Here is a 57,671-nt window from a genome sequence, read left to right as displayed (position 1 = left end):
TGTGGATATTCTTTATGTGATTGAATTTACATCTGCATTTGCTAATTTATCACCTCAGGAATTTGTTGATGAGTATATTGTCGGACTACATGCAAAAGCTGCAGTTGCAGGGTTTGATTATACTTACGGAAAGGCTGATATCGCTAATATGCAAACCTTACCTAATTTTGCAAAGGGTCGTTTTGATGTTATCGAAGTTAAAGAGAAAACCGAAGACCACTTAAAAATCAGCTCTACAAATATTCGTGAAATGATGGCAAATGGTGACATGGAAGCTGCTAATCATTTTCTAGGATATATTTATCAAATACATGGAACGGTCGTTCATGGCGATAAGCGCGGAAGATTGTTAGGGTATCCTACAGCAAATGTAAAGCCAACTATTCAATCATTGATTCCTAATGTTGGTGTTTATGCAGTTAAAATCAAAGTTGCTGATCATTGGTATGATGGGATGGCACAAATTGGCTATAATATTACTTTTGAGAAAAATCGACCTATGACGATTGAAGTCAATATACTTGATTTTGATCAAGATATTTATGGTGAAAAGGTTGATGTTAAATGGTATCACTTTTTACGTTCAGAAATGAAATTTGATAGTATGGATGGTTTGATTAATCAATTACGACAAGATGAACAAGACACACGTGAGTTTTTCAAAGGATTGGAGAAATAAATGACATCAGCGTATATTCATATACCTTTTTGTGAGCATATCTGCTTTTACTGTGATTTTAACAAAGTTTTTCTTGAAGGTCAGCCTGTTGATGAGTATATCCAAGCGTTGATTCAAGAAATTAAGTTGACAAAAGAAGTTTATCCATCATCAGATACTGAAACAATTTATATCGGTGGAGGGACACCGACCTCGTTAAGTGCCAGGCAATTAGATGTTCTTCTGGCCGGGATTCGTGAAAACCTGCCATTTAATGAAAAAAATGAATTTACAGTCGAAGCCAATCCAGGGGATTTAACACTTGATAAGCTGAGGGTTTTGCAAAGTTATGGAGTAAATAGGTTGTCAATGGGAGTCCAGTCATTTGATGATCGACTATTAAAGAAAATTGGGCGCAAACATACAGCACAAGATGTTTTTGATACAATGAACCTTTTTGATATTGCTGATTTTCAAAATGTCAGTATAGATTTAATTTTTGCGTTACCCAATCAAACAATGGAAAGTTTTGAAGACACATTAGATAAAGCATTATCCCTTAACTTACCTCATTATTCGTTGTATTCGCTAATTTTAGAGAATAAAACCATGTTTTACAACTGGGCAAGACAAGGTCGATTGCATTTACCAGGAATTGATGTTGAAGGCGATATGTTTGAACGTGCTATTTTTCGGATGACTGAAGCAGGTAGGCAACAGTATGAAATCAGCAATTTTTCTTTACCGGGTAAAGAAAGCAAACATAATTTAGTCTATTGGAATAATGAACATTATTACGGGTTTGGTGCAGGGGCCAGTGGATACTTGGGTGATCGGCGCTATAAGAATCATGGACCTATTCAACACTATCTAAAACCGTTACGAGAAAATAGATTGCCGGTTATCAATGAGGAAAAATTAACACTGATCAATCATATGGAGGAAGAGATGTTTCTTGGACTCCGAAAATTAAAGGGTGTATCGACCCGTCAGTTTGAGAAAAAATTTAATCAGCCTTTTGCTAGCGTGTATGGTGCGATTACAGAACGCTTGATTAAAGATAATTTGTTAAAACAAAACGGAGACTATTTATCACTGACTGATAAAGGTTTAATTCTTGGTAATGATGTGTTTGAAAAGTTTCTATTAAGTAAGTAGGTACAGAAGAAATTCTGTGCTTTTTTTTTATTTATAAAAATAAAATGAAATTATAACTAGTGATTAACCATTAATTTCATGCAGTTTATCCAGCGTTAGCACTCTGATTGATTAAGTGCTAAAAAAAGAGAGATATCTGTTGACAATTATTTATATAGTTGGTATATTAATAAATGTAGTTGGCACTTAACAAATAAGAGTGCCAAAAAAGAGGGTGATGATTAGGTGTTGAGTGACAGACAACTAAGGATTTTTAAATTATTGGTTGATTTGTATACAGATACTAAAAGTCCGATTGGTTCGAATACGTTAAAAAAGAACGGCATTGATGCTAGTTCAGCAACTATTCGAAATGAGCTGGTTAAGCTTGAGGATTTAGGTTTAATCCAGAAGGTCCATTCATCTTCAGGGCGGATGCCATCGATTGAAGGGTATCGTTATTATGTTGATAATTTATTGCAACCATCTCAGTTAGCAATAGATGAGCAGTATGAGATTAGGCAGCTAATGAACAAACCATTCAATGCTGCTGATGAAATCTTATCCTTATCTGCAGAGATACTTTCAAACGTGACGAACTACACCGCTTTTTCTTTAGGACCTGATATCAAAGATCGAACATTGACTGATTTTAAACTAATTCAGTTAAACCCATATCAGTTAATTGCTATTTTAATAACAGATATGCGTTCGGTTGAGAGTCAAGTGTTTACAGTTCCATCTATCCTATCCGCAGATGATTTAACTAAGATGACTAATCTTATTAATGAACGGTTGGTGGGTAGGGATTTAGTAACTGTCTATCAATTATTAAAAACAGAAATACCGTTGATACTTCAACGTTACTTTGCTAATTCAGCAGATATGTTAAAGTTATTCGATACTGTGTTTGCACAGTTGTTTGATGAAGAAGTTTATGTCAGCGGTGGTATCAATTTACTTGATGCAATATCTACAACAGAAGTTAGTCAATTTAAGTCGCTCTATTCATTTTTAAATAATCGGGATCAGATTGTTGAACTGATTTTACCAAGTCAGCGCCATCAGGTTATCCGAATTGGTGATGAATTAGATAATTTTCTTTTAAAAGACATGAGTCTAATTACGACGACTTATACTGTTCAATCACATGGTAGTGGAGTGATAGCACTTCTGGGTCCAACTGCTATGTCATATACAAGATTGTTAGGCTTGTTGGATACAGTGTCGCAACAAGTATCAGAAAATCTTGAAGACTATTATCGCAGTGTTGATCGTACTTAATAACAATCATTGGAAGGAGATGGTTTAAAGTGGCTGAAAAGCATACACAACAACAAGAAAATAATAGCAATAATGATGAATGTGTTGATGAAATAAAAGAATGTGAGTCAGAAGAATGTCAATGTAAACATGACAATTTATCTGATGAAGCAAAAATTAATGAAGTAGAAAATGAATTGAAAGATATGGAAGATAAGTTCTTACGTGCGCAGGCTGAAATTGCTAACATGCGTAACCGCAACAAAAAAGAACGTGAGGACGCCGCTAAATATCGTGCTCAAGATTTGGCAAAATCACTGTTACCAGCACTGGATAATTTGGATCGTGCTTTAGCCATTGAAGCAACGGATGAACATGGAGAAAGCATGAAAAAAGGTATCGAAATGGTAAGAGAAAGTGTGATACATGCACTTAATGAATCAAATGTTGAAGAAATTGAAGCTTTAGGTCAACCTTTCGATCCTAATTTACATCAAGCAGTGCAAACTGTTCCTTGTGAAGACGGACAAGAACCAGACGAAATTGTTCAAATTCTTCAAAAAGGCTATATTTTAAAAGATCGTGTTTTACGTCCAACGATGGTAGTTGTGACACAGTAAAATACGTTAAAATAGAAAAAATAATTTAATTAATAAGGGAGATTTTTATATGTCTAAAATAATCGGTATTGATTTAGGAACTACAAACTCTGCAGTATCTGTCTTAGAAGGTGGAGAAGCAAAAATTATTGCAAATCCGGAAGGAAATCGTACGACACCATCAGTTGTTGCCTTCAAAAATGGTGAAATTCAAGTTGGTGAAGTTGCAAAACGTCAAGCAGTAACTAATCCAAATACTATTTCATCAATTAAACGTCATATGGGTGAAGCTGGGTTTAAAGTTGAAGTTGAAGGAAAGAATTACACTCCTCAAGAAATTTCAGCAATGATTTTACAATATTTAAAAGGTTTCGCGGAAGAATACTTAGGTGATAAAGTAGACAAAGCTGTTATCACTGTACCTGCGTATTTTAATGATGCTCAACGTCAAGCAACTAAAGATGCTGGTAAAATTGCGGGTCTAGAAGTAGAACGTATCGTTAACGAACCAACTGCCGCAGCATTAGCTTATGGTTTAGATAAAACAGATCGTGAAGAAAAAGTCTTAGTATTCGACTTAGGTGGCGGTACATTTGATGTGTCTGTTCTAGAGTTAGGCGACGGAGTCTTTGATGTAATGTCTACTGCCGGTGATAACAATCTAGGTGGGGATGACTTTGATGAAAAAATCATCACATTCTTAGTTGATGAATTTAAGAAAGAAAACGGTATTGATTTATCAAAAGATAAAATGGCTGTTCAACGTTTGAAAGATGCAGCAGAAAAAGCTAAAAAAGACTTGTCTGGTGTAACGAGCACTCAAATCAGCTTACCATTTATTACGGCTGGCGAAGCTGGACCATTGCACTTAGAAGTAACATTAACTCGTGCTAAATTTGATGAATTAACAGCTGACTTAGTTGAACGTACTAAAGTACCAGTTCGTCAAGCAATTAAAGATGCTGGGATTTCTGCTTCTGAATTAGATGAAGTTATCTTAGTTGGTGGTTCTACACGTATTCCAGCTGTTGTTGAAGCTGTTCGTAAAGAAACTAACAAAGAACCAAACAAATCAGTTAACCCTGATGAAGTTGTTGCAATGGGAGCTGCTATTCAAGGAGGCGTTATTTCAGGTGACGTCAAAGATGTTGTCTTATTAGACGTAACGCCATTATCATTAGGTATTGAAACTATGGGCGGTGTATTCACAAAATTAATTGACCGCAATACAACAATTCCAACAAGTAAATCACAAGTATTTTCTACGGCCGCTGATAATCAACCAGCTGTTGATATTCACGTTTTACAAGGTGAACGTCCGATGGCAGCAGACAACAAAACTTTAGGTCGTTTCCAATTAACTGATATTCCAGCTGCTCCACGCGGTGTACCTCAAATTGAAGTATCATTTGATATTGATAAAAATGGTATCGTTAATGTTCGTGCTAAAGATTTAGGTACACAAAAAGAACAAACTATTACAATTAAATCATCATCAGGCTTATCAGATGATGAAATTGAAAAAATGGTTAAAGATGCTGAAGCAAATGCTGAAGCTGATAAAGCTCGTAAAGAAGAAGTTGATTTACGTAATGATGTTGATGCATTATTGTTCTCAGTTGATAAAACTTTAGGTGAATTAGAAGGTAAAGTCGATGCTGATGAAGTTAAGAAAGCTGAAGATGCAAGAGATGAATTAAAAGCTGCAGTTGAAGCAAATGATGTTGAAGCAATGAAAACAAAACGTGATGCTTTAAATGAAATCGTTCAAGCATTAACTGTTAAACTTTATGAACAAGCCGCTCAACAACAAGCACAAGCTAATCCAGAGCAAGCTGAAACTGGTGCTGACGATGTAGTTGACGCTGATTTTGAAGAAATTAATGATGACGACAAAAAATAATCAGTAATAGATTGAAAGAAAGCCAAAGCATTGAGCTTTTGGCTTTTCTTTTCATGATTTATTTGTCAAAAAGCTATCCGATAAAAATATTTTATGGTATGATTTATTGGATTGAGACATCTTTAATGGAGGGTAAACTATATGTCAAAAAGGGATTTTTATGAGGTTTTAGGTGTATCTAAAACAGCAACAGACGATGAAATAAAAAAAGCATATCGTAAATTATCCAAAAAATACCATCCAGATATTAATAAGGAGCCTGATGCTGAACAAAAGTTTAAAGAAATATCTGAAGCTTTTGAAGTATTAAGCGACCCGCAAAAACGAGCTGCGTATGATCAATATGGTCATGCAAGTACTAATCCAAACTTTGGTGCCGGTGGTGCTGGAGGATTTGGCGGATTTGAAGATTTTGGCGGTAGTGGATTTGGTGGTTTTGAGGATATTTTTGAATCATTCTTCGGTGGTGGCGGCGGCAGTCGTTCTAATTCAGCAACCGCACCTCGTCAAGGGTCTGATTTACAATATACGCTTGATTTAACTTTTAATGAAGCAGTTTTCGGTTTAGAAAAAAATATTCGTTACAATCGTGAAGATGAATGTGTCACTTGTCATGGAACAGGTGCCAAACCAGGTACTCACCCTGAAACTTGTCCAAAATGTCAAGGCGCTGGTTCGATTAATGTGGAACGACAAACTCCGCTTGGTCGTATGATGAGTCGTCAAACATGTGATGAATGTCATGGTACTGGTAAAATTATCAAAGAAAAATGTGAAACATGTCATGGATCTGGCCGTATGATGAAGTCTCACCAAGTTAAAGTAACAGTTCCTGCTGGTGTCGAAAGCGGACAACAAATGAGATTAGCTGGACAAGGTGAAGCTGGTTATAACGGTGGGCCATATGGAGACTTATTTGTAATTTTCCGTGTGGAAGATAGTCCGATATTTGAGCGTGAAGGCGCAGAGATTTATTTTAATCAAAAGATTTCTTTTGTGCAAGCAGCTTTAGGTGATGAAATAGAAGTACCAACAGTGCATGGACGTGTCAAATTGAAAATCCCAGCTGGTACTCAAACAGGTACGACTTTCCGATTAAAGGGTAAGGGCGCACCGAAATTAAGAAGTAGCAATAATGGTGATCAACATGTTACGGTAACTATCGAAACACCAACAAGTTTGACTGAAGAGCAAAAGAACGCATTGCGTGAGTTTTCAAAAGTTAGCGGTGGTAAAGACGTTGTGGAGCAAGAAGAAGGATTTTTTGATAAAATGAAAGATGCTTTTGGCGGAAAAAAAAAACGTAAATAATTAAATCAACTTACAATATTCATCAATTTTTGCTGAATGTTGTAAGTTTTTTAGATTAGTCAAGTAAACATGGAGAAATATAAAATAGTTAATGCATAATTTAAGTGAAGGAGAGTGTAAATGAAACGATTAAAATATATAGTAACTGCGCTGATACTCCTGGTCGTTATGTCAGCTTGCAGTTCGAATAAAGAGTCACGCGAGACAGAAAAAACATCTGATAAACTTAAAATTGTCACGACCTTTTATCCGATGTATGATTTTACTCAAAATATTGTTGGTGATGCTGGTGATGTTTCAATGCTAATTAAGCAAGGGGTAGAACCACATGATTTTGAACCTAGTGCTAAAGATATGGCGAAAATTCAAGATGCAGATGTTTTTATTTATAATTCTACAGAAATGGAAACTTGGGTACCCGATGTCTTAAAGGGAATTGACACATCAAAAGTAAAAGTTATTGAAGCATCCAAGGATATTAAGCTTTTAGAGGATCGTGAAAGTCATGATGAAGAGTTGGAAGAACATGAACGCGGGGAGCATTCACATGTATATGATCCACATGTCTGGACGGATCCGGTTTTAGCAAAGCAAGAAGTGGAAACAATTACTAAAAAATTAACCGAAATAAATAATACACATAAATCATTGATTCAAAAGAATGGCGCGGAATATGCTGAAAAATTGACGGAATTAGAACAAGCATATCAGGAGGCATTTAAAGATGCGGTTAATCGGAAATTTGTAACGCAACATCAGGCCTTTTCATATCTGGCTCATCAATACGATTTAGTTCAAATTCCAATTTCTGGTATTAATCCTGACCAAGAGCCAACACCAAAAGAATTGAAGCAGATTGAAGATTTTGTGAAGAAGGAAAAAGTATCGATTATTTATACTGAAAGTTCTGCTTCGTCTAAAGTGGCTGCGACGGTTTCAGCTGCAACAGGTGCAGAATTAAAAGTGTTAAATCCTTTAGAAAGCTTGTCTGAAAAGCAGCAAAAGTCTGGGGACGATTATCTATCTGTAATGCGTAAAAATTTAGATATGTTAAAATTGTCTATCAAATAATAAGAGTTTTTTGCAAGTTTATTTAATATGTTGTTAGTTTTTTTGAGATTTTCTCATTGTTTACTTATATTTTATTAAAAAATACGCTATAATAGTTTGGAATACTTTTTTAAAAACTAGGAGGTTAATTCATGTCAAAACAACAAATCGGTGTCGTTGGAATGGCGGTAATGGGAAAAAACTTAGCTTTAAATATTGAAAGTCGCGGCTATAGTGTGTCTATTTTCAACCGTACAGGATCGAAAACTGATGAAGTGATACAAGAACATAGTGATAAAAACTTAGTGGCTACCTATACAATTGAGGATTTTGTCAATTCTTTGGAAAAACCACGTCGCATTATGTTGATGGTAAAAGCTGGAAAACCAACAGATTTAACCATTCAAAGTTTGTTACCTCACTTGGATAAAGGCGATGTTTTAATTGATGGCGGTAATACGTTCTTTAAGGATACCATTAGACGCAATGAGGAGCTGGCTAGTTCAGGGATTAACTTTATTGGTACTGGTGTATCAGGTGGTGAAGAAGGTGCGTTGAAAGGTCCAGCAATGATGCCGGGTGGACAACGTGAAGCTTATAAATTAGTTGCACCAATATTTGAAAAAATTGCGGCTAAAGCAAAAGATGGCGAACCATGTGTCGCATATATTGGGCCAAATGGTGCCGGTCATTTTGTCAAAATGGTTCATAACGGAATTGAGTACGGAGACATGCAGCTGATTGCCGAATCTTATGATATTTTAACACGTGTTCTTGGCTTAAGTGTTGAGGAAACGGCTGAAGTATTTACTGAATGGAATCAAGGTGAACTAGACAGCTATTTAATTGAAATTACCTCTGATATTTTGACAAGAAAAGATGATTTAGGCACTGATAAACCGATTGTAGATGTGATTTTAGATGCAGCTGGTAATAAAGGCACGGGTAAATGGACGAGCCAAAATGCACTAGATTTAGGAACGCCATTACCATTAATTACTGAATCAGTCTTTGCACGCTATATTTCTGCCTTAAAGGAAGAACGCGTTGCAGCAAGCAAAGTTATTCCGCAAAAGGAAATCCCAGCGTTCACTGGTGATAAATTTGAGATGATAGAGAAAATCCGCAAAGCGTTATATTTCAGCAAAATCATGAGTTACGCACAAGGCTTTGCACAAATGAGAATGGCAAGTGATGAGTATAAATGGGATTTGAACTATGGCGAAATAGCTAAAATTTTCCGTGCAGGTTGTATCATTCGAGCACAATTTTTACAAAAGATTACAGATGCTTACGAAAGAGATGCAGATTTAAAGAATCTATTATTAGATAATTATTTCTTAAATATTACAACAGAATACCAACAAGCTGTTCGTGACGTGGTATCACTAGCTGTTCAAGCAGGTGTACCTAGTCCAACATTTTCTTCAGCAATTTCATACTACGATTCTTATCGTACTGCTGATCTACCTGCAAATATTATTCAAGCACAAAGAGATTATTTTGGTGCACATACTTATTTAAGAAAAGATCGTGATGGAGTGTTCCATTATGATTGGTATGGTGATGAAAATAAATAATTAGCGACGACATGAAAGGCTCTCAAGCCCGTTTGGTTGAGAGTTTTTCTTATGCGACTTGGATTATTTAATAATTATGTATGATCGAATATTCTAATGGCAATTAAATTAGAAAACGGTTATAATAATTTAAGTAATGATGAGTCTCTACTGAAAATATGGAAAGGCATGTGTTGAATATGTCAAATAGAATTTTAATTATTGAGGATGAAAAAAATTTAGCTCGATTTGTTGAATTAGAGTTAAAACATGAAGGATACGAAGCAGAGGTACATTATAATGGACGAACAGGACTTGAAGCCGCATTAGAGGGTGATTGGGAGGCAATTCTTTTAGATTTAATGCTTCCTGAACTTAATGGCTTAGAAGTGTGTCGTCGTATTCGCCAAGTGAAAAACACACCAATTATTATGATGACGGCTCGTGACTCAGTTATCGACCGTGTATCAGGGTTAGATCACGGTGCAGATGATTATATTGTCAAACCTTTTGCTATCGAAGAATTATTGGCACGTTTACGTGCGCTATTACGTCGTATTGATATTGAAGGCGATAAGAATATAACGAAACAAACAACCTTAACTTATCGTGATTTGACAATTGAAAAAGAAAATCGTGTGGTTCGTCGTGGTGAGGATATTATTGAGTTAACAAAGCGTGAATATGAATTATTGTTAATTTTAATGGAAAATATCAACGTTGTATTATCACGTGATGTTTTGTTAAATAAAGTGTGGGGCTATGAAATTGAAGTGGAAACGAATGTTGTTGATGTGTATATTCGTTATCTACGAAATAAAATTGATGTTCCTGGAGAAGATAGTTATATCCAAACAGTCCGTGGTACTGGGTATGTGATGCGATCATGATTAATTTTATCAAAAATATCACACACTCATCGAAACTATCGCTGAAGTCAATTACACTAAAATGGACATTGCTAACAGCTTTGTCCATTTCTATTTTATTAGGGATTTTTGGATATGTGACCTTTCAAATTTCTAGTAATGTGTTGATTAATGAAGAAAAAAATAATTTTACACGAACTATGGACGAGGTGTCCAGTCGACTGGGACGTTCTCGAGATGTATTAACATTGAGTAGCTCTGTCTTTTATTTAAAAGAAACAGCTGGGGACTTTATGGGAAACACATATTATGATCGTGAAACTTTGGAGTCAAACTTAATGAATTTAAATACATTTATTTCTGAACTGTCACAACCAGAATTGAATGTTAAAATCTACAGTGATACGGGCTTATTGTTATTTGAAACAAAGAATTTTTATTTACCATTTGATAAAAATAATAAGAACAATATGACGATAGATACATTTAATAATCGAGCGGGCTTATTTTTGATGAAACCAATTTATTCAAAAGAAACTAATAAATTAGTTGGGTATGCGCAAGGATTTTTCGAACTTAATAGTTACTATTCTGTTCGGGAAGATTTGTTTAAAACACTAGTAACAATTGCAGCTGTAGGTATCATTGTTGGGGTTATTATAAGTTTCCTTCTTTCGTCATATTTTACTTATCCGCTTCGAAAGATGGCAAAAACAATTAATGAAGTTGAAGAATTCCCACTAACAAACGTTAGAATGCCCGTACCAAAGGGAAATGATGAATTGGCAGATTTGGCTAACGCATTTAATCTGATTCTTGGTCGTATGCAACTATTTATTCAGCGACAGCAACAATTCGTCGAAGATGTTTCACATGAATTACGTACGCCAGTTGCTGTTATTGAAGGTCACTTAAACTTATTGAATCGTTGGGGAAAAGATGACCCACAAGTTTTAGACGAGTCTTTGGAGGCTTCATTGCAGGAAATTATCCGGATGAAAAGTTTGGTGCAAGAAATGTTGGATTTATCTCGTGCTGAGCAATCAGAATTTCATTACAAAGATCGTGTGTCTAATGCTAAAGAAGTTATTCATACAACCGTTAATAATTTTAGAATGCTTTACCCTGAATTCACTTTTAATTTAGACGATGATTTATCGCGGGAACGTCAAGTGAAAATTTACAGAAACCATTTTGAACAGATTTTAGTTATTTTACTTGATAATGCAGTTAAATACTCGAATGATCGCAAAGAAATACTTATTTCAATGAGCAAATCACATAAATATTTAGAAGTTATGGTTCAAGACTTTGGTGAAGGGATATCCCCTGACAATGTTGAGCAGGTATTTAATCGCTTTTATCGTGTAGATAAAGCAAGGGCGCGACATACTGGTGGCAATGGTCTAGGATTATCAATTGCTTCACAACTCGTTGATAATTATGAAGGACAAATAAGTTTAAAAAGTGTTCTTAATCATGGATCTGCTTTTACTTTTTATATTCCGTTGGTTCCAGACGAACAGATTAAAACAGATGAATTAACTGATAAAAAAAAGTCTCAGTGATCTGAGGCTTTTTTTTCTTGAATGTCAACAAACTTATAAAGTTATGCTATAATATTATGGACTGAGTTTTGTCCGATGAAATGGAGGGAAACTAGTGGAAATTGAAAAAACAAATCGCATGAATGCGTTGTTTGAATTCTATTCAACCTTATTAACGGTAAAACAAATGAACTACGTAGAACTTTATTATGCGGATGATTTTTCATTGAGTGAAATAGCTGAAGAATATAACGTTAGTCGTCAAGCGGTTTATGATAATATTAAACGTACGGAAAAACTACTTGAAGAGTACGAACGTAAGTTGCACTTATATTCTAATTATGTTGTGCGCAATGAGTTAATTGCAGAAATCAAACTAGGATTATCAGGACAACCAATAGATAAAACAAATATTTTTGAATTATTAGATTGTATTCAGGAAATCGAAGAAAATTATTAGAGGGGTAATTATATATGGCTTTTGAAAGTTTAACAGACCGTCTTCAGGTCGCAATGAGTAAGTTGAAGAAAAAGGGTACAGTTCGTGAAGAAGACGTAAAAGAAATGATGAGAGAGATACGTCTAGCTTTATTAGAAGCCGACGTTAACTTGCAAGTAGTACGTGGTTTTACTAAAAGAGTTGGTGAACGTGCTGTTGGTATCGAGGTTTTAGATTCACTTAACCCCACTCAACAGATAGTTAAAGTTGTCGATGAGGAACTGACGAAAGTATTGGGTTCAGAAGTCTCTGAACTGAATAAGTCGCCAAAAATACCAACAATTATTATGATGGTCGGTTTGCAAGGTGCTGGTAAAACAACATTCGTTGGTAAACTGTCCAACTATTTAAAGAAAAATAATAAGGCACGCCCATTACTTATCGGAGCTGACGTTTATCGTCCTGCTGCGATAGATCAATTAAAGGTTATTGGCCAGCAATTGGATATTCCTGTTTTTGAAATGGGAACAGATGTTGATCCAGTGGAAATTGTCAAACAAGGATTGGAACAAGCAAAACAAAATAAAAATGATTATGTGTTTATTGATACAGCTGGTCGTCTACATATTGATGAAAAATTAATGGATGAATTGAAACGAATCAAAGACTATGCTCAACCAAATGAAATCTTACTAACTGTCGATGCTATGACCGGACAAGATGCAGTAACTGTGGCACAAAGTTTTAATGAGCAATTAGATATAACGGGAATAGTATTAACTAAGTTGGACGGTGACACTCGAGGCGGGGCGGCACTCTCAATCCGTGCGGTAACAGGTAAACCAATTAAGTTTATTGGTACTGGTGAAAAACTGACAGATATCGAAGTATTCTATCCAGATCGGATGTCTAGTCGTATTTTAGGTATGGGCGACATGTTAACCTTGATTGAAAAAGCTCAACGAGAATATGATGAACAACAGGCTGAAGATCTAGCCAAAAAAATGCGAGAGAATACATTTAACTTTAATGATTTTATTGAACAGCTTGATCAAGTTATGAATATGGGGCCATTAGAGGATTTGATTAAAATGATTCCAGGGATGAATAATGTTCCTGGTCTAGATAATCTGCAAGTCGATCCTAAAGATGTTGCCCGTAAAAAAGCGATTGTCTTTTCGATGACACCGGCTGAACGTGAGAATCCAGAACTTTTAAATCCTAGTCGTCGAAGACGGATTGCCGCTGGTTCGGGTAATAGTGTGGTTGAAGTCAACCGTATGATTAAACAGTTCAACGAATCACGTAAAATGATGCAACAGATGTCTAAAGGAAATATGCCTGCCGGAATGGAAAATATGATGGGTGGCGGAATTCAAGGTAAATTAGGCAAAATGGCTATGAATAAAATGATGAAAAAAAATAAGAAAAAGATGAAAAAAAATAAAAAGAAAAAGAAAAAATAAGAGTTCAGGTCTTGCCGTGAGTAACAGTAAGACCTGATTTTTTTTTAGGGAGGTTATCAGATGAAGATTGCTATTTTAGGGTATAGCGGCAGTGGCAAGTCAACGCTAGCACGCTTGCTTGGTGAAAGTTACGAGATTCCTGTTTTGCATTTAGATACTGTCCAATTTGAACCTAATTGGCAAGTTCGTGATTGCTTAGAAGCTCAAAAAATAATTAAACAATTTATGATAGAACACCAACAGTGGGTGATTGATGGTAATTATTCAACGTTTCTTCAAAAAGAGCGCCTGAATCAAGCTGATATAATTATTTATTTAAATTTTTCACGTTGGCGGTGTTTGTACCGTGTCAGTAAACGTTATCAAAAATATCGAGGGACAAACCGACAAGATATGACGGAGGGCTGTGAGGAAAAATTAGATAGTGAATTTATTTGGTGGGTTCTGTATGAAGGGCGGAAAAAAGCTGCTCGTCTCCATTACAAGCAGCTCAGACACGATTATTCAGAAAAGTTTATTGAATTTAAAACACCGCGACAATTAACATCGTGGCTGACACAACAGGGTATCATTCTAGATGAGTAGCCTGCCACTCTTCTCGGAGTATGCCATAGCGGATTGAATCGTAGTGGACATCGTTTACTACACGCACTTTACGAATACGTGCTTCTTGTGTCATATTTAGTCGTTCGCCAATTGCCATCATACCTGTATTTCCTGACCAAGTTGTAAAGCCGACTCGTGTAATGTCTGGCAGTTCAGTGAAAAGATGATTTATCCATAACGCGATAGCCTGTTTGCCAATACCTGAATTCCAGTAAGCGCTGTCGTAAATACAGATACCAAACTCCAGCCAATTTTTCATTAAGCCATCGTCCCAATAGGCAAAAACTTGACCGATAATTTGTTCGTCGTATTCTATAACAGCTGACAGCGGAGAATCAACAAAATAAGCATGCGCTTCATGCCGATAAGCTCCCAGCTCCAAAATCGGATCATTAAAATATGGTCCATTCCACTTCATCCATTCCAAGTCATCATTGTAGGCAAGCTGCCACATTGGACAGATATCGCTAACTGTATAAGAACGCAAAGTGAGATTGTTGTTAGCTATCAGCATGTTGTCACTCCTTATTTAAAACAAAATTGTATATAATTTTGTTTTATCATATTCTAAAGCAGATTGAGTATTTTTTATTTCTTTAATTGTAAAGTATCTTAAAAAGAATGTACACTATAAAAAATGAAAGGAGTTGTTAAATTGATCAAAGATGCTACGTACTATGCACAGAAAATTAAAAGAAAAAAAATATCAGCACAAGAACTTATGATAGAAACGGTGACACGTGCGCATGAAATTAATACATTAAATGCTTTTGTAGAAGTTAATCAAGAGTTAGCGATGAAACAATTGGAGATACCAATTTCAAGTGTATCATCAGCCCCATTCAGCGGTGTTCCGATAGCATTGAAGGACTTAGGTCAAGCCAAAAAAGGTTTCAGACAAACTTTTGGTTCACGCCTGTTCAAAAATTATCGAGCAAAAGAAACTAATAATTTTGTTCGCCAAATTGAGTATGCTGGATTTATCCCTTTCGGAGTAACAACCAGCCCAGAGTTTGGATTTAAAAATATAACTGATGCTTTATTATACGGTCCAGCAAAAAATGCTTGGAATGATAATTTTTATTCGGGTGGCAGCAGTGGTGGAGCGGCATCAGCGGTTGCTTCAGGCGTAATTCCTTTAGCAGGTGCTAGTGATGGTGGGGGATCGATACGGATTCCTGCCAGTTTCAGCGGTTTAATCGGTTTTAAGCCGAGTCGAGGGAACATCGTTACCGGTCCTTCAAGTTGGCGTGATTGGCAAGGTGCATCAATCAATTTTGTTTTAGGTGTTTCTGTCCGTGATTTAAAGACATTATTTCCACTATTGGCCCCTAATAATCAGTGTTCGCCCTTTTTACGTCCTATTCCCCGTCTGCCGCATAGTAATAAATTACGTATAGCTGTTTGTATTGATTCGCCAATCGGAAATTTGGTATCTCAAGCAGCAAACCAAGCGACTATCGAGGCTGCTTCGTTTTTAGAGCAAGCTGGACATTCAGTTGAATTTATTAGGTATCCGATTGATGGCTCCCGATTGATAAGGAGTTATTATGAGATGAATGGCGGGGAAACGTCTGCTATGATGAAAAACATCTCAAATGACCTCAAACGTCAATTGACCATAAATGATATGGAACTTTCAACATGGACAATTTATCAATATGGTAAAAGATTAACGGCTGCTGACTATGTGTCATCATTTAGTGCTTGGGATGAAGCGACTGTCAAGATGGAAGATCTATTTGAATCCTTCGATATTTTTTTATCTCCTACGGCAACAGCCACTGCGCCAAGTATTCATACCGATTTTCAAAGTGATGCATTGCGCCTAAAAATGACTCATGCTGAGGATTTAAGCAAGATGGAGCTAGCTGATTTAGTTTATGATATGTTTGAAAAGGGTCTGTACCTGACACCTTATACTCAATTAGCTAACTTAACTGGTCAACCTGCAATCAGTTTACCGACATTTATTGCAGCTAATGGTTTACCTTTGGGGATACAGCTAATGGCAGCAAAAGGAAATGACGCATTACTTTTGGCTGTGGCTGAACAATTTGAAGCAGCTGATCATTTTAAATTACCAGCAGTTTATAAAAAAATAAATGTGTAAAGAAAAAACACTTTACATGTCATTTCAAATCTGATAAACTATGTCTTGTGTTTAAGAAAAGAAATATGTGGAGGTGCCAATATAATGGCAGTTAAAATTCGTTTAAAACGTATGGGTTCTAAAAAGAAACCATTTTATCGTATGGTAGTAGCAGATTCTCGTTCACCTCGTGATGGACGTTATATCGAAGTAGTGGGAACTTACAACCCGCTAATCAACCCAGCTGAAGTGACAGTTAAAGAAGACTTAATCTTAGACTGGTTATCAAAAGGTGCACAACCTTCTGATACTGTACGCAACATTTTATCTCGTGAAGGAATTATGAAAAAACATCACGACGCTAAATACACAAAAAAATAAGGTGGGATTTGAATGACTGATGCAAAAGATTTGGTTTTAACCATTGTCCGCCCGTTAGTTAGTCAACCTGAAAAAGTCTCTTTAGAAGTATCAGAATCAGATGCTTTTATGGAGTATAACCTTTCAGTAGCGCCTGAAGATATTGGGCGAATTATTGGTAAGCAGGGACGAGTAGTAACCGCTATTCGAACTATCGTTTACAGTATTCGTACAGATGAACCAAAACGAGTTCGTTTAAATATTTTAGAACATGCTACAAGTGAAAATGCGTAACAATAAAGCAGATTACGACTGACTTAGGTTAGTGGTAATCTGCTTTTTTTAAGTATAAAGGGCAATAACTATGAAACAATAGAAATTATTTTGAGAAAGAGGGCGTTAAACTGGTGACAGAAGAATACTTAAATGTTGGTAAAATAGTAAATACACAAGGTATTAAAGGCGAAGTCAGAGTTATTTCTAAAACAGACTTTGCAGACGAACGCTATCAAACCGGCAATAAACTATGGCTATTTCAAGAAGGTAAACCGAAGAAAGAATTAACTATTAAATCTCATCGTAAACATAAAAACTTTGATATTTTAAGCTTTGAAGATCACCCATGGATTAATGATGTCGAACACTATCGGGACGGGATTTTAAAAATATCTAAGGACGAATTAGGTGATTTAGAAGAGAATGCTTTCTATTATCATGAGATTATCGGATTGTCTGTTTACGACAAAGATGGTAATAAATTAGGCAGCATTAAAGAAATATTATCTCCGGGTGCAAATGACGTATGGGTGGTACAACAAGAGGGGAAAAATAAAAAGGATATCTTATTGCCATACATTGAGTCAGTTATTCTTTCAGTTGATGTAGCAAATGACAAAGTCGTTGTCGATATTCCTGAAGGGTTGATGGACTGATGAGAATTGATGTATTGACTTTATTTCCAAGAATGTTTGAAGGTGTTTTAAATGAGTCGATTTTAGGTAAAGCAATTGCTAAAGAACTGCTTGAAATTAATGTGACAAATTTTAGAGAGTATTCTGATAATAAGCATCAGCAAGTCGATGATTATCCATATGGTGGCGGTGCCGGTATGTTGTTAAAGGTTCAGCCGATAGATGATGCTTTAAAAGAAATAAAAAATATATCCAATAATCCTAGACCTCGCGTTATTCTATTAGACCCAGCAGGAAAACAATTTGATCAGAAAATGGCAGAAGATTTTGCGAAAGAACAAAATCTTGTGTTTGTCTGCGGACATTATGAAGGCTATGATGAGCGTATTCGTTCATTGGTAACGGATGAAGTGTCATTGGGTGATTACGTTTTGACAGGCGGTGAATTAGGTGCAATGGTCATGATTGATGCTACAGTACGTTTGCTTCCAGAGGTGCTAGGTAATGATGAATCAGCAAAGGGTGACTCTCACTCAACTGGTCTTTTAGAACATCCACAGTATACGCGTCCGGCAAATTATCACGGCATGGAAGTGCCACATGTCCTGACAAATGGTAATCATAAATTAATTGCTAAGTGGCAATTAAAAGAATCACTACGGCGAACATTCCTTAGACGACCTGATATGTTGGAAAGCATGGAACTAACGGATGAGATGATCGAACTCTTACATGAAATAAAAGTAGAAGAAGGTATTTTGTAAATAAAAGAACTTTACATGACTTTTTCTTTATGGTAAGATACCATAGTGAGTGAAAAACTCACCTATTACAATACTCCGCTGTGACTTGATCGTATGAGTATTTCGGAATAAGGAGAATGTGGAAAATGAATCCATTAATCGAAGCAATTACAAGTGAACAATTACGTTCTGATATCCCAGCATTTAGACCTGGAGACACTGTACGTGTCCATGCTAAAGTTGTCGAAGGTACTCGTGAACGTATCCAGTTATTTGAAGGTGTTGTAATCAAACGCCGTGGAACTGGAATCAGCGCAACTTATACAGTTCGTAAAATTTCTAATGGTGTTGGTGTGGAACGTACATTCCCATTACATACGCCACGCGTTGCTCAAATTGAGGTAGTACGCTTTGGTAAAGTACGTCGTGCGAAACTTTACTACTTACGCGCATTACACGGTAAAGCAGCTAGAATCAAAGAAGTACGTCGTTAATAATTCGTTATTAATATGGAAAGCACCCTATGAAAATAGGGTGCTTTTTGTGTATAAAGAGTTATTTAACTTGAGATATCCCTCGGTAAATCATCGATGAAAATGTATGAAAGGGGCAAAAAAGGGGCAGGCATTACAATTTTTCGATATCTGATTTCAGTTTATCTCTTACATCCTTTGTAACATGAAGATAAATTTTTTCTGTAATATCACTACTTTCGTGTCCAACTCTATCTTGAATAGTATAAAGAGGAACCCCTAATTCTGCTAATTTAGACACATGAGTATGTCTAAATATGTGACTGCTTAATTTTTTATTAGTCATCATTCTAGGTTCAACGTATGAACGTAAAAAAGAATTAATTGCTGATATCTGAATAGGAGTTCCTTTTATTGTGCAAAAAATAAATTCATTGTCCAGGTCTATATTAAGTTCGTTCATTTCTTTTAAAATAGAAAGGGATTTAGCAGATAAATCGACATTTCTCATACCTGCTATTGATTTAGTTGAATCGGATTTTGTTTGTTCATGAATCTTTTTTCCATGATATTCAAGTGTTCCATTAACAGAAGCATAGTAACTATCAGACTCTTTTTCATATACTATATCGTTGTTAGTCAAAGCAAGTGCTTCACCTGCTCTCATTCCATTAAGATATAACCATTTAAAGAGTAAAGCGTATCTTATATTCTTTGATTCTGTGATCTCAATTAATTCTTCATATTCATCATCTTCTAAAAAGAAAGTATCGATTGTTTCAAATTTTCTTCTTTTATATGATATTTCTACTTTTCTCATGGGTGATTCCTGTACATAACCATTTTTTATAGCGTATTTATACATTTGAGAAATTCTACTCTTAATAATTTTAACGTAGGCATTTGATAAATTTCGTTCATAAAGTAAAGTATCAAACGTCTTATTTAATAATAAGTGATCTATTTTAGCAAATTTATAGTTAGGACTGATTACTTCTTTTAACGTAATCATTGATTGAGTTGTTGCATAGTAAGTACTATTTTTTACTTGTTGTTCATATCTTATTAGCCATTCCTCTAAAACTTCTCCAAATGTTATTTCTGTATTAATCGATGTTGAATTATTGAGGATAGTAGTAATCTTTTTATTTAATTCTATTTCCGCTTCTTTTCTAGCTTGTCTGCTTTTACTATTGTAAGTCACGCTTATTTTTTTTGGTTTGTCTGTATACGGATCTTTGTATCTTTCAATATATTTATACTTTCCGTTCGGAAGTTTTTCCATCCACATTTGTATATTCCTCCTATTTCTAGTAAAATAGGGTATAGAAAAGAAGCCTATTTACTAGGTGATTTTTTTGTTTTAGCACTCAGTTCTCTTGGTCGGGGATAGAGTGCTATTTTTTTCTTGAAATTAGTAATAATTTAACTTATATTTATGTTAACAGCGGAAGGAGATAATAATTATGAGAAAAAAACTAACTAATTTTATTGTATATGTCACTTTTTTCCTCTTGTTTTTTACCTTGTCTCTGTTTATTTTAAACAATTCCATGATTACTAATGAGTATTTAATAGTCTGTATCTCGCTATTAATAGCAATACTATTAACTAGAAATTTTGAATTCAAAGTAAACTAATTCTAGGATTCTTTGTCTGAATTTTCATCTTTGTTAGATGAGTCTTTTTCAGATAGAGAATCTTTTTTTACTTCTTCTTCCATATTTTTTTCTATAGTATTAATTAGTTTTTGTGGTAATTTAATACCAAGTTCAGAAATAGGTACTTTTAATTCTTTTGCTAGATCACTGGCTTTTTTTAAATTTTCCAATTCTTTACTAGTGTTTTCTAACTTTTTATTTTTATTATTTTGATATCCGTTTAAAAATCCAGGAATTTTTATTGAACTTCCAAAAAATTTTAATTCACCACCATAAGGTGCAACTAAAATACCGGATAATAATGCAAAGCTAATAAGTCCCGCTGGAGCAATATTAGAAATTAGTTCGATGATTCCTTCAGATTGGACGTTGACTTTACTAATCACTTTGCTGTTATCATCTACAGATTTGTTTAATAAAGAATATTGGTAGATGAATTGTCCTAAATACTCACTGTCAATATCATTCGGTTGTGTAACACGCATTGATATGAATAATTGTTCATCTTGAATATAATACGGAAAAATAGCTCTGTTAATGAATGGCTTATAATCATTTATATTAGATAACGTTGCTTGTGCATAAATCATTTTATATAGTTTACTATCGGCTTCGTTCCTGTCGAAATAGCCAAACCACTTAACTGGCCATCGTTTTTTAAACTGAGATTTTTTATAGTTAGTTGTTAATTCTTGTTCTAACAGTTGATCATCAGTTAATTCATAGATATCGTCTATTATTTTACCTACTAATAAAAATTCTGAATTTTCGGAGGGTACCACGACTATATCATTTATTTTCAAATTATTTACAAACCTTAATAATTGACCTGCCCATGTTCCATATTGTTTTTCGGAAAGGATAGTCTTTTTTTCTTCCTGATTTTCTTCTAAATCTAAAAAGTCATCCAACGGACTTGAATTATCTTCTATTGGCACATCAGTATGAACAATTAATTTTTCTTTAAGTATATTTTTTAATTGTTCAGAAGAATTATTAGTCTTCTTAATATCGTCTAAAGTTATTTCATTCCATCCAATACCGACATAATCATTGATATTGAAATCAGTGTAAAACTGCCCTGATTTAGCGCGAACTAACCAATAATCTACTGATGAGTCTAATACAGGTATTTCGGATAAAGATTTTTTTAAAACATTTAACAAAATAGCCTCATTATTTTTTTCCGACATTTTCATTCCTCCATTTAAAGAATCTTTACATATACTCCAACATTTCTTCACTTACACCATAAACTCCAAGTTCTTTATAACTCTTAGCCACATATCCAAATTCTTCTGAATACATCATCTTTAACAACTCAATAGCAAATTCATTAGCTTCATGTTCCATCTTACTCTTAGTATTTTTACTTATAGAGTAATAACTAGCATATTCTTGGTGGTTAATAGCATGAAACAGCTCATGAGCGCATACCATAAAACGTTGATTACTATCTTTAAGTGATTGATCAAGTGTAATAACAGTTTCCTTCAACATAGTAGAACAGTGTCCTAAGGGTTTTTTATTGAAGTCTACATAATAAATATCAATATTAAGTAATTCCGCAATTACAAATGGATCATATGTATTGGCTAAGCCATAAAGACTTGTGATAGCAACTCTTATATTTTCTTTCAAGTGACATCACAGACCTTTTTTCTTTTGTAATTTTTCCCAGAAGATACCTGTTAAAACGTCTTTCACACGTTGCTTCTCGGAGTCAGATAGCTCCTCACCGCCATACGCCATATTGACATTTGAATCTAACATTTCCATTAAATCTAATACATCTTTTTCAGTCGCCCAATCCGGTGAATTGATAATAGAAGAATCATCAGTTCTTCCTAGTAAATAATCAACTGAAACATTGAAGTAGTCAGCAAGCTCTTCTAATCTCTCAGAAGAAGGATTTGTATTTTTCAGTCGATATAATACATTTTTACCATATCCAAGCTCATCTTCCACTTTATTTAAAGATTTTCCTTGTTTCTTAGCCAGTTCTTTTATTCTCTCAAACGTTGTCATATCAATAATCCTTTCGTTCAAGAAAAAATATTTAACAAAATATGTTAAAATTAGTTGAATAGATTAACAAATAATGTTAATATAATTCTTGTAAACAAGTTTAGTAACTAAATAGACAATAAAAAACTAGACTGATTATAAAACGCTATCCGCCAAGAAAGTGATTTAATCAATGTTTTTATGTCTTATTTAACTATGCTTTTATGTTAACATCTTGTGTTAAAAACGTCAACATGTTTTAACAATTCGTTGCTAAACTTGTTTTATGAATAATAAAGAAAGGAGTGGAAATATGACAGAAATTGCACAAATCACTCTAAAAGATAGAGAGAAAATAAAAGAGTTTGTCGAGAGTAACAGTTTTATTACCTATACAATGCTAGCTAATAGATTTGGAATTAGTAAAAGTTCAATGTCTCTAATTATTTCAGGTAAAGATACATCGGCAAAAGCAAATGGGATTATTGATGCAATTATCACGATGTATGAGTTGTAGGACAGGAGTTGTAGGAATGGAAATTGATGAAAAAAAAATAAACATATTTATAGATTTGCTAGATGGATTAACAGCGGCACAGTTTAATTTATTACAACAACATGCAGCTACCTTTTATTCAAGTCAACAAAGTAAGGTCACACTTACGAATGAAAATTTAAGAAAAATAAAAGATAACTGCAAAAATAATATTATTTAGCCACGATTTGGATATGACATGGAGCAATACGGTAATCGGCATTTTGATAGTGGATCATGATATATGGAAATTGATACAGTGTGTCTGCTTCATTTCTTTGGATTGGAGCCCATAATGATGCGTTTTCTTCCCACCATTGACTTGGGGAAACCATATTAGGTCCCATTACACAATTATCATCGTCGTTGAGACAATGCCAAGTACCGATTAGATTTGCATAAATATAAGTCATAGTAATCACCTCCTTTGAGGTAATTATATCAAAATAACAGACAACATAGCGTAGGAGGTGTTCGATTATGACAGTACGTCCTTGGTTAAGCAAAGAACAGTTTATGAAAAAATACGCAAAGTCAGATTCTACATATGCAAAGAGAACTGAAGAATTAAGAAAACATCCTATATATTCAGAAGCATATATAGCACCGACTACACAGGAAGTTTGGATTGATGAAAGCATTTATCAAGAATTTCTTATATGGAAACACCAAAATAAATTTAAGTGATAGGAGGGGTGAGTATGAAAGCATTAAAAAAATTACGTAGTTTATATAAATTAACGCAAAAAGATATGGCAAACAGGTTAGGCGTTTCATATTCACATTACATAAAATTGGAAAATGGTTTCGTAGGACCCAGCTTTAATCTATTGCAGACAATCAAAAGGGAATTCCCAAAGTTTGATATGAACGAGCTTTTTAAATAAAAAACCTACTCAGCCGTACAACTGAATAGGTACTAAATTTTTAAAGTCAACAAACAAGTGTACGCTTGCTTTCAATACTTCACTGGTATAGTTCCCAGCACTGCAATTGAAATAGATCCAATTCACTACTCCTAGGTAATGGTGTTCTTGAAGTTTTATGCATTCATATATGAGCTGTGCACTCTATGTTGAATGAGACAAATCTACCAAATTAACCAAAACCTTGCCTAAGTTTACGTCGCTAGCCGACGAGTGGGTAACAGGAGGAGTTACCAATTATGAATTCCAACCTATTGTGACACAGTAAAGTTCAAAAGTTTTGTCATAAGACATCACTCTCCCTGTGTAGAGATTTGAACACTTTAATTATATCAAATGTTTCTTTTTAAAGGAAATAAAAATAACGATGTAGGAGGCACAACATGGACTGGACTAAAAACAAACAAGCAGCGGATAAATGGTGGTTTGAAACAGGCTACTATCAATTTCTAGCAAAGCAACATATCGAAAAAAATGATACAAAAAAAGCCACACCACAGAAGCGGCATGACTAATTACATTATATAGATTTTAAAAGGGGGAAGTAATGGAAAATAGTTAACTACAGTACGACTTTACTATAACGTTAATCATTTTATTTTTCAAGGAAGAATACACGGGCATTTATTTGTTAAGTATAACAAAAAAGCCATACCATTTCCGTGGCATGACTAGTAAAAATGTATAGATTTTTAACGGGGATGTAATAGAAAATAGTTAATCTATGTACACGCTTACTATAACGCTAACTATTTTATTTTTCAAGGAGGACGCATGGATTTATTAATAATTTTTATTTTAGCAATAACAATATGCACACTATCAGCTACATCAGCACATAGCATTTGGAAAGATAGGAGGCGAAAATAATGGTCACGACGCTAACATTAAGCAGACTGTTCTGCGTTATCATCGCAACAGTTTTAATCACAACAGCAGTCTTAACCGGAATATACAGCATGCAGACGGCGATAGTGCTATGCGTGTTTACAACCGCGTTAGTCTTTGACTGGCTGATTAGCGATGAACATGAGAAGCAGCGAGCAAAATAAAAAAAACCACCACTGCGGGAACAGTGATGGTAATGAAAAAAATAAAAATACGTATATAAGGAGAGTGTAGCACGATATGTCAATGAAAATCAATAAATTGGAAATCGAAAATACAAAGCGTGTTAAAGCAGTAAAAATTGAGCCAACAGCAAATGGTTTAACAGTTATTGGTGGACCTAATGGACAAGGAAAAACAAGTATTTTAGATTCTATTGCTTGGGCTTTAGGAGGTGACAGATATAAGCCTAGTAAAGTGCATAGAGAAGGTAGCGTAACACCACCTAATATTTCTATCACCATGAATAATGGCTTAATTGTAGAGCGTAAAGGAAAGAATAGCTCTCTTAAGGTTATTGATCCACAAGGTCAAAAAGCAGGGCAACAATTACTTAATAGTTTCGTTGAAGAATTGGCCATCGACTTACCAAAATTTATGGATTCAACTAGTAAAGAGAAAGCTAACACTTTACTTCAAATTATCGGAGTAGGAGAGCAGCTTTTTAATATTGAAAAAGAAGAAACTGATATTTATAACCAACGACGTGCTGTTGGTCAGATTGCTGATCAAAAAGAGAAGTTTGCTAAAGAAATGACTTATTATCCAGATACACCTAAAGAGCTTGTGAGCGTATCAGAGTTGATTAATCAACAACAAGTCATACTAGCTAAAAATGGTGAGAATCAGCGTAAGAGGGAGCAAATTAAACAGATTGAGTTTCAAATTTCTCAAGGCGAAAGTAATATTGCTAGTGTTAAGAAACAAATTGAACAGCTACAAGGACAACTCAATACTCTTGAAGGGTTACAAGCTGAAACGAAAAAAGATTTAGAAATTGCTCGTAAATCCGCTATAGACTTACACGATGAATCAACGGAACAGCTAGAAAAAAGTATTGCAGACGTTGAACAAATCAATCTCAAGGTTAGAGCTAATCTTGATAAAGAAAAAGCTGAGGATGATGCTAAAATTCAACGCGAAGAGTATGGAAAATTAACTTCTAAAATTGAAAGTTTAAGACAAGATAAGTCCAATTTACTTCAACATGCCAATCTACCATTACCAGAACTTTCAGTTGATAATGGCGAATTGATTTACAAAGGTCAGCAATGGGACAACATGAGTGGTTCAGAACAATTGCGAGTGGCTACGGCTATTGTTAGAAAGTTAAAGCCAGAATGCGGATTTATCCTAATTGATAAATTGGAGCAGATGGATACAAATACACTAAATGAGTTTGGTATTTGGCTTGAACAAGAAGGACTACAAGCTATTGCTACACGCGTGTCTACTGGTGAAGAGTGTTCAATAATCATTGAGGATGGCTACGTTGCTAAGGAAAATACAAAAGAAGATTCTGGCTCCTTAGTTCAAGCATTTGATGGTGATAGTCGTTCTTTTGATGAAAAAGTAGCAGATGGAACGTTTAAGCCAGTAAATAATAATACTTGGGAAGGGAAAGGAGCATTTTAAATATGTTTGAAATTAGTAGTGGAAAAATTATAACTGCCCAAAAGGTCGTCATTTATGGAGTAGAGGGAATAGGTAAAACAACTTTTGCTAGTCAGTTTCCAAATCCTGTTTTTATTGATGTGGAAGACTCAAGTAAGCATTTAAACGTTGATAGATTACCAAAGCCAACGAGTTGGAATATGTTACTTCAAGAAATTAACCATGTTAAAGATAAAAAGCAATGGAAAACGCTAGTCATAGATACATTGGATAAGGCAGAAGAATTATGCAAGCAGCATGTGATGCAATCGAACAATTGGACTGTGATTGACTCTGAGGGGTATGGTAAAAAATTTATAGCATTACAAAAAGAGTTCGGAAGCCTTTTAAATTTATTGAGTGATGTTTGTGATTCAGGAATTAATATCGTACTGGTCGCTCATGCCGTTCAAAGAAAAGTAGAAGAACCAGATCAACTAGGACAGTATGATCATTATGAATTAAAGCTAGAAAAAAGAAATGGTCCACTACCTAAAGAGTGGGCGGATGCGGTATTGTTTGCAAAGTTTAAAAATACAATTATCACTGATAGCAAATCTAATAGTAAAAAAGCAACAGGCGGTCAAAGAATGATGTACACCACTCATAATCCAGCATGGGATGCTAAGAATAGATGGGGATTAGCTGATGAATTGCCATTTGATTATTCTCAAATAGCACAAGTGTTTTTAGAGAATAGTCAAGTAACCGAGCTACAACAATCAACTCAACAAAACGAATTTATGAATAAAGAACAACAAGATTTTAGCCGAGGACCACAGCCGAATATCACAACTGTCATTCCAAAGTCTGTAGCTGATTTAATGAAAAATAGTCAAGTATCTGTTGATGAAATTATGCAAGTCATTTATACCGGTGGCTTTATGCCACAAGACACACCTATTGAAAATATTCCTGATGATCTGTGGGGATATCTAGTGACTAATTGGGATGCTGGTGTCATGAACATGCTTAACACAAAAATAAGAACTTTTTAGGAGGAAATAAAATATGATGAATCAAGAAAATGAATTTTTATCATGGGATAGTAGTTTTACCGCAGAGGAAAGTAGTTTTAAACTCTTCCAGCCAGGTGAATATCCATTCACTGTAACAAATATGGAAAGAAAGATATATGACGGAACAAGTACTAAGATTCCTAATGGCGCACCTTATGCGGAAGTGACAATGGAATTTACAGGACCAGAAGGAAAGACAAATGTTATTGATCGCTTGTACTTAATGAAGAATTGGCAATGGAAATTAACGCAGTTCTTTAGTGGTATCGGTCAATCACCAGTTTTAGGTGAAACATTTAAACCAAATTGGTCACAAGTCGTAGGGAGTCGTGGGAACGCTAAGCTAAATATCAATACGTACACTTCAAAAGGTCAGGAAAGAAGTAATAATCAAGTTGAAGAGTACTTAGCATCTAATGCTCCTGCACAACAGCAACAGAATAATCAACAGAGTTTTAACCAAGCACCACCTGTTCAAAATCAACAACAAAATTTTAATCAAAATCAAGCTAATCAACCACAAAATAATGGTTTTCAACCAGGAGCATTTTAGGAGGAGAAACGTATGAAAAATATTGATTTAGATTTAAGTAGTATTGCTAGTGGAGGTCTTCAAGAGAAGATTGACTTAGAGATGGATAAAGTGTTTCAAAATATTCAAGATCCTAATACTAAGGCGACTGCAAAACGAAAAGTAATGATTACAATTGATTTAACACCTGATGACAATAGAGAAGTTGTCTCCATGACTAGTTTTGTTAAATCAACATTAGCTCCATTGACTGACGTAGCAACAACTATTTTGACTGGTAAAAATTTAGATACTGGTCAAGTAGAAGCTCGTGAATTGAAGTCTAGTGCAAAAGGTCAGACATACATTGACCCAGATGATTTACAAGCTAAGACAGATACTGGCGAACCAATTGATGTAATTGAGAAAGAAATGGAAAATCAGCAAGTAATTGACCTACAAAAGAAAAGAGGATAAAAAATTATGACAATGACAAAAGAAGCAATTCAATACTTAATGGAACAAGGGATCACACCTGAAGATAGATTAGTTAACTTTGATAATGAAGAACGGTGGTTAGCTTTTGATAATGATGGACAAGTCAAAGAAATCTTACCTCGAGTTTTTAACGCAAAAGAACAGGTTCTTTTAAATACTCTTAGTGGCATGGTTAACTATATCAAGTCAAATCTTGAAAGAGTAGATGAAAAATTAATTTTACAAATTAAGAATGAAGAAATTGTTTCATTGATAGGGACTTTAGAAATTGATGGTAGCCGTGAAAAGCTTGCCGTAGCAAGTGCTATTGTTCCAGAATTTAGATTTGATACTTATCATAATTTGGAAGAATTTAATATTGCTCTCCAATCTAAATTTGTTGAAAACGAAGATCGTAAAATTTTACTTCAGGTAGTCGGTAATGTCTCAGAAGATAATATTAAAACTGTTGGTGATGATGGGGTTAGCCAAGTAGTTACTATCAATCAAGGTGTTGCAAGCAAAGCTGATGTAAAAGTACCTAATCCAGTTGAATTATCACCGTATCGTACTTTCTTAGAAGTTGAACAACCAACTAGCCAATTTGTATTTCGTATGAAAGATGGACCAAGTGCTGCAATCTTTGAAGCTGATGGTGGGGCATGGAGAAACCAAGCAATTGTTAATATTCGTGAATACTTTAAAGAACAATTAAAAGAAGAAATTGAAGCAAACAGAATTACTATTTTAGCTTAGGAGGAAAAACATGCAACTTAGACCATACCAACAAGAGTCAAGAGAAGCAGTACAAAAAGAATGGTCTAATGGTATGAGAAAAACCCTACTCGTTTTACCTACAGGGACTGGAAAGACAATTGTTTTCAGTAAGGTAATTGAGGATAGAGTGAGACTTGGCGAGCGTGTGCTCGTCTTGGCTCATAGGGGTGAACTATTAGATCAAGCATCAGAAAAATTAGAGAAATCAACAGGACTAAAAACATCACTAGAAAAAGCGGAAAATACTTGTTTAGGTAGTTTTTTTAGAGTGGTAGTTGGAAGTGTTCAAACGCTTCAAAACGAGAAGAGATTAAGTAAATTTCCACCAGATTACTTTGACACGATTATTATTGATGAAGCACATCATGCAGTATCAGGTGGGTATCAACGAGTTTTAGGACATTTTGAAGATGCTAATGTTTTAGGGGTTACAGCTACACCAGATAGAGGAGATATGCAAAACTTGGGAACTTATTTTGATTCTTTAGCTTATGAGTATTCTTTGGTAGAAGCTATTAAGAGTGGTTATTTATCACCAATCAAAGCACTAACCCTACCAGTTCAGATTGATTTAAGTTCAGTTGGTCAACAAGCAGGCGATTTTAAAACAAAGGATTTAGGAAGTGCTTTAGACCCGTATCTAGAATCAATTGCTAATGAAATGGTTGAACACTGTATGGATAAAAAGACAGTGGTGTTCTTGCCTTTAGTCGCAACAAGTCAAAAATTCAAAGATATTTTAAATAAAAAAGGATTTAGAGTTGCAGAAGTGAATGGAGAGAGTAAAGACCGTGCTGAAATTTTAGAGGAATTTGAAAATGATAAGTACAATGTTCTTTGTAACTCCATGTTGCTTACTGAAGGTTGGGACTGTCCAAGTGTTGATTGTATCGTTGTATTGAGACCAACTAAAGTACGCTCGCTTTACTCACAAATGGTTGGGCGAGGTACCCGATTATTTCCAGGGAAAGACCACTTATTATTATTAGACTTTCTTTGGCACACGGAACGGCATGAGTTATGTCATCCAGCTCATTTAATTACCAGTAGTGAAGAAGTGGCCAAAAAGTTAACTGAAAATGTTGAAGATTTAGAGTTCCCAATAGATATTTTGGAAGAAGTGGAACAAGCAGAAAAAGACGCAGTGTTAGAACGTGAAGAAGCCTTAGCAAAACAATTATCCGAAATGAAAAAACGTAAGAAGAAACTTGTAGATCCCTTGCAGTTTGAAATGAGTATTCAAGCGGAAGACTTATCTAATTATGTTCCCAGCTTTGGTTGGGAAATGGGTCCACCAACAGATAAACAATTGAAGGCATTAGAAAAACTTGGCATCCTTCCAGACGAAGTTGACAACGCCGGAAAAGCTACCAAGTTATTAGAAAGATTAGATAAGAGACGAAATGATGGACTAACTACGCCAAAACAAATTCGTTTCTTAGAACAACGAGGATTCCAACATGTAGGTACATGGCAATTTGAAACAGCTCGTAAATTAATAGATAGAATAGCTGGCAATGGTTGGAGAATTCCAAATGGTATTGTTCCAGGTACATATGGGAGTGAATAAATATGGAACAAGAAATTAAAGAATTAAAAGAACGAATCATATTTTTAGAAGCATTACTAGAGTTAAATTCTCATGTATTAGAAAAAGCGATTGAAACTAATAGAATATTAATTGAATATTTAAAAGAAAAGAAAATAAAAATTAATTATTTAGGTTTGTTAAGTAGTTCCTTTGCTTTTAAATAAGTTAACTCGTTTTTTATTTCACTTATCAAGGCATCAAGAAATATTTTTATAGATTGAGTATCATGTTCAGGATGCCTTTTTGAGTAATGAGTTTCATCGTTACCTATGAAAGAAATAGCTTTAGAAAGGTCTTTTATTCTAGGTTTTTCAAGTTTTGAAATTTTTGAAGAGAGCGTAGTTGTTGGATCAGTTAACCACTCTTTTTTAACCCCTTCTGGCGGATATGTGATAAGAAAATCAGTTATTAAAAATTCTAGAGATTTTCTATAACCCATACCTGCTATTTTATCAAGTTCCTGTTCTTCTGCTTTTTGAGATTGTTTATAAATTTCAAAGAAGTCAGGGAACTCACTGGATATTTCTTCAGGGATATTTGTTGATTTAATAACGTTTTTTGGAATAGTATCCACAATTCTAAAGGTTGCTTCGTTAGCCATATAAAGACCACCAATAGGTGAGAATTTAGTCATAAAATTAATTGTATTTGAACCACAAAAACTACAAGCAAAGATGAATAAACCAGAATATTTATCGTAATCACCATTTGTAATACATCCATCAACAAATGTTTGAATTCCAGTATTTTTACAATGCGAACATATACGAGGTTCTTCAATATTCGCTAATGTTTTCGAAATACTATTACTTCTTTTATCGTATTCATAAACTTCTACTTGAGGCACTAAAAACACTCCTTTGTAATATAGTATGTATTTTTATCATACCAAAAGAAAGTAGGTGATACCACTGGATAATAAATTAGATTTAACAGAATTATTAGAATACATCGATCCATCGCAATTAAATTATCAAGAATGGACTAATGTAGGAATGGCATTGAAACATGAAAACTATGATGCTTCTGTGTGGGATGAATGGAGTCGCAATGATTCAAGATACCATGACGGAGAATGCTTTAAAAAATGGGAAACCTTTCAAGGTACAGGATCACCAGTTACAGGAGCTACTATTACACAATTAGCAAAAGAAAACGGCTGGACTAGTAAATGGGGAAATGGCGATGATGCTTTTCTAGATTGGAATGATAGCTTCATAGCAACGGATGTAGATAAAGGATACAAATTAGTCAATACTGATTGGGTATTGGGCCAAGAAATTGCTGAACCAAAATTTTGGAATCCTTCACAACAAATTATCGATTATTTAGAAGCAGTATTTAATCCGGGGGACATAATCGGTTATGTGAATGATGGATACTTACATACAAATGGTGATATTGAGAAGTGGATACCAAAGTCTAGTGGTGTTTATACGAAAACTGCTGGAGATATTATTCAAGGGCTTAGAAATTGTAACGGTGATATTGGTGCCGTGATGGGTGATCCAAATATTAACTCTGGGGCGTGGATTCGGTTTAATCCTTTAGATGGGGAAGGGGTAAAAAATACAAATGTCGTTGATTTTAGGTATGCATTAGTGGAATCAGACAACATGAGTATTGAACAACAAAATGAAATCATTAGGGAATTAGAATTACCAGTTGTCGCTTTGTCTTACAGTGGGAGTAAAAGTATTCACGCCATCGTTAAAGTAGATGCGGTGAATTATCCGCAGTATCAAGAAAGAGTGGATTATCTTTATAAAATTGTTGAAAAGAATGGACTGAAAGTTGATAAGCAAAACAAGAATCCTTCAAGATTAACTCGTTTACCCGGTTTCATAAGAGGAAACAAGAAACAATTTTTAATTGATACGAATATTGGTAAATCAAGTTGGGAAGAATGGGAAGAATACATTGAGGATATGAATGACAATTTGCCGGACCCTGAAAATTTAACTGATTTATTTGAACAAAAAATCGAACTGGCACCTGAATTAATAAAAGGGGTATTAAGACAGGGGCATAAACTATTAATTGCTGGACCAAGTAAAGCGGGTAAATCTTTTTCACTTATTCAATTAGCCATTGCGATTGCAGAAGGTCGAGAGTGGTTTGGGTTTCCATGTGCTAAAGGTAAGGTACTCTACGTCAATCTAGAGTTAGATGATAAATCCGCTAAGATGCGTTTTGTGGAAATATATAACAAATTAAATAAGGGTCATGATAATGTGTCGAATATTGATATATGGAACTTGAGGGGGAAAACAAGTCCGATGGATAAGTTAGCACCAAAACTTATCCGACGCGCTCAAAAAAATAATTATATTGCGGTTATTATTGATCCAATATATAAGGTGCTGACTGGTGATGAAAACTCAGCTCACGAGATGGCTAACTTTACGAATCAATTCGACAAGATAGCAACTGAATTGAATTGTGCAGTCATTTATTGTCATCATCATTCAAAAGGTAGTCAAGGTGGTAAAAACTCGATAGACCGTTCGAGCGGTAGTGGGGTTTTTGCAAGGGACCCAGATGCTATTTTAGATTTAATTGAATTACCACTCACAGAAGATAGGTATCTTTTACAGGAACATAGAGCCGAATGTCAAACCTATATCGATGCAATAAAAAAATATAATCCATCGTACAATCAAGTATCGCAAGACGATGAGTTAAGTTTTAAACAGATGTCTTATCATTTGAATGCAGCAATAATGGATCAGCAGTCTAAAAAGTTGATTGAGCAGGAACGAATCAAAGCAGTTGATGTAGCAAGACAATCGAGTGCTTGGAGATTAGAAGGAACATTAAGGGAGTTCCCGAAAATGAAAGCAGTCAATGCTTGGTTTAAATATCCTATTCATGAGTTAGATGATAGTCTTCAAGATATTTCTTTAGAAGAGGAGCAATCTAAAACTTGGCAAAAGAATACTAAAAAAGCTAATCAAAGCAGGAGTGTCAAAACTCAACAAGAATTAGAAGAAGCATTTAATGTATTAAGTGAAAATGGTGAACCAGTGGAAGCAGTATCGTTAGCTGACTATTTAGATATTTCTAGAACAGCAGTTTATAAGAGAGTAAAAAAACATGAAAAGTTCGATGCGGTTGATGGAATAGTAACAAAAAAGGTTATCAATAAGTTTGTTACCTCTAGTGAGAGTAACAGTCAGTAACAAAACGAAGTTTGCGTGATAACTATATAGAGTTCACTAGAGGTAACAACTACTAGAAACCTTGTCACTGCAGTGTTCCTGTCCCTTGTGATAGCTACTACCAGTAGTTAGCTATCACAAAAGGGAAACAGAGAACAATTATTTAGAGGTGACAGAAAAAAATGAAAAATAAAAAAATCGAATTAAATAACAAGAAAAGAGTGGTAAGAGTGATTAGATTTTTTATGCCGATGAAACCTCCAACAACAACTCACCAGCAAAAGAAAGTAACAGTCAAAAATGGTAAGCCGATATTTTATGAACCAACTGATTTAAAAGCAGCACGTTCTAAATTAATGGCTCATCTCGGACAGCATGTTCCAGAACATAAAATTGAGAAGGGAATACATCTCACTGTAAAATGGTTATTCCCAATTACTGGTAAGCATAGTGATGGTGAGTATAAGATTACTAAACCGGATACTGACAATCTTAATAAATTATTGAAAGATTGCATGACTGATTTAGGATTTTGGAAGGATGATCAGTTGGTGGCCAGTGAGTTAATTCAAAAATTTTATGCAGAAATACCTGGAATTTTTATTCAGATAGAAAGGTTGTGAGTTTTGTGGACTTTCATTCTTTTTATCAAGATGTTATTAAGTGGATGGAAGCTAATAATCAAATGGTGGGACAACATACTAATCAGTCCGATACTTATTGGGAGTGGGTCATTCAGTCAATTGGATATATGTGCCAAAAATATGACAACCATCCGCTAGTAATAAGTCAAATGTTAATGTTTCTAAATTATTTAGAAGATAGTTATTTAGTTGTAATTAAAAAATGAGGTGGTAAAAGTGATTCCAAAGGGTGAACGTTACATTATTGATGTTGTTGTAGATAATATGAATCGCTATATGGAACAAAATAATGTAAGTAAAAAGATGTTAGAAGTTGATGTGGGAAGTGCTACTATTCAAAATATGTTACGGAAGAAAACAACTAACGGGTGTAGTATAAGATCGTTACAAAGAATTGCACAGTCTTTGGGGGTTAGTACAATTGATTTGGTTGAAGATTGGGAAGAAAGCTAGGTGTTAATCCATGAGGTTTCAGTGGTTAAAAGATTATCAAGAACTTGATGAACAATTGTTATACTTGAAATGGAATCTCAATAAATCACAATTAGAATTAAATCGATGGATAGAAGGAGATCTATCTAAAGTAAAAATAGATAAAAATTCTCGTTCGGCTAGTCTGGAGATAAATATTGAAAGAATAAAGAGAGAAATTTTAAGATTAGAAGGTCAGAAGAGTGAATTAACTAAACTAATAAACTCTTTTTCAGGTATTGATAATGAAATAGTAAGGTTAAAATATGTTGATAATTTAACTCTTGAAGAAATTGCTGAGGTTACTGGCTATAGTGCCTCTTATATTAGAAAGAAGCATAGTGATATCAGAAGCATTTTGAAGTTTGTCGATGATTATGAAAGTAGACGATGTGAGAGAGAAAACAAGTTGAATGAAATAGACTACTACTCAAATAAAATAAATCAAGATAAACAATTACGCTTATTTTGAAATGTATCATAAATGTATACTCATTTATGGTATGTAAATATTGATATATCGAGGTTATGATATTAGTGTGATAAATTTCGGTAGTCCGCAGATTAATTAATTGCTATCAAAATTTACATCTCCTTTACCCTATCTTTATTGGTAGGGTTTTTGTGTTATAATTAGAGCAATAAAAAAGTAAGGAGCATATCGTGGTAGCTATCATAGGGATTATTATAGGCATCATTCTAGCAATCATTAGTATGAATTTAAGTTGGGGAAGTGTTCCTGATTGGCTTAGTGCAATAGGAACAGTAGGTGCATTCTGGTATATAATTAAACAAATGAGACAAGATAAAGAAGAGAAAAAGCAAAAAGATTATAAAGATAATTACGATAATTTATATAGTAAAATGAATATGCTTTTAACTGAGCTTGAGAAAAAAGAAATAAAAGATACCATAAGTTTATATGAGCTGGGAGGTATAGCAGGTCACGTATTCCCCGAACCTGAAATATTTAATGATATACAATATGGTCTAAAGTCACCGTCAATACCAGATTATAAATCGTTTAAAAAAGTCTGGAGTATTGCAACTAAACAAGTTAATGACGAAGACGCTTCAACGGGTGATTATTTAAGAACATTAAATTTATTGTTAACAGAAGTAAATAAGTATAAAGATAACCATTATTTAAATGAAGCAGATTTAAAATTTATTATAGAATTAATAAGGATTAAAATAACTAAAGAAGGATATAATTTAATACTTTGGAACGCGTTGTTTTCTCCCTATAGTGAAAAGTTAAATATTAATCTAAGGGGATTAGGTATATTTAGCAAAAAATCCAAAGAAGAATTTTTAGCACTTTTTCTATATCAAAGGGCAGATATACAAGAAGGAGTGAAAGAAGAAATTGTTAAATTTGATTATAAAAAATAAATTATTCAACGCATAGCAATCATGTTATGCGTTTTTATTATGCGAAAAGAAAGAAGGTGAATGATGTGATAACTAACGAAAAGCATAAAAGATTTGCTGATGAATGGCTGATTGATATGAATGGTACAAGAGCTTATAAAGTCGCTTACCCTCATATAAAAAAAGATACAACAGCTAAGGCAGCAGCAAGTAGGTTGTTAACTGACGTTAACGTCAAGGCTTATATAGATGAACGGCTTGAGGAAATCAAGAATGAACGCACTGCTGATGCCCAAGAGGTTATGGAATTTTTAACAAGTGTAATGCGTGGCGAAGTAAGAGAACCTGTTGCTTTATTGGACGGGGATGGACATCAAAAAGTTGTTGAGTTGCAACCAAGCGTTCAAACAAGACGAGCAGCAGCTGTCGACATTGGTAAACGTTATGCATTGTTCACCGATAAGAAAGAAATGGATATTAAATCTGTTACCTTTGTGGATGACGTTCCACTTGATGACGATGACTGAAACTAAAATATCTATCAGTCAAATGTTAGGTAAGGGTTATAATCGTTTCTTCCATACGAAGGAATTCTATCGAGTTGTAAAAGGATCTCGTGGTAGCAAGAAGTCTAAAACAGCAGCATTAACGTTTGTACATGACATTTTAAAATATTCATGGGCTAACATTTTAGTTGTCCGTCGATATTCAAACACCAACAAGCAATCAACGTACACTGATTTTAAATGGGCAGCTAGTAAGTTGGGTGTATACGATTATTTTAAGTTTAATGAGTCACTGCCAGAGATAACTGTAAAAGCAACTGGTCAAAAGATATTGTTTAGAGGACTAGATGATGAGTTAAAGGTAACGTCTATAGCAGTCGATACAGGGATGCTTTGTTGGGCGTGGTTTGAAGAAGCCTATCAAATTGAAACACCAGAAAAGTTTGAAACTGTTGTTGAATCAATACGTGGTTCTTATGAAGACCCAAATTTTTACAAACAAATAACTGTAACGTTTAACCCGTGGTCTGAAAGACATTGGCTTAAGCGTCTTTTTTTTGATGATGATACTAAAAAGAAACATGTCTTTTCGGATACGACCACTTTCAGAGATAACGAGTGGTTAGATGAACAAGATGTATCCAGGTACTTAGATTTATACGAAACTAACCCAAGACGTGCCAGAGTGGTATGTGATGGTGATTGGGGAATAACAGAAGGACTTGTGTTTGAGAACTTTGAGGTTAGAGAGTTTGATATACATAGAAAAATACAAGAAATTGGCTTGACCGTCCACGGTATGGACTTCGGATTTTCTCATGATCCGACTACCTTACCATCATCAATATATGATGAAAATAAAAAAGAACTATGGATATATGGAGAACTTTATAAGACGGGCTTACTATCGTCAGATATTGTAAGTGAAATTGAAAAAAGAGATTTAATGAAAGCTAAAATAATAGCAGATAGTGCTTCATCTATTGTGATAGCTGAGTTAAAGAATAAAGGTGTTAGTCGCATTGAAGCAGCTAGAAAAGGGAAAGACAGTATATTAGCTGGTATAGATTTTATGCAAGGTTTAAAAATGTATATTCATCCTCTTTGCGAAAAAACAGTAGAAGAGTTTAATACTTACTGTTATGACCGTGATAAAGAAGGTAACTGGTTAAATAAACCTGAAGATAAAAATAACCATATCATTGATGCACTTAGATATTCATTAGAGCCTTATAATGGTAAAACTCATACTAAAGTTAAAGTCAAAATGTTTAAAGGAGGTATATAATGGCAAAACCTATTTTTTATGAACCACCACAAATTATGACAGCAGATCCAGAATTAGAAATGAATAGCGATGTACTAAGTCAGTACATTAAACTACATGAGCAAGAGCTACCGCGGTATCAAATGCTTTATAAAATGTATCGAGGTAAACATGAAATTGTTGAAGCTGATGCAAAAGAAAAATACAAGCCGGACAATCGTTTAGTTTCTAACTTTGCTAGCTATATTGTTGAAACATTCAACGGTTACTTCATGGGAAAAAGAGTGAGTACTAGTCACCCAAATGATAATGTATCAAATTTGGTTAATAATATTTTGAAACGTAATGATCAAGATGATAATAATTCAACACTATCTAAATACGTCAGTATATTTGGTAGGTCATACGAGTTAATTTTTCAAGACGAAGAAGCTAATACTTGCATCACTTACAATAACCCATTAGATATGTTTATTGTTTATGACAATACCATGCTGCAACGTAGATTATTTGCTGTCAGATACTATTTAAACTCTGATGATAAAACAGTTGGTGAGATATACGCTCGTGATAGAGTTATTTATTTTTCTGAAGGTAAGGATGGTTATGATTTCAACGAAGAAGTCCCACATTTCTATGGTGATGTACCGGTTGTTGAATACATTAATAATGATGAGCGTATCGGATTGTTTGAACCAGTTATATCGTTAATTAATGGCTTTAATAAAGCCTTGTCAGAAAAGTCAAACGATGTCGATTATTTTGCAGATGCTTACTTAGCGATTTTAGGTGTGGAATTGGACGATGACTCATCAGCTAAAATTAGAGATAATCGAATTATTAATTTCTTTGGAACAGATAATGCAACAGAAATTAAAAATATCATCGTTAAATTTTTAGAAAAGCCAGATGGCGATACTTCCCAAGAACATTTATTAGACCGCGTAGAGAAACTGATCTATCAAATGGCAATGGTCACTAATCTAAACAGTGAATCCTTTGGAAATGCTTCAGGAGTAGGGCTTAGCTTTAAATTGCAAGAAATGGAAAACCTAGCATTAGTTAGAGAGCGTAAATTCGTTAGTAGTATGAACCAACGCTTTAAAATGATATTCCAATTACCAACGAATGTCCCAACTGCTCAACGTGATGAATGGTTTAACTTAGATTTCACTTTTCACCGGAACATTCCAAGGGATGTATTATCAGAAATTCAAGCAGCCCAAGCAGCAGCAGGTCTATTGCCACTTGTTGATAGAATAGCAATGATTTCAACAATTAATGACCCGCAAGAAGTTGCTAAACGTATGCAAGAAGAAATGAGTGGTGTTATTGATGATCCATTTTCAAGAGTACAGGAAGTAGTTGAAGAAGATGAGCAAGAAGAACGTCCAAACGAGTAGTTATTGGATTAAACGCCAACAAGAAACTATGGCGGGTCTTGATAAACGTGATAAAAAGTTTAGTGATGCATTGGCTAGAGAATATGACAAGTTGCTGATTGATATTGAAAAGCATATTTCTTATTACTACCAAAAGTACGCTAAAGAAGATGTGTTAGCATATCGAGACATGATGCAATATTTAAATGAAAAAGAACGAAATGCGATTTTCAAGAACTTTGACACGTTTGTTGAGAATAATCCGAAATATAAGAGACTACTACCGATTAGAAATAGCATTTATAAGTTGAATCGATTAGAAGGCCTTCAGATGTCGACACGAATCAGAATAGCTGAATTAGGCATCGTTGAAGAAAACCAAATGGCCGATTATTTAGCAAGCTCATATGATTATGGATACAAAGCAACAATGAAGCATTTGGAAAATTCCGATGCTTTTTTTAATGTTGATAAAAAACTCTTAAATCAAACGTTAAATGCAAAATGGTTCGATGATAAGAATTTCTCAGACAGGATTTGGGAAAACAAGGACCGGTTGAGATTATGGTTCAACACCACATTTAGAGACGGCTTAGCGACAGGTAAAACTTATGATGAAATGCTAAAAGACTTAGCTAAAAAAACTGATACAGGTGCTTTTTATGCTAAGCGGTTAGTATGGACAGAATCATCTTACATGCTTAATTCTGCTAATGCTCATGCGTTTATGGAAAGTGGTGTCAAGAAATATCGGTTTATAGCTATTATTGATGGTAGAACATCAGTAACATGTCGAGGTTTGAACGATGAAGTATTCGAGTTTAAGAACTATCAACCAGGGCTTAACGCACCGCCAATGCATTCGTTTTGTCGGTCAGGCATAGTTCCGGAAGAGTAGTCTAACGACTGCTTTTTTATTTTAATTAAAATTAGAAAGAGGTAAGTGATATGACAATAGTAATTTATTTTAAAAATGGTGGAACAGCTTTATTTAATCAAGTAGAGGAATTCAAGACTGAATCCGGAGTAGTTTCGTTTAAATATTTTGGAGTGTCAACACAAGTAAAACGTCAAGCAATGTTTGTAATCGATAATATTGCTGGCTTTGCAAAACAAATCTAAAAGTCTAGTCACTAGGCTTTTTAAAAGTAGGAGGCGCAGGAATGGAGTGTAACCCTTTTAAACCATTAACGTGTAAATCGGGAGTAAATATATCCCAACCAATAGCTAGAGAAACAATTGAGGTTTGGGACCCGATTCAAAAATGCAAAGTAATTCGTTATAAAGATGAATTACTGAAAGAGTTGTATAGAGACTTAACAATAGATATTAATCCGAAAGAACCATTTGAATTTGTTGGAAGGATTGACGGTCCGCCTCTTACTCAATACAGAAATCAAAATCTAAGAAATTACTAGGCTTTTTTATTTTGTCCAAGCATTGAAGACGTTATAAAAGCTATGGAAAGTGCAAGCATTTATTCACTTTAAAAGATATGGAAAGGAAAGATTATCATGAAAAACAAATTATTTAAGATGAATTTACAATTATTTAGTGCTGACACTGGTTCTGATGGTGGCGATAATCCGGAAACTACCACAGAAGAAGAAGCAGTTGAAACGCCTAAAATTGATATTGAAAATTTATCAGACGAACAGGTTGCAGAATTAAAAGCAAAATTCAACTTTAAGACTGATGACGATGTAGACAAAATCATTAAGTCGAAACACAGTCGTTGGCAGAAAGAGAAGGAAGAAGCTGAAAAACTAGCTAAGATGAACGCTGAAGAAAAAAGACAATACGAGCTAGAGAGTATTAAGCGACAACTTGAAGAAGAACGTCGCAAAAACTCACTAAACAGCATGTCTAAAGAGGCGTCTAAAATGCTGTCAGAACAATCTATCAATGCAGATGATGAAGTACTAGCATTTGTGGTTAGAGATACTGCAGAAGATACGAAACAAGCTGTTGAAGCATTCTCGTCATTGTTACAACGTAAGGTTGAAGAAGGTGTCAAGATTGCTTTGTCAGGTAAAGCACCGAAATTAAATCTAACACCTGGTAGTCATAAAGAAGTTACTAAAGAAGAAATCATGGCTATCAAAGATACAACCAAGCGTCAAAAATTAATCGAAGAAAACATACATTTATTTAAATAGGAGGAACAACATGAAAAAAGAAAATTTACTAAAGATGAACTTACAGCAATTCGCTGAAAAAGACATTGTGACAACTGATGGTTTAGGAGAAATTAAATCAATCGATTTTGTAAACTTATTTGGTTATTCAATCGATGAATTATTACAGGTTTTAGGTGTGACCCGTCGTATGACTTTAACTAAAGATGAAAAAGTCCAAACATACAAGTGGGTTCGGACAATGGCTGCTAATAATGCCGTAGGCGAAGGTGAAACGATTCCATTATCAAAAGTTGAACGTAAGAAAGACCGGGAATTTGTCGTGCCGTTGCATAAATATCGTAAAGTTGTAACTGCTGAAGCAATTGATCGTCATGGATATGATATGGCAGTAAATGAAACTGACCGTGAAATTTTGGAAGAAGTTCAAGATGCTATTAAAAATCAATTCTTTACTTACCTAGGAACTGCACCAACTAAACAAAAAGCGACTGGTTTACAAAGTGCTTTGTCATTAGGTTGGGGAGAAGCTAAAAAGTATTTCCGTGGAAATGTACCAATGATTTCATTCATCAATCCAATGGATGTTGCTAAGTATCTAGGTGAAGCACCTATCCAATCAGGTGCATCAACCGATTATGGTTTTACCTTATTAACGGGATTTCTAAATCAAACAGTAGTTGTGTTTGACAGCATCCCAGAAGGTAAAGTGTACACAACAGCAGTTAATAACATTGTGTTAGCCAATAAAGATGTGTCATCTTCTGAAATGGCTCGTACGTTTAATTTAACGACTGAACAATCAGGTTTAATTGGTGTGACGCATGGTACTACTCTAAACAACTTAACAGTTGAAACAGTAGCATTAGAAGGAATTCAACTGTTCACTGAAGTTTTAAACGGAGTAGTAGAAACTACTATTGAAGAACCAAAACCAGAAGAAAAAAAGGAAAACAAACCTAATGAATAGTAGGTGATCAAGTGAGTACTCATGAAGACATAAAAAAAAGAGTAAAAGTCCGAGAGTCTAAAATCTCGGATGAGTTACTCGATGAATATTTAACAACAGCGCTAGACAGAATCAAGCTCTATACAGGAATTAACGACTTACCAATCGAATTTAACTCAATCATAGTTGATGTCGTTTTAGCGATGTATCGTAGAAAATATTATGAAGGCATTGAACAAGAAAAAGCTGATGTCTTTAGTGTTAAATTTATTAATAATATTTTAAGCCAATTTGATAGAGAATTTCAGAATTATAAGCGTAAAAAGGCTGAAGAACTCAATAATTTATCAGGAAAGATTGTGTTCAAATGAGATTATATGAGATTGCTTTATTCGAGAAAATAAAAACTGGTGAAAAAGATAGGCTTGGTAATGATATTACTGAAATCAAGCTATTTGAAACTGGTGAAGGTAGAAAGTCTACTTGGACTGCTGATGAAATAGCTTTAGACAGTCGTATTGTTACAAAAAAACTTCAAAAGGTTATTGCAACGCTTTCTACTAAAACATTGCAGAAGGCTTTTTATTTGGAGTTAAACGGCAATCGTTTTGAGATTGAAGAAATCAAAGGCGAAGATGATGAACGGTGGCGAGTTGTTTATTTAAAAGCTTATGGGAAGTGATTGAATGAAACTTACTTTATTCGGCACTGAAGCTTTAGAAAAGAAGTTAGAACAGAAATCTCAATTTGATTTAAAAAAGGTTCAGGAAAAACAGCTTAGAGATATCTATAAACGTGGTCGTCAACAATACTATCGCGATGGAGCAGTACCGAGTGATGGTGGTACACCGTACGATACAAGCGAATTATTACAATCTTTATCTTATCGTGGCGATGAAGTTGGCTATTTAAAAGAATACGCACCACACGTCGAGTATGGGCATAGGACACGTAATGGTGGCTTTGTTCCTGGACAATATTATTTAAAACGAAATGTGGATGCGCAGAGAGAAACATATAAAAAGGATTTACAAGAAGAGTTAAGGAAGTGATACCTTGATTAAAAAATTATCTTTTGTTGATGTATTAGCAGGTGTCTTAGATGTGCTGAGACAACATACAGACTATGATGTGTACGATCATTTTCCAAAAGACACCGAATTACCTTTTATTCATGTTGAAATTGTTGGGCAGACAACTGTACCGTCAAAAACAATGTGGAAAGAAGACTATCAGCTTTTCATTCATGGGTGGGCAGAGGGTTCTGAAAGCTCAGTTCCAATTTTTGACTTAATACAATCAATTGAAGAAGCAATGACTGTAGAAGTTAGCTTACCAGAAGGATACGAGTTGTTAATTCAACGACCACTTGGTGTTCAACAGATATTAAAAGATGAAGACGATGTAAGACATACGATTATTGGGTACTCGTTACAGATTCTATATGGTTATAAAACTAAATTTTAGGAGGAAACAAGATGGCAGGAGAAAATAAAGAAACAGGTGTACAAGCAGCAACAGCTTTTGAAAATAACTTATATTGCGATTTCACTGCTTCAGCAGCTAAAGCGATAGCTGGAAAAGATATTATTTTAGCAATTTTTAATTCAACAGGTGATAAATTATTGGCGATTGCCGGACAACAAGGGTTAACGATTAATCGCTCTAAAGACTCAATTGAAATCACCTCAAAAGATACTCAAGGGGGATGGAAATCTAAAATCGGTGGCATGAAAGAGTGGTCAATCGATAACGATGGACTGTATGTGTCAGGTGATGAGTCACATAAAGAGTTATCCAAATATTTTGATGGTGATGATCCAGTATGTATCAAAGTATTAAATATGAAAGATAAAAAGGGCATGTTTGGTGGCTTAGCAATCGTAACAGACTATTCATTTGAAGCACCATTCGATGATGCAATGACTTATTCTATTAAGCTCGATGGCATGGGTGCTTTAGTTGATTTAGAAGGAAAAGAAGAAGCAAATAAACTACCAGAAGGGGCTAAATAATGATAGAAGAAACAGGGTTAGAAACAGGCCAATTTGAAGTAAATGGAACAGTGTATGAACTGCGTTATAATTTACAAAAAATCAAAACAATTGAAATGGTTACCAAAAAAAGCATTAGTGCTGAAGTGGTGCAAAATAACGGAATCTTACCAATTCAACTGATGGAATCATTGTTCTCATTTGGATTAGTGACGGCTAATGATTTAAAAGTTGTTCCTCAATCTAAAGCTACTGCAATGTTTGAACCATTTATTAACGAAAATGGTGCAATTACAGTTAATAATATGATCGTGGAGAAACTTCAAGAGGATGCAGGTTTTTTATTCCGTTAGAACTCATTGATTATGAGTATTGGGAAAGTAGTCCAGATATGTCGCCAGAATCCACAAAAAAATATAAGTTAGCAAAGCCTTATCAAGATGACATTGATTTGGCTTTTTTTGTGGTCAATTTTGGTTACACGAAATCAGATTATATGGCATTAACTGAAACGGAAAAAGCGTTCATACGTAAGGAGTATGAGCGAAAAACGATCAATGATGCGACATATCTACGTGACGCTGTGTTCAATGCAGTTAGTAATGCGATGCGTAAGAAAAACGCTAAGTTTCAAGAGCTATTCAAGAAAAAACAAGCAAAAGCTGATATTGAATTTAATGAAAATGCCATGTCAGTTGTCTTGGAAGTTGAAGAAAGAGACGGAAAAGATTGGGTTAAACAAATTTATAAAGCTAATGGCTTAATGAAGCCAAGAAGGGAGGGTGATTAATGGCTGATTATACATTAAGCGCTCGAATTACTGGTGATGGCTCTAGTTTTAATAAAATGATTGATGGTGCTAAAAGTAAAATGGATGAGCTTTCAAGTAAAGTGTCATCTACAGGTCAAAGTATTACTAATTTTAGTGCTAAAACAGCAGCAGTTGGAGCGGGATTGACAGCTGGAATCACTGCTCCTTTCTTAAAGGCAGTTAAATCTACGGCTAGCTTTGAACAATCAATAAACAAAGCCGCATTAGTTGCTGATGGTTCTAGGAATAATATTGATAACTTGAAGAAAGCATCTTTAGAAATGGCAGCACAATTTCCGGTAGATGCTCAACAGGTGTCTGATGCAATGTTAGAAATGGCAGCTAAGGGTTACAATACAACTCAAATTATTGATATGATGCCTGGTGTTTTATCCTCTGCAGCTGCTAGTGGTGAGGATTTAGCAATCGTATCTGATACAGTGTCCGCTGCGATTAATGGATTTGGTTTAGAAGCTAAAGATGCTTCAAACGTGGCAGACTTACTTACTGGAGCAGCAAACGCTTCGGCTGCCGGAGTTGGGGATATGGGGACAGTATTCAAATACGCAGCGCCTGCTGCCCATAACTTAGGTATTGGCATGGATCAATTAGCAACTGCATCAGGTATTATGATGAATAAGGGTCTTGAAGCCAGTCAAGTTGGTACAACTATGCGTATGGCCTTTCAAAGATTAGCAGCTCCAACTGATGCAGCCACTAAACTTATGAATGAACTAGGCTTTTCTGCTATTGATTCAAGTGGTAATTTCAAAGACATGCGAAGTATTATAGATGAATTAGGAACGTCATTGAAGAACTACACTCCGGCACAACAACAAGCAGCATTAGCTACTATTTTTGGTACTGAATCGGCTAGTGGTATGGGGATGTTACTCGCTGAAGGTGCCGACGGATATGACAAAATGAGTCAAGCTATAAAAGATAGTAGCGATGCCGGGAAAATGGCTAGTGAAATGCAAAAGACTCTAGGAGCTTCCATTGAAACAATGATGGGTAGTGGGGATGCGCTGGTTAAATCTATTTTAGGTACTCAGACGCCAGCTTTATCTCAATTAGCACAAACAGTTGGGGGATTATTAGATAAATTCAATAATATGTCAGATGGGACTAAGTCAACAATTGCTACTGTAGTTGCTTTAGCAGCTGCGATAGGTCCTTTGCTAATTGTTTTAGGAACATTAGGAGCGGGACTTGGTGCAGTAATTAGTGGATTAGGGTTCCTAATTAGTCCAATTGGTTTAGTGGTAGCCGCTATTGTCGGGTTAGGCGTAGCGTTTGGTGGTGCAATGATTAAGAGCGAATCTTTCAGAAATACAGTAACTAACGCTTTTCAAAGTGTTGTGGCAACAGTTCAAGGGTTTGCTCAACAAGTCATGCCAGCTTTGCAAGCTTTTGGGTCTAAAGTAGGTCCAATGTTATCAGCCGGTATTCAAGCAGCTATTCCAATTGTTCAAACGGCATTAAGTGGCATTGGCACTGCATTTCAATCTGTTATGCAATATCTACAACCTGTATTTCAAACGATTGGTGGAATTATTCAAGCGATAATACCAAGTATTCAATCGTTTGCTAGTGAATTAGGAAGTAAGTTTCAAGCTAGTACTAGTGGAACTGGCGGAGTGATTACATCAATAATTATGGCTATTATGGGTATTAACCCAGTCATTAAGATACTAATAGGTGCATTTAGATTGTTTGGACCACAAATAGTAGCATTAGCACAACAACTAGGGCCAATGTTAGTTCAGACATTTAGTACAATTGGTGGTGCTATTATGCAATTAGCAAGCTCAGCTATTCCGTTAGTTATGACGGCATTTCAAACGTTACTTCCAGTTGTTATGCAGGTAGGTCAATTATTTATGTCTACTTTATCGCAAGTTTTACCAATTATTTTGGGCTTGTTTAATCAATTAGTTCCAATTATTGTTTCCTTAGCGCAATCGTTCATGCAAGTTTTAGCTCAAATAATGCCTTTAATCGCTCAGTTGGTTAGTGCTCTAATTCCAGTGATTCAAACAATAATAACAGTAATAATGAATGTTGTAACAGCTATAGCACCAGCTCTAATCGCTATTATCCAAGCAATTGTCACCATTATCCAAGCCATGCTTCCAATCATAGGAAGTATTGTTAATGTGGTAATTAGTGTTGTTACTGCAGTAATCGCAGCTTTAAATCCGATAATTGCCATTGTTGGAGCAATAATCTCAAATGTTATGGCCATTATATCGCCTATTGTCGCTTTTATTGCTGGAATTATAACTGCGATTGTTAGTGCTATTCAACCAATCGTCCAAACAATAGCAGGTATTTTTAATACAGTGTTTACAATTATTGTAGGTGTATGGAATCGTGTTACTGAAATAACAGGGACGGTTTTTAATACTATTGGAACTATAGTAGCAACTATATCTGCTGTATTTTCATCTGTATTTAATAAGGTATTTGGAATTGTATCAGATATTATGAATAAAGTAGGCAGTGTTATTTCTAATGTGTTTAGTGGCATCCAAAACGCTTGGTCAGGACTTACAGGATTTGTAGGTGGTGTGTTCGACGGCATATCTTCAGCAGTCGATTCTTTGGTAAGTAGCGTAAAAAGCGTTGTAAATGGTGTCATTGGCGGTGTCAATTCTGCAATTGGTATTATTAATAAAATACCTGGAGTATCAATTGGTGAAATTAGCTATCTTCAATCGGGGACGACTAATTGGCAAGGCGGTTTCGCTCGAATGAATGAAGGTGGTCGTGGAGAAATGGTTCTACTACCTTCTGGAAGTCAAGTGATACCACATGATGCAAGTATGAAATATGCTAAAGAATCAGCTAAACGGAATAGCAATATGCAAATATTTGATTATTCTGATAAGAAAGAAACAAAGCAGCCAGTAAATATCTACATTCAAAATGAAGGTGATGCTGATTGGTTGAGAACATATGTGAATACTGAAAATGCTTTGGATGACTCGGTAAAAATATTTAGATAGGAGGCTAGATAATGGATGTCATGATAAATAATTCCTTTAAATTAAGTGAAATAGATGTGATTGTTCAGGATTTTCTAGTCTCATCTATTGATAAAGAAGTTTATTCTAAACGCATTGAAGGAAATAACAGAACATTAGATTTCGGAGCAGATGATACTAAACGAAGTATCACTGTTCCGTTTTATTTTTATCCTAAATATATTTATGATGTGGGGCTAATTCGTGATGAAATATTTGATAAAGTAACCGGTAATCAAGCATTTTGGATAAGAGAAATGCGAGATAACGGAACTGGTAATGAATTATTTTCAGGTAAACAATATCAAGTCAGATTAAAAGATGTGATTGAAGTAGATCAGACCTATAAATTGGGTCAAGGTGTTATGAAGTTTGAAACGGTTGAACTTCCTTATGGTATATCAGTTGCTACAACTCAAACTATTCAAGTTAAAGGCTTATTTAACGACGACAGTTGGTCTTATGGCATGGGTCTTGAAACAGTAGATGATTCTGAATTGAAATATAGCTTTACTGGTAAAACATTCCGAGTGTTCAACGCCGGTAATGTTGAAATACACCCATTTGAAAGTTATTTAAAAATAATCATGAGTAGCATTCAAGCGACAAGCGACAGAGTAAGCCTAGCTAATCGAACTAATAACAGTCGAATAGATATCAACCGAAAACCGTTAAGTAGTGAAACTTGGCAATTTGATGGACCAGTAATAACTTGTAATTCGCTAAACTCAACAAAAGATACATCAAAAAAATTTATTAGTTTGGTACCTGGTTGGAATCAAATTGAATTAGAAGGTGCGACATCAGCTAATGCTAGTTTTGATTTTAATTTCTTGTATCGATAGGAGGTATGTAGTGTAGATGTACGTTAGAAGTATAGAAGGTAAAGAATATCCACTCATGTCTACATACACTGTAGATGATGAAATTAATGGAAATATAAGTATTGCCATGGATATCGTGGCCAATAAACCTAACTCAGTGTTCATCGAAGAGTTAAGTGAGTTCTGGGAATTGGTAGATGATGACGATGAAGTTTATCGAATCGTTTATTGTAAAAAACAAGGATTTGGTAATAATCAATTTAAAACAATACGTGCGATTCCTAAACTTTACGATATCATGGATTCGACACGAATTTACCAACGTTTTGATGGTTCATATTCTGTCGCACAATTATTTGAAGCAGTTTTTGAACCAACAGACTATGATTATACGTTAGTTGGCTCTTGGAATAATATCCGTGTTCAAGGGTACGGTGACGGTGAAACCTGCTTAGCCATGTTTCAAAAAGTATTAGAACGGATTAAAGCAGAGTTTACATTCACTGGTAAAGTGGTAACTATTCGAGAAAAAATTGGAACTGATAAAGATGTCATGTACCGATATCGTTTGAATGCTAGTAACATCAGCCATGAAGTGGACGGACAAGAGTTTTATACCTTTGAACGTGGATATGGTGACTTTGAAGACGAGGGAGAAACAGGATGGCAAAAAGCCAAACTCATACGAGAGTATACCAGTCCCTTAGCTAAAATTATTGGTAAGCGTGAAGGACCACCTATTAAAAATGGGACAATCAAACATGCTGACACAATGGATAGAAATTTAAAAGCACTGGTTGATAATTCTATCAAGATATCTGTTACAGCTGACTTAGTTGATTTAAGAAAGAAGAACTACCCTTACGCAGTGACTAATCTAGGTGATACCGTATGGCTAATAGATGAACGGATTCAACTTGAAGAACAAGTCAGAGTTGTTAAACGTTCTATCAAGTATGATTGGCGAGGAAATATTTTAGATTTACAGTTTACTTTTGGAAGTCAAGGAATCGTTGATCGGTATAACGGTAAGTTAAGCAATGCAGTTAACACGATTAACGATATTCTAGCCGGTAAAACTAAGTTGCCATTTAGCGCTATGTCAAATGAGATACAGATAGTGACTAAGATACTTAAAAACGTTCAAACACAGCTTAAGGTTGATGAGAATGGAAGTATACTAGCAATTAATAAGAAAGACCCGAATCAGCTAGTAATTTTTAATGCTGCCGGATTGGGAGTGTCAGATGACGGCGGCAAGACATTCAAAAGTGCGATTACAGGTCGTGGTATCTATGGCGATGTGATTATTGCGAACACGATTAAAGTCGATGCATTGGAAGCTAATTGGGTTCAAGTCGGATTTAATAAGTATTCAGATAATATAGAAATTTTTGGTGATAGATTTGATTTCTATGATAGCAAACATCAGTTAACAGCGACTATCAATGCTGACGGTCATAGTTTTTACAATGGAAAACGATTTATTGGTGGTATTGGCGAGACAGCGAAGTCTGATAATTTGGATGTCGTCGGATTAGCTTTGAGTTTAGGCATGGAAGGTGACTACATGACTTTGCAAACGAAAACGAACGCAGAAGAACCTTATTGGTCTATGCTGACAGTTGATCCACGAGGAAAATATGCTGGAAGAAAAGGTATCTACACAGATTTACCTCTTTACATGAACGGTGACATCGGCATGAGAGGAAGCAGTGGGCGTTTGCTAAGTTTTGACACTGTTAATTACAATGGCAGTCCGTATCCGTCTTTAGTGACAGATGATGGTCGTGTCGGCATCCTATTTGGAACTGGCTATTTATATTTTATGTACAATAGTACAGTTTGGTCTTTTACTGATGTCGTCAAAGCAATCGACATAGCTAATGCCTTAAAAGGTAAATCTGTTGTTTATGATCTAAAAGACACAGGAAATGGTGGAATGTCATGGAGTTATGTGAATTTGTAAAAGGGGAGTGATAAGTAAATGGCAAGGAAAATTATAGGAAGCAACTGGAATCGAAAGAGTCAAGATGCACACAATGAAAATTATAAAGAGTTGTATGAAGGAGTCGATGAAGTTAAGGGTACTGCAACTCAATTAACTGAAGATTTAAAAACAACTAAAGAAGATGTCGATGAGCGAGTTAAATCAGCAGAAGAAAAGGCTGAAGATGCAAAGTTAAACCCTGTTATCAAAGATAATAGCGTTACGATTAACAAATTAGATTTTTTAACTTCTGAAAACTTATTTGATGAATCGAAAGTCATTGAAAAATTAAATATTAATATCGAAACGGGTAAAGTTGAAAATCATGAAGAATTTGAATTGCTGAGCAATTTCAATATATTTGAGGAAGGTATGGGTCTTGTAAGTAATAATAATTTCAACTACGCGATTTATGATGATGATTTAAACGTTTTAAAATTTGGGACTCAAACTAGTAATGAAGAGCTAAAAAATGCTGTTAAAAACAGCAAATACATTCGGATGGCTTTTAGATTAACATCAAAAAACCATATCGTTAAATATTCAAAATTATTTGAAGCAACTTTTAAAAGTGATTCAGCAGCTAACAATATTAGTTCTTTGGAAACAAAAAACGCTAGAAATAGTATCGTTGGGAATGAGTTTGTTGATCTGCCAGACAAGCTAGATTTCATTGAGAAAACCACTTCTAAAGAAGGAAGTAAAAATTTGTTTCCTAATCCACTGTTTAAAGGGAGATTTTTGACTAATGTTTATGAGGTAGATACTACTGAAATACCTCAGCGCTCTAAACTAAGTGAAGGGTATCGTTTAGAAATAAATGGAACTAAGTCTGCTTACTTGAAATACATTATTCAGCTAGAAAAAAACAAAGAGTATTACCTTCGTTCAAATTTAACAATCAGCAAATACACCAGTGGACAGTTAGGAATTGAAATGGTTTTAAGTAATAATTCAATCAACCTTTCCAGGAATTCTGTTGGTACGGAAATTAAGAGTACAACGTTTGTTAACATTGGAGAATCTAAAGCAAATTTAATCGTGGGAGCATTTAGTCAAGCCAACCTAAGTGGGCATATTAGCTATCCAGTTTTAGTTAACATGACTGATACAGGTTTATCTAAAAGTCAGTTAGATGCGATGACTTTTGAGGACATTCAATTGTTAGGCACTATCAGACAAGATATCAAATCATTAAATCAAGCACCCGTCTTTTTATCAGCCAAAAATGAAGTTCAAAATAGCGAATTAAACGGGACTGATTATTGGGTTAAAAATGCCGGTACACCAGAGATAGTGACTGTTGAAGGCATAAATATGGTCAAAGCGTTTTCGAGTGGGTCCTCTCAATTTCTGCAAACTTTAGCGTTAGCTAATAAAAAATATTATGTTAGTTGCGAAGTTAAATGCGATAGATTTATTAAAGGATTTTTAGGCTTAAAATTTGAAACACTGGATATGAAAACAGATATTTCAATCGCTACAACTAAAGTAACTAACGAATTTGAAAAAGTATCTCGTATCATTGATTTAACAAAATCGCCAAACACTAATATCAAACTTTTTGCTGGTAGCTTTATAAGCGCTGACTTAGATGGATATGTTAAAAACATTCAAATGATAAATTTAACTGAAACATTTGGCAATAATATTCCGTCAAAAGATTATTTAGACAGGATAATCTTTACAAAAAAAGACGAAAGCCAATCAAAATATGAAGTGGATAACCAAACAGCAACCAAAAATTTTATTACAGCAATGAACAGAAAAGCTAAATTATTAGGCATGGCTAACAGTACATTCACTAACCCATCGGGCTTAGAAGACGATAACCATAAGTCAACTGCTCATGATATGTCTTTAGTGTTAAAAGATACACTAAACTATCCTGATTTACTGAAAGCGTGGGGAGTAAAAAAATATACGTTTGACATTATTGGAGCTAACAAAAGGGAAATGTCTATCGTATCAACCGTTCAAAGCGCCGAATTAGAAAAATCTTACACCATTTTAGGCGGTAAAACAGGGACTAATGATGATATAAATTGTTTAGTTTTATTCGTACAAGACAAAGAAAACGGAGATATTTACTTTGGTAGCTTGCTAGGAACTGTTGGTGATCGATTTATGGTGTTTAAGCAACTGGCAGACTCAATAAAGAATAGCAAAGGCGAAGATACTAGCGTTCTATGTACATCGACTTGGGGAACTAAACTAGATTCTAATTACCAATTATTCAACAACATTAAAACACTGCCTAAATCATTCAAAAATCCTGACCAGAAATTAAGACCAGCGTCGACTACTAAAGTATTGACAGCTTTGACGGCATTAGATGTATCAACTGATATGTCTGAGATAATTGAGATCAAGCAGGTCGATATCGCTAGAGGTAGTGGTCCAGCGTTTCAATCTGGCGATATTATTACATTTAAGGACGCTTTGCATTTAATGATGTTGCCTTCGTCTAACACTACAGCCAATGCAGTTTGTCGTCATTTTGGAGCTAAGATTCGATTAAAATAACATTGCTATAAAAGACATATTCTTGTATCCTAATAAATAGAAAGGGGTTATATTTTGAAAAGGGATGCTAGAATTGATTTGTTTGCAACGCGATTCATTACATTGATTTGTATTCTTTCAATATCAAGTCAAAAATTTAATAAAGAGACACTAATTAATAAATAACATTAATTTAACAACTACACACAAGTAGTTGTTTTTATTTTGCCCTGAAAGGTGGCGATGCTGCTATCAATTAATTCTGAAGAAAGGAGAAGTGATTATGTTAAAAATCGAATATGCCGTTCTATTCGGAGTGATTGGGATGTTTGCAACAATTATTGGACTATGGAAAGCATTGAAAAAAGATACGTCAGAAGAGACTGCCAACATGACCAATTTAAAGTCTGATTTAAAAAATATCAGTGATAACGTCAAAAATATTGCTAGCGATACAAAAGAAATTAGGATTGAAAATAAAGAAATTAGAGAGCGATTGGTCAGAGTAGAAGTTCATAACGAACAGACTGAAGCGCGACTAAAAAAACTAGAAAGAAATTAAAGGAGTGATGTATATGAACGGATTACAAGATGCAGTGATTAACTTGTTAGCTATATTAATTACAGGAGCAGTGACAGTGTTAAGTGCAAAGACAACAGCCTATTTTAAACAGAAAGGAATGTTGGACTTACTGAAGACAAAACAAGATACTGTTAAGATTGCAGTCAATGCAGCTGAACAAATCTACAAAGTGGAAGATGGACAAGTTCGATATGACAAAGCCAAAATACGAGCGGTTCAGATGTTGAACGAGCAACAGATTCCAATTACTGATGTTGAATTAGATAGCTTAATCGAAGCTGCAGTAATCGGCATGAAGCAAGGATACGAACAAAATAAATAAAACCTAGTCCTCAAACTGAGGGCTATTTTTTTATTAAATTTCAGGAGGTAATATTATGGGATATTCAGTAGACAAACGATTTATGTTAGCAGCTAACGAAGGAGATAGTCGTAAAGCACAGAATTACTTCATCATCTGCCACGAGACGGCAAACAGTCGCGCTACAGGCGAAAATGAAGCAACATATATGAAACGAGCTTGGCGTAATGCTTACACAACTCACATTGTTGGTGATGGTAAGGTATATTTAATCGGTGAACCTGGTTATGTTAGCTGGGGAGCATTAGATGCCAATCCATACGCACCGGCACAAATTGAGTTGCAACATACGCTTGATAAGAATCTATTTAAGAAGAACTACGCAATCTACATCGAGCTAATCAGAGACTTATGTAATCAGTTTGGTATTCCTAAGCAGTTAGACGCAAGCGGTAAATGGACTAAAGGAGTTAAATCTCATGAATGGTGTAGCTACAATTTTGGTGGTGACCACACGGACCCATTCGGATATCTAGCTAAGATGGGTGTTAGCCGTCAACAATTCGCTAAAGATGTAGCTAATGGAGTATCAGGAGGAGGGAGTACAGTGAAAGTTAGAGACGATTATTATTCAGAAGGCAGTTACTTTGAAGCGTTGCAAGATTTACAAACGTACTATCCAGACTGGAAAAATGTTGATAAAACTGTGCTATTGAAAAAAGGTACTAGATTCCCTGTTCGGAACATTCAAGTTACTCCAGCAGGAACAACGCATGCTTATGTTGCCGGTTTAACTGGAACGGTAGTCACGTTAGCTAAGTCACACGTTAAACGAGTATAGAGTAAAAGTAGAGTAAAGCATAGTAATGTAGAGTAATCAATAAGCCTAGTCCGTTTCGGATTAGGCTTATTTTTTGTGATTTGAATGAACTGCTGTACACATTTAAAAAAAGTAATAGAACACTTTTTGAAAGGGGGCAAAAAAGGGGCAAAAAACATTAATTATTAAAGAATCATTGAATGATTAATAACTAATGAATGCAACGTAAAAACTTTAATAATATATCTTTAGCAACTCATTAAATAACTAATTAAGATGATAAATCTACACGCGCATTACATGGTAAAGCAGCTAGAATTAAAGAAGTTCGCCGTTAATAACTTATTAACAAAGAACATTGAGAAGTCCATTTTATTGGGCTTCTTTTTTTATAACTTGAATTATTAAAATAGTTGACATGTGGACAATAAAGAAAGAGTTAGAACGGAAAATCATTCTCAATTAAAGAAAGTAGGTTAGTGATAATGGAAGAGTATTAAGGTACTGGTAAAATTGGATATCTTTTCCAATCAGAAAAACAAATGGTAGCTAAACTTGTGATAGAGGTCGCTAAAGAAATTCCTGTCATTATTCCACCTTATACTATAGTCGTTGTGCCGTTAAATGGGAAAATTATCTTTTATGGTGACAAATTTCAAGAGATAATTTAACTAGGAATTATTGTTAGAATGGAATCGAATGGAGATCATAGTCTAAAGTCCTTAGAAGATAGTGAGTTAATAGTGGTTAAATCACAACTTGTTAAGTAGACAGGTTGTTTTTTTATAAAGCTTATTTTATTCGTATTTTCATATTATTGTCTATTGAGCTTGTAATTATGACAAAAATGATGAGCGTCTTGTAGTTAAGGGATAGTCATTAGTAATAGTCATATCTTGATTTGAATCATATGATAGTACTCATTAGATATTGCTAATAAAATTAGTGGCGAGTATATAAAAAAACCGCTACCGGGACTGAACCGCTAAAATGAGACAGTAATAAAAACACCTATGCGATTACTTTTTTCCGATAATCAATCGGAGATAAGTAATCGTATTTTTGTTGAATTTTTTCTTTATTATAATAGTTGATGAAATTTTGTACAGTTTCAATTACACTAGTTGTAGAGCTTCCAAGCGAGAACGTTTCAGCCTTTAGGATGGAGTGAAACGATTCTATTGGAGCATTATCTGCAGGGGTCCCTTTTCGGGACATACTTCTGGTAATGCTCTTTTCTTTTGTTGCTTGATAATAAGCGTATGAGGTATAAACAGAACCTTGATCAGAATGAAGCACACACTTATCAGAGAGAATAGGTAATTGATTTAAGGTATCCAAAACACAAGCAATGTCTTGTTTTTCACTTATTGTATAAGAAAGTATTTCTCCATTAAATAAATCCATAATACTAGAAAGATATAGTCTTTTAGGACCATAATCAAGATAAGTAATATCTGTTGTAAGTTTTTCTAGTGGCTTACTTGAACTGAAGTCTCTATCAATCACGTTAGAGATTTTAAAATTAATAGAACCAGGACGTTTTGCTTTCTTTATTTTCACCTTACAATTCCATCCATATTTTTGCATAATACGCTGAACAACTTTATGATTAACTTTTATCTTTTTGCGAAGTAAAAAAGTGATTTTTCGATAGCCATAAGTAAACTTGTTTTCTTTACACAGCTGCTGAATCATTTTAATTCGATTATCGTCAACATATTTCTTCTTAGACCAACGATAGTAAGTACTCCTAGCTACCCTAAAATAGTTACATAACCATGTTATAGATAGTTTTCCTTTATAAGAATCAACTAAATTTAAGAATACTTCTTTTTCCACATCCTTTCCAACTCCTTGTATTTTTTTAAAACATCAATCTCCTGTTTCA

Annotated in this window: 69 protein-coding genes (1 of these 69 running past the window's edge); 61 read left to right on the top strand and 8 right to left on the bottom strand. The window is 34.7% G+C overall.

What is annotated here, in order from left to right; all coding sequences use genetic code 11:
* The 13 genes from CBF37_RS08345 to CBF37_RS08285 all read left to right on the top strand — a co-directional run.
* On the top strand, nt 1-679 hold the 3' portion of the coding sequence (locus tag CBF37_RS08345; protein ID WP_125984289.1) for a bifunctional riboflavin kinase/FAD synthetase. It extends 269 nt beyond the left edge of the window; the window shows 679 of its 948 coding nt (coding positions 270-948); the start codon falls outside the window, past its left edge; the stop codon is at nt 677-679.
* Nucleotides 680-1,816 (top strand): radical SAM family heme chaperone HemW, encoded by a 1,137-nt coding sequence (gene hemW / locus CBF37_RS08340; RefSeq protein WP_125984288.1) that lies wholly within the window; start codon nt 680-682, stop codon nt 1,814-1,816.
* Between the two features lie 225 nt (nt 1,817-2,041).
* The gene (gene hrcA / locus CBF37_RS08335; RefSeq protein WP_125984287.1) at nt 2,042-3,079 is read left to right on the top strand and encodes a heat-inducible transcriptional repressor HrcA; all 1,038 of its coding nucleotides are present in this window, start codon (nt 2,042-2,044) and stop codon (nt 3,077-3,079) included.
* Nucleotides 3,080-3,108: 29 nt separating this feature from the next.
* Nucleotides 3,109-3,678 carry a nucleotide exchange factor GrpE gene (gene grpE / locus CBF37_RS08330; RefSeq protein WP_125984286.1) on the top strand — a complete coding sequence of 190 codons (570 nt, stop codon included), beginning with the start codon at nt 3,109-3,111 and terminating at the stop codon, nt 3,676-3,678.
* A 49-nt stretch (nt 3,679-3,727) separates the two neighbouring features.
* Nucleotides 3,728-5,560: a molecular chaperone DnaK gene (gene dnaK, locus CBF37_RS08325; protein ID WP_125984285.1), complete on the top strand. Its 1,833-nt coding sequence runs from the start codon at nt 3,728-3,730 to the stop codon at nt 5,558-5,560.
* 141 nt (nt 5,561-5,701) lie between these two features.
* The gene (gene dnaJ, locus CBF37_RS08320; protein WP_125984284.1) at nt 5,702-6,871 is read left to right on the top strand and encodes a molecular chaperone DnaJ; all 1,170 of its coding nucleotides are present in this window, start codon (nt 5,702-5,704) and stop codon (nt 6,869-6,871) included.
* A gap of 120 nt (nt 6,872-6,991) precedes the next feature.
* The gene (locus tag CBF37_RS08315; RefSeq protein ID WP_125984283.1) at nt 6,992-7,942 is read left to right on the top strand and encodes a metal ABC transporter substrate-binding protein; all 951 of its coding nucleotides are present in this window, start codon (nt 6,992-6,994) and stop codon (nt 7,940-7,942) included.
* A 131-nt stretch (nt 7,943-8,073) separates the two neighbouring features.
* Nucleotides 8,074-9,501: an NADP-dependent phosphogluconate dehydrogenase gene (gene gndA, locus CBF37_RS08310; protein WP_125984282.1), complete on the top strand. Its 1,428-nt coding sequence runs from the start codon at nt 8,074-8,076 to the stop codon at nt 9,499-9,501.
* Nucleotides 9,502-9,680: 179 nt separating this feature from the next.
* Nucleotides 9,681-10,370 (top strand): response regulator transcription factor, encoded by a 690-nt coding sequence (locus CBF37_RS08305; RefSeq protein ID WP_125984281.1) that lies wholly within the window; start codon nt 9,681-9,683, stop codon nt 10,368-10,370.
* Nucleotides 10,367-11,917, top strand: a complete 1,551-nt coding sequence (locus CBF37_RS08300; protein ID WP_125984280.1) for a HAMP domain-containing sensor histidine kinase — start codon at nt 10,367-10,369, stop codon at nt 11,915-11,917. Before CBF37_RS08305 ends, CBF37_RS08300 begins: the two co-directional genes overlap by 4 nt.
* A gap of 118 nt (nt 11,918-12,035) precedes the next feature.
* A complete protein-coding gene (locus CBF37_RS08295) occupies nt 12,036-12,356 on the top strand; it encodes a putative DNA-binding protein (RefSeq protein WP_420824171.1) in 321 nt (106 codons plus the stop codon).
* Between the two features lie 14 nt (nt 12,357-12,370).
* Nucleotides 12,371-13,801, top strand: coding sequence for a signal recognition particle protein (ffh, locus tag CBF37_RS08290; RefSeq protein ID WP_125984278.1), 1,431 nt, complete (start codon nt 12,371-12,373; stop codon nt 13,799-13,801).
* Between the two features lie 60 nt (nt 13,802-13,861).
* Nucleotides 13,862-14,386: a DNA topology modulation protein gene (locus CBF37_RS08285; protein ID WP_125984277.1), complete on the top strand. Its 525-nt coding sequence runs from the start codon at nt 13,862-13,864 to the stop codon at nt 14,384-14,386.
* Here CBF37_RS08285 and CBF37_RS08280 read toward each other — a convergent pair.
* Nucleotides 14,370-14,921 carry a GNAT family N-acetyltransferase gene (locus CBF37_RS08280; protein ID WP_125984276.1) on the bottom strand — a complete coding sequence of 184 codons (552 nt, stop codon included), beginning with the start codon at nt 14,919-14,921 and terminating at the stop codon, nt 14,370-14,372. The genes CBF37_RS08285 and CBF37_RS08280 overlap by 17 nt on opposite strands.
* 144 nt (nt 14,922-15,065) lie before the next feature.
* Between CBF37_RS08280 and CBF37_RS08275 the strand changes: the two genes are divergently transcribed.
* The 6 genes from CBF37_RS08275 (at nt 15,066) to rplS (ending at nt 19,007) form a co-directional block, all read left to right on the top strand.
* Nucleotides 15,066-16,520 (top strand): amidase family protein, encoded by a 1,455-nt coding sequence (locus tag CBF37_RS08275; RefSeq protein ID WP_125984304.1) that lies wholly within the window; start codon nt 15,066-15,068, stop codon nt 16,518-16,520.
* 84 nt (nt 16,521-16,604) lie between these two features.
* Nucleotides 16,605-16,880, top strand: coding sequence for a 30S ribosomal protein S16 (gene rpsP, locus CBF37_RS08270; protein ID WP_125984275.1), 276 nt, complete (start codon nt 16,605-16,607; stop codon nt 16,878-16,880).
* A 12-nt stretch (nt 16,881-16,892) separates the two neighbouring features.
* The gene (locus tag CBF37_RS08265; protein WP_125984274.1) at nt 16,893-17,153 is read left to right on the top strand and encodes a KH domain-containing protein; all 261 of its coding nucleotides are present in this window, start codon (nt 16,893-16,895) and stop codon (nt 17,151-17,153) included.
* A 113-nt stretch (nt 17,154-17,266) separates the two neighbouring features.
* Nucleotides 17,267-17,791: a ribosome maturation factor RimM gene (gene rimM / locus CBF37_RS08260; protein ID WP_125984273.1), complete on the top strand. Its 525-nt coding sequence runs from the start codon at nt 17,267-17,269 to the stop codon at nt 17,789-17,791.
* A complete protein-coding gene (trmD, locus tag CBF37_RS08255; protein ID WP_125984272.1) occupies nt 17,791-18,534 on the top strand; it encodes a tRNA (guanosine(37)-N1)-methyltransferase TrmD in 744 nt (247 codons plus the stop codon). Before rimM ends, trmD begins: the two co-directional genes overlap by 1 nt.
* Before the next feature lie 125 nt (nt 18,535-18,659).
* Nucleotides 18,660-19,007, top strand: coding sequence for a 50S ribosomal protein L19 (gene rplS, locus CBF37_RS08250; protein ID WP_125984271.1), 348 nt, complete (start codon nt 18,660-18,662; stop codon nt 19,005-19,007).
* 133 nt (nt 19,008-19,140) lie between these two features.
* Here the strand turns inward: rplS and CBF37_RS08245 are convergent, their stop codons facing one another.
* From CBF37_RS08245 to CBF37_RS08230, 4 genes are all read right to left on the bottom strand, one after another.
* Nucleotides 19,141-20,277: a tyrosine-type recombinase/integrase gene (locus tag CBF37_RS08245; protein WP_125984270.1), complete on the bottom strand. Its 1,137-nt coding sequence runs from the start codon at nt 20,275-20,277 to the stop codon at nt 19,141-19,143.
* Nucleotides 20,278-20,628: 351 nt separating this feature from the next.
* A complete protein-coding gene (locus CBF37_RS08240; RefSeq protein WP_206168055.1) occupies nt 20,629-21,840 on the bottom strand; it encodes a hypothetical protein in 1,212 nt (403 codons plus the stop codon).
* Between the two features lie 25 nt (nt 21,841-21,865).
* Nucleotides 21,866-22,288 (bottom strand): ImmA/IrrE family metallo-endopeptidase, encoded by a 423-nt coding sequence (locus CBF37_RS08235; protein WP_125984269.1) that lies wholly within the window; start codon nt 22,286-22,288, stop codon nt 21,866-21,868.
* A 6-nt stretch (nt 22,289-22,294) separates the two neighbouring features.
* Nucleotides 22,295-22,675 (bottom strand): helix-turn-helix domain-containing protein, encoded by a 381-nt coding sequence (locus CBF37_RS08230; RefSeq protein ID WP_125984268.1) that lies wholly within the window; start codon nt 22,673-22,675, stop codon nt 22,295-22,297.
* A gap of 292 nt (nt 22,676-22,967) precedes the next feature.
* Here CBF37_RS08230 and CBF37_RS08225 point away from each other — a divergent pair, with 292 nt between their 5' ends.
* Both CBF37_RS08225 and CBF37_RS08220 read left to right on the top strand, forming a co-directional pair.
* Complete coding sequence (locus CBF37_RS08225; protein WP_125984267.1) at nt 22,968-23,171, top strand: hypothetical protein; 204 nt, start codon at nt 22,968-22,970, stop codon at nt 23,169-23,171.
* A gap of 16 nt (nt 23,172-23,187) precedes the next feature.
* Nucleotides 23,188-23,370, top strand: a complete 183-nt coding sequence (locus tag CBF37_RS08220; protein WP_125984266.1) for a hypothetical protein — start codon at nt 23,188-23,190, stop codon at nt 23,368-23,370.
* Here the strand turns inward: CBF37_RS08220 and CBF37_RS08215 are convergent.
* Nucleotides 23,363-23,602 (bottom strand): hypothetical protein, encoded by a 240-nt coding sequence (locus CBF37_RS08215; RefSeq protein WP_125984265.1) that lies wholly within the window; start codon nt 23,600-23,602, stop codon nt 23,363-23,365. The two genes, CBF37_RS08220 and CBF37_RS08215, sit on opposite strands and share 8 nt — an antisense overlap.
* 67 nt (nt 23,603-23,669) lie before the next feature.
* Here CBF37_RS08215 and CBF37_RS08210 point away from each other — a divergent pair, with 67 nt between their 5' ends.
* The 11 genes from CBF37_RS08210 to CBF37_RS08165 all read left to right on the top strand — a co-directional run bounded on the left by CBF37_RS08210 (nt 23,670) and on the right by CBF37_RS08165 (nt 31,195).
* Nucleotides 23,670-23,876, top strand: coding sequence for a hypothetical protein (locus CBF37_RS08210; protein WP_125984264.1), 207 nt, complete (start codon nt 23,670-23,672; stop codon nt 23,874-23,876).
* Between the two features lie 14 nt (nt 23,877-23,890).
* Nucleotides 23,891-24,076 carry a helix-turn-helix transcriptional regulator gene (locus tag CBF37_RS08205; RefSeq protein WP_125984263.1) on the top strand — a complete coding sequence of 62 codons (186 nt, stop codon included), beginning with the start codon at nt 23,891-23,893 and terminating at the stop codon, nt 24,074-24,076.
* A gap of 422 nt (nt 24,077-24,498) precedes the next feature.
* Nucleotides 24,499-24,630 carry a hypothetical protein gene (locus CBF37_RS11870; protein WP_276309146.1) on the top strand — a complete coding sequence of 44 codons (132 nt, stop codon included), beginning with the start codon at nt 24,499-24,501 and terminating at the stop codon, nt 24,628-24,630.
* Nucleotides 24,631-24,984: 354 nt separating this feature from the next.
* Nucleotides 24,985-25,167 carry a hypothetical protein gene (locus CBF37_RS08200; protein WP_125984262.1) on the top strand — a complete coding sequence of 61 codons (183 nt, stop codon included), beginning with the start codon at nt 24,985-24,987 and terminating at the stop codon, nt 25,165-25,167.
* A gap of 76 nt (nt 25,168-25,243) precedes the next feature.
* Nucleotides 25,244-26,638 (top strand): AAA family ATPase, encoded by a 1,395-nt coding sequence (locus tag CBF37_RS08195; protein ID WP_125984261.1) that lies wholly within the window; start codon nt 25,244-25,246, stop codon nt 26,636-26,638.
* 2 nt (nt 26,639-26,640) lie between these two features.
* On the top strand, nt 26,641-27,654 hold the full coding sequence (locus CBF37_RS08190; protein ID WP_125984260.1) for an ATP-binding protein: 1,014 nt from the start codon (nt 26,641-26,643) through the stop codon (nt 27,652-27,654).
* Between the two features lie 13 nt (nt 27,655-27,667).
* Nucleotides 27,668-28,228, top strand: coding sequence for a hypothetical protein (locus CBF37_RS08185; protein ID WP_206168054.1), 561 nt, complete (start codon nt 27,668-27,670; stop codon nt 28,226-28,228).
* Between the two features lie 12 nt (nt 28,229-28,240).
* Nucleotides 28,241-28,663, top strand: coding sequence for a replication terminator protein (locus CBF37_RS08180; RefSeq protein ID WP_125984259.1), 423 nt, complete (start codon nt 28,241-28,243; stop codon nt 28,661-28,663).
* Between the two features lie 6 nt (nt 28,664-28,669).
* Entirely contained in the window at nt 28,670-29,419 is a 750-nt protein-coding gene (locus tag CBF37_RS08175; RefSeq protein WP_125984258.1) for a hypothetical protein, read from the top strand.
* A 10-nt stretch (nt 29,420-29,429) separates the two neighbouring features.
* The gene (locus tag CBF37_RS08170) at nt 29,430-31,010 is read left to right on the top strand and encodes a DEAD/DEAH box helicase (RefSeq protein ID WP_125984257.1); all 1,581 of its coding nucleotides are present in this window, start codon (nt 29,430-29,432) and stop codon (nt 31,008-31,010) included.
* 2 nt (nt 31,011-31,012) lie between these two features.
* A complete protein-coding gene (locus CBF37_RS08165; protein ID WP_125984256.1) occupies nt 31,013-31,195 on the top strand; it encodes an HAD family hydrolase in 183 nt (60 codons plus the stop codon).
* On the opposite strand, the gene CBF37_RS08160 is transcribed toward CBF37_RS08165, so the two are convergent.
* Complete coding sequence (locus CBF37_RS08160; RefSeq protein ID WP_125984255.1) at nt 31,156-31,878, bottom strand: DUF4145 domain-containing protein; 723 nt, start codon at nt 31,876-31,878, stop codon at nt 31,156-31,158. The genes CBF37_RS08165 and CBF37_RS08160 overlap by 40 nt on opposite strands.
* Nucleotides 31,879-31,942: 64 nt before the next feature.
* Between CBF37_RS08160 and CBF37_RS08155 the strand changes: the two genes are divergently transcribed.
* The 29 genes from CBF37_RS08155 (at nt 31,943) to CBF37_RS11865 (ending at nt 56,451) form a co-directional block, all read left to right on the top strand.
* On the top strand, nt 31,943-34,213 hold the full coding sequence (locus tag CBF37_RS08155) for an AAA family ATPase (protein WP_125984303.1): 2,271 nt from the start codon (nt 31,943-31,945) through the stop codon (nt 34,211-34,213).
* 209 nt (nt 34,214-34,422) lie between these two features.
* Complete coding sequence (locus CBF37_RS08150; protein ID WP_206168053.1) at nt 34,423-34,815, top strand: RusA family crossover junction endodeoxyribonuclease; 393 nt, start codon at nt 34,423-34,425, stop codon at nt 34,813-34,815.
* Entirely contained in the window at nt 34,812-35,042 is a 231-nt protein-coding gene (locus CBF37_RS08145) for a hypothetical protein (RefSeq protein ID WP_165866671.1), read from the top strand. Before CBF37_RS08150 ends, CBF37_RS08145 begins: the two co-directional genes overlap by 4 nt.
* 10 nt (nt 35,043-35,052) lie before the next feature.
* Complete coding sequence (locus tag CBF37_RS08140) at nt 35,053-35,289, top strand: hypothetical protein (RefSeq protein WP_125984252.1); 237 nt, start codon at nt 35,053-35,055, stop codon at nt 35,287-35,289.
* Between the two features lie 10 nt (nt 35,290-35,299).
* The gene (locus tag CBF37_RS08135; protein WP_125984251.1) at nt 35,300-35,779 is read left to right on the top strand and encodes an RNA polymerase sigma factor sigma-70 region 4 domain-containing protein; all 480 of its coding nucleotides are present in this window, start codon (nt 35,300-35,302) and stop codon (nt 35,777-35,779) included.
* Nucleotides 35,780-35,970: 191 nt separating this feature from the next.
* The gene (locus CBF37_RS08130) at nt 35,971-36,702 is read left to right on the top strand and encodes a hypothetical protein (protein WP_125984250.1); all 732 of its coding nucleotides are present in this window, start codon (nt 35,971-35,973) and stop codon (nt 36,700-36,702) included.
* A 65-nt stretch (nt 36,703-36,767) separates the two neighbouring features.
* On the top strand, nt 36,768-37,208 hold the full coding sequence (locus CBF37_RS08125) for a terminase small subunit (protein WP_125984249.1): 441 nt from the start codon (nt 36,768-36,770) through the stop codon (nt 37,206-37,208).
* On the top strand, nt 37,201-38,475 hold the full coding sequence (locus CBF37_RS08120; RefSeq protein ID WP_125984302.1) for a PBSX family phage terminase large subunit: 1,275 nt from the start codon (nt 37,201-37,203) through the stop codon (nt 38,473-38,475). Before CBF37_RS08125 ends, CBF37_RS08120 begins: the two co-directional genes overlap by 8 nt.
* Entirely contained in the window at nt 38,475-39,857 is a 1,383-nt protein-coding gene (locus CBF37_RS08115) for a phage portal protein (RefSeq protein WP_125984248.1), read from the top strand. The genes CBF37_RS08120 and CBF37_RS08115 overlap by 1 nt, the downstream gene beginning before the upstream one ends.
* On the top strand, nt 39,829-40,734 hold the full coding sequence (locus CBF37_RS08110; RefSeq protein WP_125984247.1) for a minor capsid protein: 906 nt from the start codon (nt 39,829-39,831) through the stop codon (nt 40,732-40,734). The genes CBF37_RS08115 and CBF37_RS08110 overlap by 29 nt, the downstream gene beginning before the upstream one ends.
* Before the next feature lie 50 nt (nt 40,735-40,784).
* Nucleotides 40,785-40,958 (top strand): hypothetical protein, encoded by a 174-nt coding sequence (locus tag CBF37_RS11650; RefSeq protein WP_165866670.1) that lies wholly within the window; start codon nt 40,785-40,787, stop codon nt 40,956-40,958.
* Nucleotides 40,959-40,999: 41 nt separating this feature from the next.
* Nucleotides 41,000-41,254 carry a hypothetical protein gene (locus CBF37_RS08105; protein ID WP_125984246.1) on the top strand — a complete coding sequence of 85 codons (255 nt, stop codon included), beginning with the start codon at nt 41,000-41,002 and terminating at the stop codon, nt 41,252-41,254.
* Nucleotides 41,255-41,350: 96 nt separating this feature from the next.
* Nucleotides 41,351-41,995 (top strand): DUF4355 domain-containing protein, encoded by a 645-nt coding sequence (locus CBF37_RS08100; protein ID WP_125984245.1) that lies wholly within the window; start codon nt 41,351-41,353, stop codon nt 41,993-41,995.
* 10 nt (nt 41,996-42,005) lie between these two features.
* On the top strand, nt 42,006-42,944 hold the full coding sequence (locus tag CBF37_RS08095) for a hypothetical protein (protein WP_125984244.1): 939 nt from the start codon (nt 42,006-42,008) through the stop codon (nt 42,942-42,944).
* Between the two features lie 11 nt (nt 42,945-42,955).
* On the top strand, nt 42,956-43,294 hold the full coding sequence (locus tag CBF37_RS08090; RefSeq protein WP_125984243.1) for a phage head-tail connector protein: 339 nt from the start codon (nt 42,956-42,958) through the stop codon (nt 43,292-43,294).
* The gene (locus CBF37_RS08085; protein ID WP_125984242.1) at nt 43,291-43,605 is read left to right on the top strand and encodes a hypothetical protein; all 315 of its coding nucleotides are present in this window, start codon (nt 43,291-43,293) and stop codon (nt 43,603-43,605) included. The genes CBF37_RS08090 and CBF37_RS08085 overlap by 4 nt, the downstream gene beginning before the upstream one ends.
* A 4-nt stretch (nt 43,606-43,609) precedes the next feature.
* Nucleotides 43,610-43,975, top strand: coding sequence for a hypothetical protein (locus CBF37_RS08080; protein ID WP_240626691.1), 366 nt, complete (start codon nt 43,610-43,612; stop codon nt 43,973-43,975).
* Between the two features lie 4 nt (nt 43,976-43,979).
* Nucleotides 43,980-44,390, top strand: a complete 411-nt coding sequence (locus tag CBF37_RS08075) for a DUF5072 family protein (protein ID WP_125984241.1) — start codon at nt 43,980-43,982, stop codon at nt 44,388-44,390.
* 11 nt (nt 44,391-44,401) lie between these two features.
* Complete coding sequence (locus CBF37_RS08070) at nt 44,402-44,938, top strand: phage major tail protein, TP901-1 family (RefSeq protein WP_125984240.1); 537 nt, start codon at nt 44,402-44,404, stop codon at nt 44,936-44,938.
* The gene (locus tag CBF37_RS08065; protein ID WP_125984239.1) at nt 44,938-45,270 is read left to right on the top strand and encodes a segregation and condensation protein B; all 333 of its coding nucleotides are present in this window, start codon (nt 44,938-44,940) and stop codon (nt 45,268-45,270) included. Before CBF37_RS08070 ends, CBF37_RS08065 begins: the two co-directional genes overlap by 1 nt.
* Before the next feature lie 38 nt (nt 45,271-45,308).
* A complete protein-coding gene (locus CBF37_RS08060; RefSeq protein ID WP_240626690.1) occupies nt 45,309-45,707 on the top strand; it encodes a phenylalanine racemase in 399 nt (132 codons plus the stop codon).
* Nucleotides 45,707-48,739 carry a phage tail tape measure protein gene (locus CBF37_RS08055; RefSeq protein ID WP_125984238.1) on the top strand — a complete coding sequence of 1,011 codons (3,033 nt, stop codon included), beginning with the start codon at nt 45,707-45,709 and terminating at the stop codon, nt 48,737-48,739. The genes CBF37_RS08060 and CBF37_RS08055 overlap by 1 nt, the downstream gene beginning before the upstream one ends.
* An 11-nt stretch (nt 48,740-48,750) precedes the next feature.
* On the top strand, nt 48,751-49,602 hold the full coding sequence (locus tag CBF37_RS08050) for a phage tail family protein (protein WP_125984237.1): 852 nt from the start codon (nt 48,751-48,753) through the stop codon (nt 49,600-49,602).
* Between the two features lie 16 nt (nt 49,603-49,618).
* Complete coding sequence (locus CBF37_RS08045; RefSeq protein WP_125984236.1) at nt 49,619-51,550, top strand: phage tail protein; 1,932 nt, start codon at nt 49,619-49,621, stop codon at nt 51,548-51,550.
* An 18-nt stretch (nt 51,551-51,568) separates the two neighbouring features.
* Nucleotides 51,569-54,097, top strand: a complete 2,529-nt coding sequence (locus tag CBF37_RS08040; RefSeq protein ID WP_125984235.1) for a serine hydrolase — start codon at nt 51,569-51,571, stop codon at nt 54,095-54,097.
* A gap of 262 nt (nt 54,098-54,359) precedes the next feature.
* Nucleotides 54,360-54,638, top strand: a complete 279-nt coding sequence (locus CBF37_RS08035; protein WP_125984234.1) for a hypothetical protein — start codon at nt 54,360-54,362, stop codon at nt 54,636-54,638.
* Between the two features lie 13 nt (nt 54,639-54,651).
* Nucleotides 54,652-54,981, top strand: coding sequence for a phage holin, LLH family (locus CBF37_RS08030; RefSeq protein WP_165866669.1), 330 nt, complete (start codon nt 54,652-54,654; stop codon nt 54,979-54,981).
* A 55-nt stretch (nt 54,982-55,036) separates the two neighbouring features.
* Nucleotides 55,037-55,801, top strand: a complete 765-nt coding sequence (locus CBF37_RS08025; RefSeq protein ID WP_125984232.1) for an N-acetylmuramoyl-L-alanine amidase — start codon at nt 55,037-55,039, stop codon at nt 55,799-55,801.
* A 521-nt stretch (nt 55,802-56,322) separates the two neighbouring features.
* The gene (locus CBF37_RS11865; protein WP_276309145.1) at nt 56,323-56,451 is read left to right on the top strand and encodes a hypothetical protein; all 129 of its coding nucleotides are present in this window, start codon (nt 56,323-56,325) and stop codon (nt 56,449-56,451) included.
* A 340-nt stretch (nt 56,452-56,791) separates the two neighbouring features.
* On the opposite strand, the gene CBF37_RS08015 is transcribed toward CBF37_RS11865, so the two are convergent.
* A complete protein-coding gene (locus CBF37_RS08015) occupies nt 56,792-57,643 on the bottom strand; it encodes an IS3 family transposase (protein WP_276309147.1) in 852 nt (283 codons plus the stop codon).
* Nucleotides 57,644-57,671: the final 28 nt, after the last annotated feature.

The organism is Vagococcus vulneris (genome assembly GCF_003950515.1).
Lineage (GTDB): Bacteria > Bacillota > Bacilli > Lactobacillales > Vagococcaceae > Vagococcus > Vagococcus vulneris.
The sequence above is the reverse complement of the archived record's forward strand: the minus strand, read 5'-3'. Positions and strand labels throughout refer to the sequence as shown.

Bases quoted from the DNA above. Each gene is read 5' to 3' on its own strand.
- CBF37_RS08080 (WP_240626691.1), top strand. From the start codon at position 43,610: ATGAAACTTACTTTATTCGGCACTGAAGCTTTAGAAAAGAAGTTAGAA.
- CBF37_RS08060 (WP_240626690.1), top strand. From the start codon at position 45,309: ATGTCGCCAGAATCCACAAAAAAATATAAGTTAGCAAAGCCTTATCAA.
- CBF37_RS08040 (WP_125984235.1), top strand. From the start codon at position 51,569: ATGGCAAGGAAAATTATAGGAAGCAACTGGAATCGAAAGAGTCAAGAT.
- CBF37_RS08135 (WP_125984251.1), top strand. From the start codon at position 35,300: ATGAGGTTTCAGTGGTTAAAAGATTATCAAGAACTTGATGAACAATTG.
- CBF37_RS08050 (WP_125984237.1), top strand. From the start codon at position 48,751: ATGGATGTCATGATAAATAATTCCTTTAAATTAAGTGAAATAGATGTG.
- CBF37_RS08045 (WP_125984236.1), top strand. From the start codon at position 49,619: ATGTACGTTAGAAGTATAGAAGGTAAAGAATATCCACTCATGTCTACA.
- CBF37_RS11865 (WP_276309145.1), top strand. From the start codon at position 56,323: ATGGTAGCTAAACTTGTGATAGAGGTCGCTAAAGAAATTCCTGTCATT.
- CBF37_RS08215 (WP_125984265.1), bottom strand. From the start codon at position 23,602: ATGACTTATATTTATGCAAATCTAATCGGTACTTGGCATTGTCTCAAC.
- CBF37_RS08035 (WP_125984234.1), top strand. From the start codon at position 54,360: ATGTTAAAAATCGAATATGCCGTTCTATTCGGAGTGATTGGGATGTTT.
- CBF37_RS08280 (WP_125984276.1), bottom strand. From the start codon at position 14,921: ATGCTGATAGCTAACAACAATCTCACTTTGCGTTCTTATACAGTTAGC.
- CBF37_RS08245 (WP_125984270.1), bottom strand. From the start codon at position 20,277: ATGTGGATGGAAAAACTTCCGAACGGAAAGTATAAATATATTGAAAGA.
- CBF37_RS08195 (WP_125984261.1), top strand. From the start codon at position 25,244: ATGTCAATGAAAATCAATAAATTGGAAATCGAAAATACAAAGCGTGTT.
- CBF37_RS08305 (WP_125984281.1), top strand. From the start codon at position 9,681: ATGTCAAATAGAATTTTAATTATTGAGGATGAAAAAAATTTAGCTCGA.
- CBF37_RS08030 (WP_165866669.1), top strand. From the start codon at position 54,652: ATGAACGGATTACAAGATGCAGTGATTAACTTGTTAGCTATATTAATT.
- CBF37_RS08225 (WP_125984267.1), top strand. From the start codon at position 22,968: ATGACAGAAATTGCACAAATCACTCTAAAAGATAGAGAGAAAATAAAA.
- CBF37_RS08200 (WP_125984262.1), top strand. From the start codon at position 24,985: ATGGTCACGACGCTAACATTAAGCAGACTGTTCTGCGTTATCATCGCA.
- dnaJ (WP_125984284.1), top strand. From the start codon at position 5,702: ATGTCAAAAAGGGATTTTTATGAGGTTTTAGGTGTATCTAAAACAGCA.
- CBF37_RS08065 (WP_125984239.1), top strand. From the start codon at position 44,938: ATGATAGAAGAAACAGGGTTAGAAACAGGCCAATTTGAAGTAAATGGA.
- CBF37_RS08315 (WP_125984283.1), top strand. From the start codon at position 6,992: ATGAAACGATTAAAATATATAGTAACTGCGCTGATACTCCTGGTCGTT.
- CBF37_RS08110 (WP_125984247.1), top strand. From the start codon at position 39,829: ATGAGCAAGAAGAACGTCCAAACGAGTAGTTATTGGATTAAACGCCAA.
- ffh (WP_125984278.1), top strand. From the start codon at position 12,371: ATGGCTTTTGAAAGTTTAACAGACCGTCTTCAGGTCGCAATGAGTAAG.
- CBF37_RS11650 (WP_165866670.1), top strand. From the start codon at position 40,785: ATGACAATAGTAATTTATTTTAAAAATGGTGGAACAGCTTTATTTAAT.
- CBF37_RS08285 (WP_125984277.1), top strand. From the start codon at position 13,862: ATGAAGATTGCTATTTTAGGGTATAGCGGCAGTGGCAAGTCAACGCTA.
- CBF37_RS08070 (WP_125984240.1), top strand. From the start codon at position 44,402: ATGGCAGGAGAAAATAAAGAAACAGGTGTACAAGCAGCAACAGCTTTT.
- rpsP (WP_125984275.1), top strand. From the start codon at position 16,605: ATGGCAGTTAAAATTCGTTTAAAACGTATGGGTTCTAAAAAGAAACCA.
- CBF37_RS08055 (WP_125984238.1), top strand. From the start codon at position 45,707: ATGGCTGATTATACATTAAGCGCTCGAATTACTGGTGATGGCTCTAGT.
- CBF37_RS08220 (WP_125984266.1), top strand. From the start codon at position 23,188: ATGGAAATTGATGAAAAAAAAATAAACATATTTATAGATTTGCTAGAT.
- rplS (WP_125984271.1), top strand. From the start codon at position 18,660: ATGAATCCATTAATCGAAGCAATTACAAGTGAACAATTACGTTCTGAT.
- CBF37_RS08185 (WP_206168054.1), top strand. From the start codon at position 27,668: ATGATGAATCAAGAAAATGAATTTTTATCATGGGATAGTAGTTTTACC.
- CBF37_RS08230 (WP_125984268.1), bottom strand. From the start codon at position 22,675: ATGACAACGTTTGAGAGAATAAAAGAACTGGCTAAGAAACAAGGAAAA.
- CBF37_RS08105 (WP_125984246.1), top strand. From the start codon at position 41,000: ATGGAGTGTAACCCTTTTAAACCATTAACGTGTAAATCGGGAGTAAAT.
- CBF37_RS08115 (WP_125984248.1), top strand. From the start codon at position 38,475: ATGGCAAAACCTATTTTTTATGAACCACCACAAATTATGACAGCAGAT.
- CBF37_RS08265 (WP_125984274.1), top strand. From the start codon at position 16,893: ATGACTGATGCAAAAGATTTGGTTTTAACCATTGTCCGCCCGTTAGTT.
- CBF37_RS08170 (WP_125984257.1), top strand. From the start codon at position 29,430: ATGCAACTTAGACCATACCAACAAGAGTCAAGAGAAGCAGTACAAAAA.
- dnaK (WP_125984285.1), top strand. From the start codon at position 3,728: ATGTCTAAAATAATCGGTATTGATTTAGGAACTACAAACTCTGCAGTA.
- CBF37_RS11870 (WP_276309146.1), top strand. From the start codon at position 24,499: ATGGACTGGACTAAAAACAAACAAGCAGCGGATAAATGGTGGTTTGAA.
- CBF37_RS08095 (WP_125984244.1), top strand. From the start codon at position 42,006: ATGAAAAAAGAAAATTTACTAAAGATGAACTTACAGCAATTCGCTGAA.
- CBF37_RS08175 (WP_125984258.1), top strand. From the start codon at position 28,670: ATGACAATGACAAAAGAAGCAATTCAATACTTAATGGAACAAGGGATC.
- CBF37_RS08165 (WP_125984256.1), top strand. From the start codon at position 31,013: ATGGAACAAGAAATTAAAGAATTAAAAGAACGAATCATATTTTTAGAA.
- CBF37_RS08300 (WP_125984280.1), top strand. From the start codon at position 10,367: ATGATTAATTTTATCAAAAATATCACACACTCATCGAAACTATCGCTG.
- CBF37_RS08100 (WP_125984245.1), top strand. From the start codon at position 41,351: ATGAAAAACAAATTATTTAAGATGAATTTACAATTATTTAGTGCTGAC.
- CBF37_RS08205 (WP_125984263.1), top strand. From the start codon at position 23,891: ATGAAAGCATTAAAAAAATTACGTAGTTTATATAAATTAACGCAAAAA.
- CBF37_RS08190 (WP_125984260.1), top strand. From the start codon at position 26,641: ATGTTTGAAATTAGTAGTGGAAAAATTATAACTGCCCAAAAGGTCGTC.
- CBF37_RS08180 (WP_125984259.1), top strand. From the start codon at position 28,241: ATGAAAAATATTGATTTAGATTTAAGTAGTATTGCTAGTGGAGGTCTT.
- gndA (WP_125984282.1), top strand. From the start codon at position 8,074: ATGTCAAAACAACAAATCGGTGTCGTTGGAATGGCGGTAATGGGAAAA.
- CBF37_RS08295 (WP_420824171.1), top strand. From the start codon at position 12,036: ATGAATGCGTTGTTTGAATTCTATTCAACCTTATTAACGGTAAAACAA.
- CBF37_RS08210 (WP_125984264.1), top strand. From the start codon at position 23,670: ATGACAGTACGTCCTTGGTTAAGCAAAGAACAGTTTATGAAAAAATAC.
- CBF37_RS08085 (WP_125984242.1), top strand. From the start codon at position 43,291: ATGAGATTATATGAGATTGCTTTATTCGAGAAAATAAAAACTGGTGAA.
- hemW (WP_125984288.1), top strand. From the start codon at position 680: ATGACATCAGCGTATATTCATATACCTTTTTGTGAGCATATCTGCTTT.
- trmD (WP_125984272.1), top strand. From the start codon at position 17,791: ATGAGAATTGATGTATTGACTTTATTTCCAAGAATGTTTGAAGGTGTT.
- CBF37_RS08025 (WP_125984232.1), top strand. From the start codon at position 55,037: ATGGGATATTCAGTAGACAAACGATTTATGTTAGCAGCTAACGAAGGA.
- CBF37_RS08240 (WP_206168055.1), bottom strand. From the start codon at position 21,840: ATGTCGGAAAAAAATAATGAGGCTATTTTGTTAAATGTTTTAAAAAAA.
- CBF37_RS08120 (WP_125984302.1), top strand. From the start codon at position 37,201: ATGACTGAAACTAAAATATCTATCAGTCAAATGTTAGGTAAGGGTTAT.